Below are 54,839 nucleotides of genomic sequence, written 5' to 3'. Positions count from 1 at the left end.
CGTCAGCGACCAGTTGGGGTCGTAGAAGTCGGCCTGGTCGATCACGCCGCGGGCGGTCGACCAGTCGATGAGAAGCTGGCGGATCTCGAGACGCTCGTCGTAGACGAGCGGTGCCTGCGCGACGGCCGGGTAGGCGCCTCCGCCGCTCTGGCGGTAGTTGTTGACCGCCATCACGAAGCGATCGTCGTCGGCGACCGGGGTGCCGTCGGCGTGGGCGAGACCGCGGATCCGCGAGCCGGCGGGCTGGGAGACGTCGATCACGTAGTCCAGGCCCGAGATCGCGTCGTAGTTGTAGTCCGGGATGCCGTCGGGGCGGTCCTCGGTCGTCGCGTTGGTGCCGGTCTCGGGGTCGAACACGGCGCCCTCGGCGGTCTGCACGAAGTAGCGGGCCGAGAACTCGAGGTAGTCGCGCACCTCGGCTCCGGTCAGCTCCACTCCGCGGAGGGTGTTCTCGTAGATGTACAGGCCCGCGATGTCGCGGATGCTGACCTGCCCCTTCGGGAAGACGGCGGTGCGCGAGAACGGCGACGCCTGCGAGATCACCGGCAGGTCGGCCCACTCGGTGCCCTCGAGCGCCGACTCGACGGTCTCGGCCTGGACGGTGTTGATGAAGTCGATGATCGGGGTGTCCTCGTAGCGCGAGGTCGCGGCCGAGAGCTCCTCGACCGAGTCGGCGACGGGGGTGTTCACGTACTCGATCGTGGCGGCGTGCTGCTCGGCGAGGGCGTCGACCAGTGCGGGCGACTCCTCGGCGATGTCCTTCGCGTAGACGGGCTGCGTGACGGGTGCGTTCCCGGCCGACCAGTCGACCTCGAGGCCGCCCGCGGCGTCCGGCACCAGGTTCAGGGTGACCTCGGTGAGGCCCTGCGCCCAGAACTCGGGCTGGGTGACCAGCACCTGCTCGCCGGCGACGTTGGTGAACAGCGTCTGCGGCAGGTCCTTGTGGCTGTGGCCGGCGACGACCACGTCGATGCCGGGGACCTGCGTCGCGATGTTGTTGACGACGTCCTCGTTGAGGTCGGCGGCGTCGTACTCGGCGTCCGGGACCGTGCCCTGGCCGGTGTGCGCGAGGACGACGACCACGTCCGCCTGCTCCTGCACGATCGGGACCCACTGCTTCGCGGCGGCGACCATGTCCTGGAACTCGAGGACGCCGTCGACGTACTGCTTGTCCCAGACGCGGACGCCGGGGGTGACGAGGCCGAGGACGCCGACGGTGACCGTCTTCCCGTCGATCTCGCGCTCGATCAGCGTGTAGGGGTCGTGGTACGGCTTGCCGGTGGCGACGTCGACGACGTTCGCGCCCAGCAGCGGGGCGTTCAGGTCGCCCTCGTACGCGCTGAGCATGTCGAGCCCGTAGTTGTACTCGTGGTTGCCGACGACCTGCGCGTCGTAGCCGATGGTGTTGAACGCGGTGGCCATCGGGTGCGTCGTCTCGCCGGAGAGGACGCCCGCGGCGCCGTCGCCGAGGCCGTAGTAGTAGGTGAGTGGCGTGCCCTGGATCGCGTCGCCGTTGTCCATGACGAGCACGGACTCCTCGCCCTTCTCGGCGCGGAGGCGGTCGACCTCGGTCGCGACGCGGGTGAGGCCGAGCGCACCGTCGGCCGGGTACGGCGCGTTCGCGAAGTAGTCCCAGTCGTAGACGTGCCCGTGCGTGTCGGTCGTCGACACCAGGGTGAGCTCGACGCCGTCGTCGAGAGGGGCGGCCGAGGCGATCGGAGCGGCGGTGGCGGCTCCGAGTGCGACGACGGCGAGGAGGCTTGCGGCGCGGAGTCTGCGCATCGTGGTCCTGTTCGCGTGATGAGTGGAGTGTGAACGTCCTCGACGTCTATGCGCCGCGTGTGAACTGCGCATGACGGGATCGAGAGCATTGCTCGGCGATGCGTCGGCGGGACCGACGCGGAGCCGGGGGGAGTCCGCGGGGCCGGCCCGCGGCGAAAGAGTCCGCCGGGTCGACCCCGAGCGCAGGAGCCGTCCTCCGGCCCCTCCGCTAGAATCGAGCGGCTGGTCGCGCGGAGGCGGCACGACTGCCGCGCCGCACCCGCCCACCCCCGCCCCTCCCGTCGAGAAGGACACGCCATGCCAGCAATCGTCATCACCGGCGCCCAGTGGGGCGACGAGGGCAAGGGACGCGCCACCGACCTCCTCGGCAGCCGCGTCGACTACGTCGTGAAGTTCAACGGCGGCAACAACGCCGGGCACACCGTCGTGGTGGGCGACGAGAAGTACGCCCTGCACCTGCTCCCCTCCGGCATCCTCACCCCGGGCGTCGTCCCGGTCATCGCGAACGGCGTCGTCGTCGACATCGAGGTGCTGTTCCACGAGCTCGAGGCGCTGAGCGCCCGCGGCGTCGACGTGTCGAAGCTGCTCGTCAGCGCCAACGCGCACGTCATCACCAGCTACCACCGCACCCTCGACAAGGTGACGGAGCGCTTCCTCGGCAAGCGCCAGATCGGCACCACCGGCCGCGGCATCGGCCCGGCGTACGCCGACAAGATCAACCGCGTCGGCATCCGCATCCAGGACCTCTTCGACGAGAACATCCTCCGCCAGAAGGTCGAGGGCGCCCTCGACCAGAAGAACCACCTGCTGGTGAAGGTCTACAACCGCCGCGCGATCCTGGTCGAGCAGGTGCTGGAGGACCTGCTGCAGTACACCGAGCGCCTGCGCCCGATGGTCGCCGACACGTCGCTGATCCTCTCGCAGGCGCTCGACGCCGGCAGGACGGTGCTGTTCGAGGCCGGCCAGGCCACGATGCTCGACGTCGACCACGGCACCTACCCGTTCGTCACCTCCTCCAACGCGACCTCGGGAGGAGCGGCCACCGGCTCCGGAGTCGCACCGAACCGCATCGACCGCGTCATCGCGGTCATCAAGGCGTACACGACCCGCGTCGGCGCCGGCCCGTTCCCGACCGAGCTCTTCGACGAGTGGGGCGAGTACCTCCGCCGGCAGGGCTTCGAGTTCGGCACCACGACCGGCCGCCCGCGCCGCTGCGGCTGGTACGACGCCCCGATCGCCCGCTTCTCGGCGCGGATCAACGGGGTCACCGACTTCGTCCTCACCAAGCTCGACGTGCTCTCGGGCCTCGAGACCATCCCCGTCTGCGTCGCCTACGACGTCGACGGCGTGCGCCACGACGAGGTCCCGGTCTCGCAGAGCGACTTCCACCACGCGAAGCCGATCTACGAGGAGTTCCCCGGCTGGCAGGAGGACATCTCCGGCTGCCGCGAGTTCTCGGACCTGCCGCAGACCGCGCAGGACTACGTGCGCGCGCTCGAGGCGATGAGCGGCGCCCGGTTCTCGGCGATCGGCGTCGGCCCGGAGCGCGAGCAGGTCGTCGTGCTGCACGACCTGCTCGACTAGAGGCGGCGAGGAGCCGGGCCGGGCAGCCCTCTCGGAGGCGGCCGACGTGGTCACAACGGAGGAAGAACCTCGGTGACCTCGCGGAGTGACGCGGATCCCCGGCCCTCTCGACTAATCCTTCCTGCGGTGTGGACACGACCGCCGCCGAGCGCGCCGGATAATCGGCGCATGCAGATCTACGCCGACCTCCCGGCCGTCCGCGCGCGGCAGATCCTGGCCGACGCCCTCGCTCTCGGCGTGGCCGTCGTGGCGATCGCCGCGGGGATCGCGGTCGGCTCGCTGATCGCCTGCCTGGCCGAGATCGGCCGGCGGCTCGAGAGCGCCGGCAGCGGCTTCGGCTCGACCATGAGCGACGCCGGGACCACCCTCGGCGGCATCCCCCTGCTCGGCGACGCCGTGCGCGCGCCGTTCGACGAGGCGAGCGGGGCCGGCTCCGTGCTCGCCGCCGCCGGACGCGACCAGCAGCAGCTCGCGAGCGCCCTGGCCGTGGTCGCCGGGCTCGCCGTCGGGGGTCTCCCGCTCCTGCTCCTGGCCGTGCTCTGGCTCCGGCCCCGGCTCCGCTTCGCCCGCCGGACCGCCGAGCTGCGCGCCCTCGGCTCGACCGGCGGCGGAACCGAGCTGCTGGCCCTGCGCGCGCTCACCCAGGCGTCCCCCCGCGACATCCTCGCCGCGCACCCGGAGGCCGCCGCGGGCTGGAGGACCGGCGACCCCGCCGTCACCGCCGCGCTGGCGGCCCTCGCCCTCCGCCGGGCGGGACTCCGGCCCCGCTGACCCCGCAGGACCATCGCGGGTCCGCCGGAGGGATGATGCCGCGAGCCACTGCGGACGACGCCGGCGACACGGGTGCCTCCGTAGCGTCGAGGACATGCAGAACCAGACCTCCTCCGTCGTGGCGCGCGTCGAGGGCGTGCGCAAGCTCTACGGCAGCACGCCGCCCGTCGTCGCCCTCGACGACGTCACGCTCTCGATCGAGCGGGGCGAGTTCACCGCGGTGATGGGCCCCAGCGGATCCGGCAAGTCGACGCTCATGCACGTCCTCGCCGGCCTCGACACCGCCTCCTCCGGCCGCGTGTTCCTCGGGGACGCCGAGATCACCTCGATGAGCGACGCCGAACTGACCGTGCTCCGCCGCCGCAGCGTCGGCTTCGTCTTCCAGGCCTTCAACCTCGTCCCCACGCTCGACGTGCGCGGCAACATCCGCCTCCCGTTCGAGCTCGACGGCCGCTCCGTGACCGGCGACGAGGAGCAGTGGATCGCCCGGCTGATCGAGTCCCTCGGGCTCCGCGAGCGCCTCACGCACCGGCCCCACGAGCTCTCGGGCGGGCAGCAGCAGCGTGTGGCGATCGCCCGCGCCCTCGCCACCCGGCCGCAGCTGATCTTCGCCGACGAGCCCACCGGCAACCTGGACTCGCGCACCGGCCGCGAGGTCCTCAGCCTCCTCCGGGCCTCCACCCGCGAGTACGGCCAGTCGATCGCCATGGTCACCCACGACCCGATCGCGGCGGCCTACGCCGACCGCATCGTCTTCCTCCGCGACGGGGCCGTCGTCGACGACCGCCGCGGGATGAGCGCCGAGGAGATCTCGCGCGCGATGCTCACGATGGAGGGCGCGGCGTGAGCGGCGTGCGCACGGGCTCGAGCCAGGGCGGGGGCGCCATCGTCACCGTCGCCGCACTCGCCGCGGCGTTCGGCGCCGTGCTGGTGCAGGTCATCGCCGACATGGTCGCGGCCTTCGCGGCAGCGGGGATCGACGGCATCGGCCAGGTCGCCCTCATGCTCGGGATGGTCGGCGCCGTCTTCTTCGGCATCGCGGTGTTCGTGGGCGGGATCGTCACGGCCAATGCGGTCTCGACCGTCATCGCCGGGCGCACCCGCGAGATCGCCCTGCTCCGCCTGCTCGGCGCCTCCGGCCGGTCGCTGCGCAGCGGGATCGTCCGCACGGGCCTCCTGCAGGGGCTCCTCGGAGCGGCGATCGGCCTGGTCGCCGGCGTCGCTCTCGTGGCGCTCGCCGCGGAGCTCGCCATCCGGAGCGGCACCCTGCCCCGCTTCGACTACCCGCTCGTCTCGCCCGGCCTCGTGCTGCCGCTGATCGCCGTGGTCGCCTCGACGGTCATCGCCTCGTGGTCCGGATCGCGCCGCGTGCTCGCGGTCGCGCCGTCGCAGGCCGCCGGATCCTCCGCCGAGCCCCGCTACGAGGAGCTGCGCGGCCGCACCGCCCGCAACGTCACGGCGATCGTCTTCGTCGTGGTCGGCGCGCTGCTGCTCGCCGCCGGTGTCGTCCTCGGGCTCGCCAACCCCGGCGGCGTCCTCCTCGGGCTGGTCGGAGGCATGGCGTCCTTCACCGGCGTGATCCTCGGGGCGCCCGTCCTGCTCCCTCCGCTCACGGCCCTCGTGGGCCGCGCCTTCGGCCGGGGCCCCGTCGCCCGCCTGGCGTCCGCCAACGCCGTCCGCAATCCGGCGCGCAGCGCCCGCGCCGTCATCGGACTGGTCATCGGAGTGTCGCTGGTCACGATGTTCGCGGTCGCCGCCGCCACCTTCGGCACGATCATGGAGCGCTCGGGTGAGACGAACCCCGAGGTGATCGCGGCGTTCGAGCAGTTCATCCAGGTGAGCACCGCGGTGATGAGCGTCCTGCTCGGCTTCTCGGTCGTCCTGGCCGCCGTCGGGATGGTCAACACGCTGTCGCTCAGCGTGCTGCAGCGCCGGCGCGAGCTGGGCCTGCTCCGCGCGCTCGGCTTCACCGGCTCGCAGGTGCGGTCGATGGTGGTGCTCGAGGCGGCGCAGATGATCATCGCTGCCGCGGTGCTCGGCATCGTGCTCGGGATCGTCTACGGCTGGTGCGGCGCGATCTCGGTGTTCGGCTCGCTGCCGGGCATCGGACTGATCCCGCCGACCGTCCCGGTGCCGATCCTGGTGGCGGTGCTCGTGGTCGGTGTCGTGATCACGGTCGTCTCGGCCGTGCTGCCCGCCCGCCGCGCCACGAAGGTGTCACCGGTCGCCGCTCTCGCCGTGGCCTGAGAGCCGGCACCACGCCGAACCCGCGGCCTGAGGATCGGCGCCCTCACACCACCGAGAACCCCGCGGCGAGGGGCTCCCGCCCGCTCAGCGCGAGCAGGAGCTCCTCGCCGCGTCCGGCTCGAGCGGCCAGCCCGCCGGTCAGCGCGCAGCACGCCTCGACGGCCTCGGCGGGCAGCACGTGCGGGATCCCGGTGGCCCGCGAGAGGTCGAGCGTGTGCACGACCAGCTCGAGCAGCCGGGTCCGGAGGTACTCGTCCAGCTCGATCGCGTGGCCGCCCACGGCGACGAGGCGGCCGGGACGCTGGGCGGCGACCAGCTCGACCGCGCGGCCCGCCGCCTCCGCCAGCGCCTGAGCCGGCCTGTCGCCGAGCAGCAGCCCCGCCTCGACCCCGCGCCGCGCCACCGCCGCGGGGTCGGCGACGTTCCCGGCCAGCGCGTCGTAGTAGTCGAGCGCGTCCTCGATGGTCGGCTCGGGCGGCTCCGGAGCGAGGAGGTACGCCTCGACCGTCAGCACCGCCCGCGACGCGTGGCCCGCGAGGCCGCGGACGTCCCAGACGCCGAGCCCCGGCTGCTCCCACTGGTCGTCCCGCACCTGCGCGAGCAGGCCGACGAGGGCGGCGGCGGCGGACTCGAACAGCGCGGCGGTGCTCATGGAGCCATGCTGGCACGGTGCCCCACACTGATCGCATGAGCAGCCCCCGCCGCCCCGGTCCCGTCACGCTCGTCGGCCGCTCGATCGTCCTCGAGCCGCTCGCCGTCGAGCACGTCGAGCCGCTCGGGCGGGCGATCGGACGTCCGGAGGTGTTCGCCGGCGGCTACGGAGGAGGACCGTCCGGCCTCCCCGGCACCCCGGAGGAGTTCCGCGCCTTCGTCGACCGCTACTACCCCTGGGGCACGGGCCTGCCATTCGCCGTGCTGCAGGAGGGGCGCGTCGTCGGCACGACCTCGCTGGCTGACTTCGACGAGACGCGCGAGGCGGCCCACCTCGGCTGGACGGCCTACGCGCCCGAGACGTGGGGCACCGTCGTGAACCCGGAGGCGAAGCGGCTGGTGCTCGGACTCGCCTTCGACAGCGGCTACGAGCGGGTGAAGCTCCAGGCGGATGCGGTGAACGCGCGCTCGCGGGCCGCGATCCTCCGCCTCGGCGCCGTGTTCGAGGGGGTGCTCCGCCACGACCAGCGGCGGGCCGACGGCTCGTGGCGCGACACGGCCGTCCACTCGATCCTCGCGGCCGAGTGGCCGGCCGTCCGCGACGCGCTCGACCGCCGGATCGACGCGGCGCTAGCGCTCCCCGCCTCGACCGCGCAACCGCTGACCGGGCGGCCGCCCGAGGAGTAGGAAGGAGGCATGGAACGCATCCACTACGCCGGCAGCTCCGTGCTGACGGGTACCGCCATCGCGCGGTCGCTGCTGGCCTACGCGGAGGCGCTGGCGCTCACCAAGGGGTCGATCACGGTCGACATCCCGATCCGCCAGGAGTCCGGCCGGCCCGGACGGGCGGCGCTGCTGATCGGACCGGCGAGCCAGCTGTTCTCGGAGTCCGAGGACGACGGAGCCGAGGAGCTGCTCGACGAGGAGCTCGTCGAGCGCTTCACCCGCGAGACGGCCCGCCTGGGCGTCTCACACCCCGTGGCCGAGGAGGACGGCGGCGCCGGGCCCCTCTCCGCCGTCGACACCGAGATCCCGCACTTCCACGGCGAGGACGACTCCTGGTGAGCATCCGGGGCGCCGGTAGGATCGACACTCACGACTCCGCCCGACCCTTCGCGGACGGGCGACTTCCCGAACGGAGAACCGCCTGATGGGGCGACTGATCTACGACTCGACCCTCGAGGCCGACTTCGACGACCGTCTGCTGGCGCACCTGCAGATCGTGATCGGCTCGAAGCTCGCGCGCAACGAGTCCTTCTACTTCTCGTGGAAGGACTCGCAGGCGGTCGGCGACGGACGCACCTCGATCTGGCTGCACCCCGCCATCCCGCTGCGCTTCAAGTACCACGGCGGCCGTGCCCCGAACATCAACCCGGACTGGATCCGCCAGCTGCTCGCCGACTCGCACACGGCGCACGGGCTGCGGATCAGCGAGGAGCCCCACGGGACCGCCCGTCAGAGCGAGGAGAGCATGCTGTGAAGCGCGTCGAGATCATCTACGGCGGAGCGCCGTTCAGCCTGAGCGAGACGTCGGCCGCGGAGGTGCGCGAGAGCATCGACCGCGCCCTGGACGGCTCCGCGTCGCGCTGGATCACGGTGAACCAGGGCGAGGGCGAGCCCCGCGAGACCTCGATCCTGATCACGCCGGGCGTGGCGTTCTCGGTCGCCGACGTCGCGCACTGAGGTCGACGCCGCGGTCACGGTGACCGCCGCCTCTCACGCCGCCGGCTCGGTCCGGGGCGCTCGCACCGCCGGCCCGCCTCGGAACGACTGCCGTCCTCAGCGCACCCGCCCCGCTCAGCCCGCCAGCACGCGCGGGAACTCCCCCGGGATCTCGCTCGCGAGGTACCCGGCCGGGCCGATCCGTGCGGAGAGGCGCGTGTCAGCCTCCGTGTGCAGGAACGCGCCCCACGCGGCCGCGCCCATCGGAGCGACGCCGCGCCCGCGCAGGCCCGCCGTCGCTCCGGCGAGCACGTCGCCGCTGCCCGCGGTGGCCAGCCCGGGGTGCTCGCCCTCGATCCGCACCGCGTCGCCGTCGGGCGAGGCGATCGTGTTGAACAGGCTCACCACCGCGCCGTAGCGCTCGGCGACAGCGAGGGCGGCCCGCTCGACGTCGTCGACCTCCTCGCCGAGGAGGCGGGACGCCTCCTCCGAGTTCGGGGTCAGCAGGAGCCGGCCCGCGAGCCTCCGCGCGATACCGCGCTGCCCGGGCAGGACCCCGAGCGGGAAGGCGTCGAGGTGCACAGCCGGCACGTCGTCGAGGAGCGGAGCGAGGAAACGGAGGGTCGCGGCGGTCGCGCGCGGGTCGTCCAGGCCGGGTCCGATCAGGGCGACGTCGGCGGAGGAGAGCTCGCCGGCGAGGTCGTCGAGCCCGCGGCCCGAGACGGAGCCGGTCCGCGTCTCCGCGAGCGGGACCACTCCGCACTCGGGCAGCGCGACCGCGGTGGCCGACGCGACCGACTCGGCGACGCAGAGCGTGATGCGACCCGCGCCGGTCCGCAGCGCGGCGATCCCCGCGAGGATCGCGGCGCCGGGCGTCTTGCGGGCGCCGCCGACGACGACCACGTCGCCGCGGGAGTGCTTCGAGCCTCCGGGCTCCGGGAGGGGCCAGCGCTGCTCGAGCAGGGCGCGGGAGACGAGGTCACTCATGAGGGTCTCCTTCTCCGGCTGCGCGGTCGTCGTGCCGGGTGACGGGTGCGCCGGAGCGCTCGAGGTGGGACGTGCGGTTGAAGAGCTCGAGGCGCCACGCGTCGCCGTCGCGGACGAGACGGGTGACGGAGCCGTTGGCGACGGGCGTCGAAGCGCCGATGTCGAGCAGCTCGTGCTCGGAGAGGCCCTCGAGGACGTAGCGGACGACGAGGACGACCGCGTCGTGGCAGAAGAGGATCGCCGGCCCGGGAGGCGCGGCGACGGCGAGGTGGTCGACGAAGGCGCGGACGCGGAGCGCGAGGTCCGTCCAGGCCTCGCCTCCCGGCGGCCGGTAGTAGAACTTGCCGAGCCACTCGCGCCGCGCCGCCTCCTCGGGCATCCGGGCCCGCACGCCGGCGGAGGTGAGGCGGTCGGTGACGCCGAGGTCGCGGTCGCGCAGGCGCTCGTCGGGGCGCAGCCGCAGGTCGATGCCGGCCTCGCCGAGGGCGAGACGCGCGGTCGCGGAGGCGCGGCGGTAGGGCGACGTCCAGGCGGAGGCGGGCCGCGCCTCCTCGGCCAGCCAGCGGCCGAGCGCGCGGGCCTGCTCCTCGCCGGCGGGGGAGAGCTCGACGTCGGGGTCGCGGCGGTCGACGGCGATCTCGTGCGCCCCCGAGGCCTCGGCGGCGCTCGCCGCGATGTTGGCGAGGCTCTCGCCGTGACGGACGAGGAGGAGCTCGGTCGGGCCGGTGGAGGAGGCGGGCATGGCTCCACGCTCCGCCTCGCGGGCCGGAGGCGCCAGGGGGTTCCGCCGCGGCGACGCGGGTTGCTACGGAGTCGTCAGGGGTTCCGCCGTCGTCAGGGCGCCTCTCCGTCGGCGCGCTCCTCCGCCGAGACCGCCGTGACGACCGCGGTGAGCGTCTCGGGGTCGCTCAGGATGCGGAAGTGCCCGCCGGTCTCGATCCGGACGTTGACCGCGCCCTCGAGCATGCTGCCCTCGGGGATGTGCGGATCGAAGAGGCCGAACACGGAGGTGATCCGCGCGTTCGCTCCGGAGCGGCTCGACAGCAGCAGGGTCGTGGCGTCGCGCGGCGAGAAGGCGCGCAGGCTCCGGAGGACCAGGTAGGGCGCGTAGCGGGAGCCGCCGAACGGGGTCGCCACGGCGACCATCCGGTCGACCCGGCCGTCCGGGTCGAGCTCGGTCATCACGTACTTGCCGATCAGTCCGCCCTTGCTGTGGGCGACGATCACCACGTCGCGGAGCCCGTGCTCGGCGAGGTAGGCGGCCACGTCCTCCGCGGTCCGGGCGACCGGGCGGCCGTTCCGGCCGAGGCTCGTCAGCACGTGGAGCGGGTGCCCGCGCTCGTGCAGCGGATCGATGATCGGGCGGAGGAAGGACCAGGTCTCCCAGATCCCCGGGAGGACCACGACGGGCCGCCGGTCGCCGTCGAGGTAGTCGTCCGGGGCGCGGCGCGAGAGGACGCCGCGTACCTGCCAGGCGACGGCGTAGGCGTAGTCGCGGATCCACCAGACGGCGTCGCGGACCAGGCGTCGGAGCCGGCTCATGCGGCCGGCTCCGACCGGAGGGGGAGCGGGGCGGCGGGCCTCTCGCCGAGCGCAGCGGCGAAGCGGAGGATCTCGCGGGCGAGCGCTCCGGGCTCGGTGCGGGGGACGACGTGGCGCGAGCCGGCGAACTCGACGAGCCGCCCCTCGCGCGCGTGGGCCGTGAGCCGCTCGCACCAGTCACGGGTGGCGATCGGATCGTCGCGGCCGCGGGCGACGAGGACCGGCACCTCCAGCCGGGCGACGCGCTTCTGCACCGGATGCCTCAGCATCTCGGGCAGCTGGCGCAGGTACCAGCGCAGGCCGCCGCGCAGGTAGTCGGCCAGCAGGATCGCGTCGACGCCCACCGGCTCGCCGAGGCAGTCCCGCAGCAGCGCGAGCCCCTGGCGGACCGCTCCGGGCCGCTGCGGATCCACCACCGGCCCGATGAGCACCGCGCCGTCGACCAGGCCGGGCGCGCGCAGCCCCAGCTCGACCGCCACCTGCGACCCCATCGAGTGCCCGACGACGACCGCGCGCGAGACGCCCAGTCCGCGGAGGACCTGCTCGACCTGCCGCGCGTGGTCCTCGAGGCCGACCCTCCGCCGCGGGCGCGCGTTCGCGCCGAAGCCGGCGAGGTCGACGCCGATCACCCGGCCGTGCCGCTTCAGGCGGGCGGCGAGCGGCGAGAAGGTGTGGTGCGACATCCCAATCCCGTGGATCAGGACGAACACCGCGCCCGCCCCGGCCTGACCGGTGTCGACCGTCCGCAGCGTGACGCCCTCGACCTCGTGTCGCACGGGGAGGACGCGGCGGGGCGGTGTCGGCAGCATCGTCCCAGGCTAGGGATCGTCGGCCGGCCGCGCGGGGGGATGCGCCCGCTCCCGCCGTGGTCTAGGCCGCGTCCGCCCTGGGGAGGAGCGTTCACCCCGCCGGCGGCCGGCGGTCCCCGCCGAGCGTCCCGTCGTCCCCGCTGTCAAGCGGCTCCTCCGCGGCGGCGCCCCTGCCTAGCCTCGGAGGAGGGGGCCGGCGTGCGCCGCTCCCGGAGGGATGACGCCATGCGGATCGCGATCGTCGGGGCGACCGGCAACCTGGGGACGGCGCTGCTGCGGCGCCTGCACGGCGAGGCCGGGGTGGAGGAGATCGTGGGCATCGCCCGCCGGGCCCCTCGGCTCCGCTCGGAGGAGTACCGCGACGTGCGCTGGGTCGAGATCGACCTCGCGTCGAGCGTCGCCCCGCGGCGGCTCCGCGAGGCCTTCGCCGGCGTCGACGCCGTCGTCCACCTCGCCTGGGCGCTGCAGCCCAGCCACGACGAGCCGTTCCAGCGGCTGGTCGACGTCGGAGGCACTGCGGCCGTGCTCGAGGCGGTCGCCGCCGCGGGAGTCGGCCAGGTCGCCGTCGCCTCGTCCGTGGGCGCCTACAGCGCCGCGCCGAAGTCGATCCGGGTGACCGAGGACTGGCCCACGGGCGGCCTGCACACCTCGACCTACAGCCGCCACAAGGCCGCGAACGAGCGGCAGCTCGACGCCTTCGAGGAGCGGCACCCCGAGATCGTCGTCACACGCCTGCGCCCGGGGCTCGTCTTCCAGCGCGGAGCGGCGACCGAGATCGCCGGGCTCTTCGCCGGTCCCCACTACCCGACGCGGTGGCTGAAGGCGGTCCGGATCCCGGTCCTGCCGCTGCCGCGGAGCATCGTCTTCCAGGGCGTGCACGCCGACGACGTGGCCGACGCCTTCTGGCGCGCGCTCGACCGGCGCGCCGGCGGGGCCTTCAACATCGCGGCCGAGCCGGTCCTCACTCCGGAGCGGCTGGCGCACGCCTTCGGCGCCCGCCTGGTCACGGTGCCGTTCGGGCTGCTCCGCTCCGTCGTCACCGCGACCTGGCACCTGCGCCTGCAGCGCACCGACGCGGGCTGGCTCGACATCGCGGGCAACGTCCCGGTGATGTCGACCGAGCGCGCCCGCGCCGAGCTCGGCTGGGCGCCGACCCGCACGGCGGAGGAGGCGCTCGCCGAGCTCGTGGTCGGCCTGGCCGACCGCTCGACCGTCCCGGGCTCGCCCCCGCTCCGGGGCTGATCCGGCCGGGAGCCGATCAGAGGCGAGCCCTCGCGGTCAGTCGGCGACGCGGATGAGCACCTTTCCCGTCGCGCCCTGCTCGACCGCGTCGTGGGCGGCCGCGGTCTCCTCGAGCGGGAACCAGGTCAGCGGGAGGCCCGCCTCCTCGCCCACCGGGAGCGCGCCGTCGGCGAGCGCCGCGGTGATGTCCTCGGCCGCGGCCTGCAGCGCCTCCTCGCCCACCGTGTAGAGCAGCAGGCCCTGCCACCGGGCGTTCTTCGCGAAGCTCGCGACGATCGGCACGGTGAACTCGTCGCCGTTGTTGTTCGCGTAGTACCCGATGCTGCCGTGGTTGGCGAGCACCTCGACGTCGAGCGCGGCGTTCTGAGCCGGTGCGACCTCGACCACGTGCTGGACGCCCTCGGGGGCGAGCCCGCGGATCCGGTCGGCGAGCGCGTCGTCCGGGTACTGCAGCACGTGCTGCGCGCCGGCCGCACGGGCGAGCCGCTCCTTGGAGTCGCTGCTCACCGTCGCGATGACGGTCGCCCCGGCCCAGACCGCGAGCTGGATGGCGGCGTGCCCGACGGCTCCGGCGCCGCCCTGGACCAGGACGGTGCGGCCGGCGAGGGCGCCGGGCGCGAGGCGGGAGGGGCCGTGCTCGTGCACGGTGAGGGCGCGGTGGGCGGTCATCGCGGGGACGCCGAGGCTCGCGGCGACGTCGGTGCCGACGCCCTCGGGCAGGCGCACGACGTGCTCGGCGGCGAGCACCGCCGACTCCTGCGCGGTGCCGGTGGGGCGGCGGTGCGCGGAGAGGTACATCCAGACCCGGTCGCCGACGGCCAGGCCCTCGACGCCCTCGCCGACCGCCTCGACGACACCGGCGCCGTCCTGGTTCGGCACGACCTCGTCGAACGCGAGGTCGCCGTCTGCGCGCGCCTTCCAGTCGGTCGGATTCACGCCCGACGCCAGGACGCGGACGCGGACCTCGCCGGAGCCCGGAGCCCGCTCCTCCCGGTCGACGAGGGAGAGGACGGAGGAGTCACCGGTGCGGGAGTAGACGATCGATCGCATACGGAGGGCAAGGAGCGCGGGCGGCGGTGTATTCCCGGCGGCACGACGAAGGGCGGCGGGCCCGGAGGCCCACCGCCCTGTCAGCGCCGACGGATCAGTGCTGCACGTCCTCCTGGACGGCGTGCTTGGCCTCGCGGGCCGAGTCCTTCACGTCGTCGGTGGCGGAGGTGCCCGCCTCCTTGACGTTCTGCGCGGCGTCGGTCGCGGTCTCCTTGACGGAGGCGAACGCCTGCTGCGCGGGCTCGCGGAGCTCGCTCGCAGCCTCCTTGGCCGCGTCGGTCACCTTGTCGACGACCGGCTGGGCCTGCTCCTTGACGCGGCTCGCCGCCTCCTTCTCCTTGCTGGAGGCGGGGATGAGCGAGGCGACGAGGAGTCCGGCGCCGAGGGCGATGAGCCCCACGGCGAACGGGTTGCCCTCGGCCTTGGCCTTCGCCGAGCCCGCACCGCTCGAGAGTGAGTCGGAGGCGTCGTGCGCCGAGCCCATCACGCGGTCGCGGACGGAGCCCACGGCCGACTTGACCTTGTCGGTCTGACGCTGCGCGATGGCGGACGGGCTGACCTTCTCGGCCAGCGCGTCGACGTCCCCGCCCAGCTCGAGGCGCGTGCGCTCGATGTCCGCCCGGATCTCCTCGGGTGTCTTGTTCTGTCCTGCGTCGTACGTCATCGTCCTGCCCCGTTCGGCTTGAGGGTGTCGGGAATCTTCTTGAGGGAGTCGACCGTCTCGGGAGCGCCGTCGACCTGCTTCAGGCTCTTGCGGCCCACCGCGTAGAGGATCGCGGCCACGATCGCCCAGATGACGGCCACGACCACTCCGGACCAGCCGTTGCCGATCAGAGTGCCCAGGCCCCACCAGAGGGCGATCGAGAGGAAGAGCACGGCCATCAGCGCGGCGTAGCCCGCCCCGCCGAGGAGGCCCGCTCCCTTGCCCGCCTTGCCGGCGGACTCCTTGAGCTCGGCCTTGGCGAGGGCCATCTCCTGGCGGATCAGCGTGGAGAGGTCGCGCGAGACCTCGCCGAGCAGATCGCCCAGCGACGTCGACCCGGCCCGCTGGTCGGGCGTCTCCGTCGAGCGGTGGACGCCCGTCGGGTCGGTCACAGCCGGCCGCCGTTCGGGAAGCCGCCGTCGAGCGGGTCGGCGACGGGCTCGGTCGGCGCGTAGTCGCGCTCGAGGGAGCTCGAGCCGACGGTGCCGTAGGCGGACGCGACGGGCGCGTCGTACGCGGAGGCGTCGGAGTGCGCGGTGGTCGAGGCGGGGGCGTCGAACTCGGGTCCGTCGGTGCGGGTGCTCGTCGCCTCCTTCTCGTCCTTCGCCTCGGCGGTCAGGGCGCGGATGAGGCGCCCGCCGACGAGTCCCGTCGCCGCGGCGATGAGGATGAAGGCACCCGGGCGGCGGCGGGCGAACGCGCGGACGTCGTCGAGGAGCTCGGACGGGTCGCGGTTCTCGAGCCACGAGGCCACACCCTGCACGCGGGTGGCCGCCTGGGAGACGAGCTTCGCCGCGGCGTTGTCGCTGCCGCCCTCGCCGTTGGCCAGCGCGGTCAGGTCGTCGCTGAAGGCGCGGGCGCCCTTGGCGGCGTTCTCCTTCTGGGCGTGGGCCTGCTCGGTGAGCTGGGTGCGGCTCTGGTCGTAGAGGTCCTTGACCTGGACCTTGGCCTCCTGGACCACGTTGGCGGCCTCGTCCTTGCCGGTCGACAGCACTTCGCTCGCGGCCTGCTTGGCGTCGCCGGCGACGGCGCCGGCCTGGTCCTTGGCGGTGCCCGCGGCGGCGCTCGCCTTCTCCTTCGCGGAGTCGGCCGTGCCGCCCGAGGAGGAGCCGGAGGAGGTGTCCGTGGAGGCGACGTGCGCCCCGCTGTCGATGGGGGTCTCGGTCGCGCCGAAGTTCGCGGCGCCGTCTCCGAACGGAGGTGAAGCGGGATCGATGTTCGACATCGTCTGTCCCTTCCAGGATCGAGTGGGGAATGAATGCGTGCCGGCGTCGCCAGTCTGTTCGGGCCCTCGAGTACCGGGAAGGGCATAGCGGCTGACCCCCCGATGGGGCTACCATCCCGCGCCCACGAGGGCGGGTCCCGAGGGCCCGTGGATCGACTGCTCCGCCGCCGCGTCAAGCCCCTTCTGACCCGCGAACAGGGCTCCCTACCGTCGAGAGGACAGACATCGGACGTCCGCACCCGGATCCGCCCGGCTACCCCGGAAAGGCAACCAGTCATGTTCTTCCACCGTCAGGAACTCCAGTTCACGTCAACGCCCTCGAAGCCCGACGCGGTCTTCGCCCGCCGCTTCCAGGAGGTGCTCGGCGGCCAGTACGGCGAGATCACCGTGGCGATGCAGTACGGCTTCCAGGCCTGGAACGCCCACGACCCGGGCAAGTACCGGGACCTGCTCTTCGGCATCGGCGCCGAGGAGTTCGGCCACGTCGAGATGATCGCCGTGATGATCGCCCAGCTGCTCGAGAAGGCCCCGGTCGAGCAGTCCGAGGACGCGATGAAGAAGGACCCCGTGCTCGCGGCGGTCATCGGCGGCTCCGACGTGCAGCACGCCATCGTGGCGGGCGCCGGCGCGCGCCCCGTCGACAGCATGGGCAACCCATGGCAGGGCTCCTACATCACCGCCAGCGGCAACCTGCTGGCCGACTTCACCGCCAACGCGAACGCGGAGATGCAGGGCCGGCTCCAGGTCGCCCGGCTCTACCACATGACCGACGACCACGGCGTGCGCGACCTCCTGTCGTTCCTCCTGGCCCGCGACACCATGCACCAGAACCAGTGGATCGCGGCGGCCGCCGAGCTGCGCGCGGAGGGCCGGGAGGACCTGCCCGTGCCCTCGAACTTCCCGATCTCGAAGGAGGAGCGCTCCGTGTCGTACGAGTACATCAACTTCTCGGACGGAGCAGCGGCCTCCGAGGGCAGCTGGGCCTCGGGCCCGACCCCGGACGGCAAGGGAGAGTTCAGCTACCGCGTCGCGGAGCCCGGCGGCAACGTCCCGATGCCCCCGCCCACGCAGCCGGACGAGCGCCTCTACGGCACCGACCCGAAGCCGAACATCGTCGAGAAGGCAGTGGGGGCCGTCAAGGACGCGGTGACGGGCAAGTGAGCGCCGCACGGGTCCTCGGGGCGCTCGGCGCCTCCGCCCTGACGATCGGCCTGCTGGCCGGCTGCACCGGCGACGCCCAGACGCCGTACCAGTCGGGGAGCGCGGTGCCCACCAGCGCCGACGACGGATCGTCGCAGACGCCCACTAACGCGCCCTCGCAGTCCGCTCCGTCCGAGTCCGCCACCCCGGCGACCTGATCCCGCGCCCTCGGCCGGCCGGCCCCGGTCGAGGGCGCGAATCATCGCAGTCCAGCGGGCACCCGGGCAAGCCCCTTCCCGCTCCCAGGAAGCGGGCAGTTCCCGGTCCTACGGTCGTGCCAACGATCAGCGAAGGAGGCACCACCATGGGGCTCGATGACAAGATCAAGAACGCCGCTCAGGACATCGCCGGCAAAGCGAAGGAAGCCCTGGGCGACCACAAGAACGACGACAGCCTGAAGGCCGAAGGCCAGAAGGACCAGGCCGCGGCCTCGGCCAAGAAGGCCGGCGAGGACGTCAAGGACGTCTTCAAGTAGGTCTCGGCAATACCGCGAAGGCGGCGCTCCCCTCGGGGGGCGCCGCCTTCGCTGTTCCCCGGCTAGGGGTGCAGGACGACCTTGATGCAGCCGTCCTCCTTCTTCTGGAAGGTCTCGTAGAGGGCCGGAGCGTCCTCGAGCGGCGCCCGGTGGGTCACGAGGTCCATCACGCCGAGCGGATCGGAGGAGTCCTCCACCAGCGGCAGCAGGTCGTCGATCCAGCGCTTCACGTTGCACTGGCCCATCCGCACCGTCACCTGCTTGTCGAACATCGACTTCAGCGGCATCGGGTCGGCCTCTCCGCCGTAGACCCCGCTCAGCGAGACGGTGCCGCCGCGGCGGACCAGGTCGAGGGACGCGTGGACCGCGGCGAGGCGGTCGACGCCGACCGTGTCCATCGCCTTGCGGGCGATCGGGTCGGGCAGGAGCCCCGCCATCGACTGAGCGAACGAGCCGACCGGCGAGCCGTGCGCCTCCATGCCGACCGCGTCGACGACGGAGTCGGGGCCGCGCCCGTCCGTGAGGTCGCGCAGCTGCGCGGCGATGTCGTCGGACAGGTCGAACGTCTCCACGCCGTACCGCTCGGCCATCGCGCGCCGCTCGGCGACGGGCTCCACGGCGAGGACGCGGTAGCCGCGGTGGGCGCCGATCCGCGCCGCGAACTGGCCGACCGGGCCGAGTCCGAAGACGACCAGGGTCCCGCCGTCGGGCACCTGCGCGTACTCCACGCCCTGCCACGCGGTGGGCACGATGTCGCTGAGGAAGAGGTAGCGCTCGTCCGGCAGGTCCGTGCCGACGACGATCGTGTTGTAGTCGGCCAGCGGCACGCGGAGCAGCTCGGCATGCCCTCCGGGGACCTGGCCGTACATCTTCGTGTAGCCGAAGAGCGCCGCCCCCGAGCCGTACTCGGTGACCTGCGTCGTCTCGCACTGCGACTGCAGCCCTCGGCGGCACATGAAGCACTCGCCGCAGGCGATGTTGAAGGGCACGACGACGCGGTCGCCGGGCTTCAGGGTGGTGACTCCGGAGCCCACCTCCTCGACGACGCCCATCGGCTCGTGGCCGAGCACGTCCCCGCGGTCGATGTAGGGCCCGAGGAGGCGGTAGAGGTGCAGGTCGGAGCCGCAGATCGCGGTCGAGGTGATCCGGACGATCGCGTCGGTCGGCTGCTGGATGCGGGGGTCGGGGACGGTCTCGACCGAGACCTTCTCGATGCCCTGCCAGGTGAGTGCTCGCATGCTCGTGTCCGTTCTCCGGCTCGCGCCGGTCGGGGTCGGTGTCCCTCCACCGCACACCCGGAGGGCGCCGAGGGGGAGGGGCTTGACGCTCCCCGGAGCGTTCCCGAGGGGGATTCCCGGGAGAACGCACGGACGTGCATCCCGCGTTCACCCGACTCACGGCGGCCGAGTGGTGGGATGGGGGGATGGATGCTCTCTACACCGCCATCGCCCACGCCTCCGGTGGAGGACGCGACGGCCACGTCCGCACCGAGGACGACCGTCTCGACCTCGACACCCGCGCCCCGCAGGAGCTCGGCGGCTCCGGCGAGGGGACCAACCCCGAGCAGCTGTTCGCGGCCGGCTACTCCGCCTGCTTCCTCAGCGCCCTGCACGGAGCCGGTCGCCAGCTGAAGATCGACACGACCGACGCGGCCGTCTCGGCCAGCGTCTCGATCGGGAAGAACGACTCCGACGGCTTCGGCCTCTCGGTCGAGCTCGACGTCTACGTGCCGAAGGCGAGCTCCGAGGACGCGCAGAAGGTCGCCGACGCGGCGCACCAGCTCTGCCCGTACTCCAACGCCACCCGCGGCAACATCCCCGTGCAGATCAACCTGGTCGACTGACCGAGCCCTCTGGACGGCCCCTCCCGGACTCCGGGCAGGGGCCGTCGTCGTGTCCGGGGGCGGTCCGTTAGGGTCGGGGCATGACCGAGGAGCTGTCGCACGAGGAGCCGTCGCACGAGGAGTCCCTGGCGCGGGCCGAGCTCGTGCAGATCCGTCAGAGCATCGACAACATCGACGCGGCGCTGATCCACCTGCTCGCCGAGCGCTTCAAGTTCACGCAGAAGGTCGGCCGGCTGAAGGCCGCGCACGGGCTGCCCGCCGCGGACCTCGAGCGCGAGGCCCGCCAGATCGCGCGGCTGCGGGCGCTCGCCGAGGAGTCGCACCTCGACCCGGCGTTCGCCGAGAAGTTCCTCGGGTTCATCGTCGCCGAGGTCATCCACCACCACCAGCGCATCGCCGACGGCGCCGAGGACTGAGGCTCAGCCCTCGATCCGCAGCAGCCCCGCCGTGCGCTCGCGCAGCACGCCGAGCAGCAGCGGGTAGTCGGGGAAGAGCTGGTCGCGCCGCAGCGTCGGCACCCGCAGCCCGAGGGGGACCTCCGTGATGCGGCCGTTCGTCTCGGTGAGGGTCAGGCGGAGGCTATGGCTCCCCGTCGGGCTCGAGGCGACGACCGAGCGCAGAGCCTCGAGCGGGAAGATCAGCCCGTCGATCTGGATGGCCGACTCCGACACCACGATCGAGCCCGGCAGTCCGGGCCGCAGCGCCAGCCGCGCGGCGACCAGCCCGAGCGGGAGGGAGAGCGCCACGACGACCGCCCCCAGCGCGATCTGCGCGCGGTCGCCCGACGGGGATCCCGCGAGGGCGACGGCCAGGACGCCGGCGGCGAACGCCTCCGTGGCGACGACGACCAGGGCGACCGCCCGGCGCTGGAGCGGAGCGCGGTGCGGCCGGAAGCGGACGGCCGAGGCGGGCCCGGCCAGAGCGGGCGGCAGGGCGTCGCGGACGCGGGCGGCGGCGCCGAGGTCGGCGAGCAGGGCGGCGAGGTCCTCCGGGCGGAAGTGGCCGCAGCGCACCTCGACTCCGTCGCCGCGGCACCAGGCGACGAAGCCGTCGCCGTCGGCGGACTCGAGGAAGCGGACCGACCGGCGGGGCCACTGCTCGCGGCGGCGGCGGCCGCGCATCAGCACGACCTGCGTCTCGGTCGTCATCACGCGGGTGGGGGAGACGACGAAGAGCGAGACCGCCGAGGCCAGTCCGATGACGACGGTGAGGGCGAGGAGCCCGAGCGCGAGCACCGACTCGTCGAGGACCCCGCGGCGGTCCGCGAGGACGGCGAACGGGATGAGCACGGCCGCGAGGCCGGCGCCGAGGAGCCGCAGGAGGAGGGCGCGGAGGCGCCGCAGGACCGATGGGCCGTACACCCGTCGCGTCCGGATCGCCATCGGTTCCGACTCCATCGCGTCAGGCTAGCCCCGGCCGGGGCCGGTCGCCCGGAGAGGCGCGGCGGTGGCGCGATCCTCGCGCCACCCGTCCCCGGTTCGGGGGAGGAGTGGCGCGAGGCGCGGCCTACGCCTCCGCGGTGCGGTGCAGGGCGCGGACCGAGACGACCCGGCGACGGGCGATCGCGGCGACGGTGAGCAGCAGGCCGAACAGCAGCCAGATCACCAGGCCGACGACGGCGCCGGCCGTGCCGTCGGTGCCCTCGACCACTCCGGACAGCGCGTTCTGCGCCGCCGACAGCGGCAGGAACCCGAGCACGTCGTCGAACAGCCCGGGGACCGTCGAGATGATGCCCGCGCCGAGCGCGATCACCGCCGCGACCATCGCGAGGAAGCGGCCGATCCCTCCGAGCAGGGCGACCAGCCCCTGGTTCACCGCGGCGAACGAGGCGCCGGTGAGCATCGCCAGGAGGGCGAAGCCGACCCAGCGGCCCGGCTCCAGGCCCGCGACCCCGCTCATCACGATCGCGACCGCGAGTCCCTGCACCACGCCGATCACGAGCGCCGGCACGTAGGAGGAGAGGGCGAGCGCCGCGGAGGAGCGGGTCGAGGAGAGTGCACGGTGCGAGAACGCCGCGAGCACCAGGAACGTCGCGAGGGCGCCCAGCCAGAGGGCGATCGTCGCGAAGAACGGGACGCTGGAGGCTCCGAACAGGTCGGTCGCGCTGCTCGCGTTCTCGACCGGGTCCGAGACGACGTCGGCGAGGTTCGTCGACTCCGACTCGGTGTAGGTCGGGAGCTGCGCGACCGCGGCGTCGAGGCCGGTCGCGAGCGTGCGGGTGCCGTCGGCGAGCTGCACGGCGCCGTCCGAGACCCCGCTCGCGCCGTCGGCGAGCTGGTCGGCGCCGTCGGCGGCGGAGGAGGCTCCCGCGGCGAGGTCGGCGGCGCCGCCCGCGGCGGTGGTCGCGCCGGTCGCGAGGTCGCGGGCGCCGGCCGCGGCGGTGGTGGCGCCGGTCGCGAGCTGCGCCGACCCGGCCGCCGTGGTGTCGAGGCCGTCGGCGAGCTGGGACGCTCCACCCGCGGCGTCGTCCGCGCCGTCGGCGAGCTGCGTCAGGCCGCCGGACAGCTGTCCGATGCCCCCCGAGAGAGTGCGCGCGCCGGTGGCGGACTGCCCGACCGCGTCGATCAGCGAGGGCTGCCCGTCGCCGCCGAGGCGGATGCCCGCGTCGATCCCGGCGACGGCTCCCGCGGTCGTCGTGGCGAGGGTGGTCGCGCCGGTGGGTCCGTCCGCCGAGGCGATGACGGCGCGCGCGGCGAGGCACTGCGTCGTCTCGCAGCCCTCGAGCGCGGCGCTGAGCGTCTCGAAGGTCCCCGCGGTGGCGGCGGCGGCGCCGGCGCTGAGGGCGGCGACCTGCTGGGTCCCGTCGCCGGTCCTCACCACTCCCTCCCTCAGCTGGTCGAGCCCGTCGGCCAGGTCGGAGGCGCCGCCCTGCAGCGCGGTCGCCCCGGTCGCCGAGTCGCGGGCGCCCGTCGCGAGCTGTCCCACTCCGCCGGAGAGGCCGCGCGCACCGGTGGCCAGCTGCGCGACCCCGCCGGAGAGGTCGGAGGCTCCGGTGCCCAGCTGTCCCACGCCGTCGGCGAGGGACGAGGCTCCGGTGCCGATCTGCCCGACGCCGTCGGAGAGCGAGGAGGCGCCGCTGGCGAGCTCGTCGATCCCGTCGGCGAGGCTGCTGGTGCCGTCGGCGAGGGTGGAGGCGCCGGTGCCGAGCTGGTCGGCGCCGTCGGCGAGCGTGCCCGCGCCCTTGGCCGCCTGGCCGATCTGCTCGTTGAGGGTGTTGAAGCCGACGTAGACGTTCTCGAGGTAGGCCGTGGTCAGCTGCGTGTTGAGCAGCGAGGTGGCGGTGCTGGTCACCGTGGCCGAGATGGCGTCGTCGACGAGCTTGGCCTTCTCGCTGGTGGCGATGTCGATGGTCGCCTTCGTCGCCTCCGCGGCGTCGCCCGAGTACGAGGTGGCGGCGGCGGAGAAGGAGGAGGGGATCGTCACGACGGTCGCGTAGCTGCCGTCGGCGAGGCCCTTCGCGGCGTCGTCCTTGTCCGTGAGGACCCAGGTGAAGTTGCCCGTCGAGTCCGAGCCGGAGACGTTGGGCACCGGGGTCGTGCTCGCGGACGGCGTCGCGCTCGCCGAGGGGGTGGAGGAGGGGGCGTCCGAGCTCGCGGAGTCGGTGCCGCCCGTCACCAGGCCGGCCGCGAGCTGGCGCCCGAGCGGCACGGTCTGCCCGTTGATCTCGACCGGGGTGTCCTCGTTGACCACGGCGGCCGTGATCGTGTCGAGTCGCTCGGTCGGGTTCCACAGCGCCCACACCAGGAGGCCGCCGATGACGAGGGGGACCAGGACGATCCCGAGAAGGGTCAGCCAGGACACCTTCTTGACGCCGCGGGGGCGTTCGAGGGAGAGGAGAGCCATCTGTCAGAGGACCTTTGCGATCGCGCGGCGCTCGGCCGCGGGCGAGACCGCGAGCACGCCGCGGTCGGAGGGGAGGAGGTCGTCGAGCGCCTCGGCGTCGACGGAGGAGGCGACCACGGTGAACGCGTCGTCGGCGGCGCGGGCGGCGTCGAGCTCGGCCCGGATCGCGCCGCGCAGCTGCGGGTCGGTGACCGTGTCGAGGTCGTCGAGCACCAGGATCGGCGGGGCCGACTCCAGGGCCGACCGGACGTCGGCGACGGGGTCGGCGGCTCCGGCGAGGCGCACCAGCCCGACCCGGCCGCGCACGGCGGCGGAGCGGATCGGCACGACCAGGCCCGCGACCTTCAGGCGCCCGGAGTCGGGGGCGAGCCGGCCGGCGATGCTCAGCAGCAGCGCGGTGCGGCCGGAGCGGTGCGGCCCGTGGACCACGAGGGAGGAGCCGGGCGCGACCCGCAGCGAGACGCCGCTGTAGACGGGACCGTCGGGTCCGTCGAGGCGGAGGTCCTCGGCCGCTATCACGTCCGTGGATCCGGGCTCCGGCCAGTCGGCCAGCGCGAGCTCCTTCGTGAGGCCCTCGCCCTCGACGTCGAAGGACGGCAGGACGCGGTCGAGCCAGCGCGGCATGTGCCAGGCGCGGTCGCCGAGCAGGTGCAGCACGGCGGGCACCAGCGTCATCCGCACGATGAACGCGTCGACGAAGACGCCCACGGCGAGCCCGAGCGCGATCGGCTTGATGTTGGTGTCCCCCTCCGGCACGAAGGCGGCGAAGACCGAGAACATGATGACCGCGGCGGCCGTGACCACCTTGGCCGAGCCGACGAAGCCCGACTCGACGGCGGCGCGCGCCGGCCTCCCGTGCACGTAGTCCTCGCGCATCCGCGAGACCAGGAACACCTCGTAGTCCATCGCGAGGCCGAAGAGCACGCCCATCAGGATGATCGGCATGAAGCTGATGATCGGGCCCGTCTTGTCGACGTGCAGAGCGTCCGAGAACCATCCCCACTCGAACACCGCCGCCACGGCGCCGAAGGACGCGCCGACCGACAGCAGGTAGCCCAGCGTCGCCTTGATCGGCACCCAGAGCGAGCGGAACACCATCGTCAGCAGCACCAGCGACAGGCCCACGACGAGCAGGCCGAACGGCAGGAGGGCCTTGGCGAGCGTGTCCGAGATGTCGATCCCGACCGCGGTCTGGCCGGTCACCGCGAGGTCGACGCCGTACTCCTGCTGGAAGTAGTCGTGCTTGTCGCGGATCTCGGCGACCAGGGCCTTGGTGGCCTCGGAGTCGGGGCCGCCCTCGGGGATCACCTGGATGATGCCGGTGTCGGCGGTCTCGTTGGGCGTCGCGAGCGGCACCGAGGCGACTCCGTCGAGCTTCTCGATCTCGCCCTTGAGGTCGTCCATCAGGCCGAGCGGATCGGTCGAGCCGATGATCGTGCCGGTGACGATGAGCGGGCCGTTGTAGCCGGCGCCGAAGTTCTCGGCGAGCAGGTCGTAGGTGGTGCGCGCGGGAGTGCCCTCGGCCTGGTAGCCGGCGTCCGGCAGAGCGAGGCGGAGGCTGAGCGCCGGGATGCTCGCGACGCCGAGCACGCCGATCACCGCGATGATCGTCACGATCGGGAAGCGCGTGACGACCCGGACCCAGCCGCGGAAGAACCCGCGCGGGACCTCGGCGTGCACGTGCCCGCCGGGGGAGGCGGTCGCCGCCTCCTCGTGCGCCTCGGTGTCGACGTGGGTGCCCGCGGCGGCGGCGGCCTTCGCGGCCTTCTTCTTCGCGCGGCGCTCCTTCGGGCGCAGCCGCGCGCCGGCGAAGCCGAGGAGGGCGGGGGTCAGGGTGAGCGCGATGACCACGGCGATCGCGACTCCGCCCGCCGCTGCGACGCCCATCGTGGTGAGGAACGGGATGCCCGCGACCGAGAGGCCGACGAGCGCGATGATCACGGTCAGGCCCGCGAAGACGACGGCGGAGCCCGCGGTCGCGGTCGCCCGCGCGGTCGACTCCTCCGGGTCCATGCCCTGCTTCAGCTGGTCCTGGTGGCGGCTGATGATGAAGAGGGCGTAGTCGATGCCGACCGCCAGGCCCAGCATCAGCGCCAGGAGCGGCGTGGTCGAGGAGATCGAGGCGAAGCGGGTGGCGATGAAGATGGCCGACATCGAGAGGGCGACGCCGAGCAGCGCGGTGACCAGCGGCATGCCGGCGGCCAGGAACGAGCCGAAGGTGAGCACGAGGACGACGAGGGCGACCACGAGGCCGATCGCCTCCGTGATGGTCACGCCGGGGAGGTTCTGGGCGAAGAGGTCGCCGCCGAGCGAGACCACGGAGCCGGCGGGCAGCGCGTCCTGGAGGGTCGTCGCCTCGGCCTTCAGTGCGTCGCGGCTCTCGGGGCTCGTGGTGGTGGCGGAGCCGTCCATCTGCGCGGTGATGACGAGGGCGTTCCCGGCGTCGGAGATCGTGCCGGACACGCTGTCGGAGTAGGGGTCCGTGACGGCCGCGACCTCGTCGACGTCGCCGAGCGCGGCGACCGCGTCACTGACGGGGCCCTTCACGTCGGCGTCCTGGACGCTGCCCCCGTCGGGCGCGACGACCACGTACCGCGCGGACGTGCCGCTGACCTGGGGGAAGGTGCGCTCGAGCTGGTCGAGGGCGGTCTGCGACTGCGTGCCCGGGATGGAGAACGTGTTGTCGGTGCCCTGGTTGAGCAGCAGCGCTCCTCCTCCGCCCGCCACCACGATCAGCAGCCACAGGACGGCGACGAGGCGGTGGGCGCGGTACACGCGACGACCGAGACGGTAGAGCAGCGACGACACGCGGTCTCCTGACGATGGGTGGGGAGGATGGCGATACGTCTCTGTACCAGGGCGGAGCCGGGCTCCGATACACGAGCGTATCCGATACAGGACCGTATTCGATACGTGAATGTATCGGATAAGGTGAACGGCGTCGAAGGTGTTGACAGGGCGGGCAGGAGGCTGGTGATGACGGCGATCGACTCCACCCCTCCCGAGACCTCCCGCCGCGGCCGCACCCGCGAGCGCCTGCTCGACGCGGCCTACGACGTCTTCGCCGAGACCGGCGTGCACAGCGCGTCCGTCGAGCAGATCTGCGAGCGCGCCGGGTTCTCGCGCGGCGCCTTCTACTCCAACTTCTCCAGCAAGGAGGAGCTGTTCTTCGCGCTCATGGAGCGGGAGAACGGCGCCCGGGTGACGGCCCTCGTCGAGCAGATGGACCGCACGATCCCGCGCGTCGTCTCGGTCGACGAGCCGCTGACGGCGGAGACGCTGGCCGTGGTCATCCTCGACTTCCTCCAGGGTCCTGCCACCGACAACCGCCGCTGGTGCGTGGTCGAGTCGGAGTTCGAGCTGCTCGCGCTGCGCGACCCGCGGATCGCTCCGCAGTACCGCGACTTCCGCGCCGGCTTCGACGCCTCGCTCGTGCAGATCGTGCACGGGGCGCTGCGCCAGGTGCGCCGCGACTTCTCCCTCGAGCCGACGACGGCCGTGCGCCTGCTGGTGGCGGGCTACGACGACGCGGTCAAGCAGTCGATCCTCGAGGACGAGTCGGAGCCCGAGTCGCTCGAGCGCCTGCGGGCGACGCTGACGGCGATCGTCCTCGCGATCTCGTCCGCCGACGCCTGAGCCGGGCCGGCTCTCGCGACGGCGGCCGCCGTACCCGCCGGCTGAGTCCGCACCCGGCGGCCGAGCGGCCGCTGGGGAGTGCCGGGTCCGGTCCCCGCTCCTCCGCCCGCGCGACGAGGATGGACCCATGGAACTGCGACAGCTCGAACACTTCCTCGCCGTCGCGAAGGAGCAGCACTTCACCCGCGCCGCGAGCGCCCTGCAGATCTCGCAGTCGGGCCTCTCGGCGTCGATCCGCGCGCTCGAGAGCGAGCTGGGCAGCCCCCTCTTCACCCGCAGCACGCGCCGGGTCGAGCTGACGCCGGCCGGCCGGGCGATGCTCGCGGAGTCGGAGCGCTCGGTCGCCAGCGCGCTCGCCGCCCGCGACGCGGTTCTCGCCGTGCAGGGGGTGCTCCGCGGGAGCCTCGCGGTCGGCACGGAGGAGTGCCTCGGCGGCGTGCACCTGCCGCGCGAGCTCGCGACCTTCCGCGAGCAGCACCCGGGAGTCGCGCTCCGGCTGATCCACGAGGGGTCCGGCACGCTGCTCGACTCCGTCGCCGCCGGCCGCCTCGACCTGGCGCTGGTCGCCGACATCGGAGCCGTGCCGGGCGGCGTGCGGACGATGCCGCTGGCGAGCGAGGGCTTCGCGGTGCTCGTGCGCCCGGGTCACCCGCTCGCGAGCCGCGTCGGCTGCCGCATCCCGGACCTGGCGGGCGAGACGATCGTGGGTCTGCAGGAGCACTGGGCGGCGAGTCACCTCGCGGCGCGGGCGTTCGCGGCGCACGGCCTCGCGTTCGCGGTCGAGCTCGAGGTGAACGACGTGCACACCCTGCTCGACCTGGTCGAGTACGGCATGGGGATCGCGGTCGTGCCGGCGCACTTCGCCGAGAAGCGCCCGGCCGGGCTGCGGGCGGTGGCGCTCGCCGATCCGCTCCTGGTGTGGCGGACGATGGTGGCGGTGCCGGAGCGGCCGAGCGCCGCGGCCCGCGCGTTCGTCTCGGCCCTCCCGCAGCCGCTGCAGGACGCGGTCTGAGCCGGATCGTGCTCGCAACGGAGGAGGGATCAGCGCCGAGATCCCGCGATCCGCGTCGGACCGGTGCCTCGACCGGATCCCTCCTCCGTCATGAACGGGCTCAGTCGAGCGACGCCAGCTCCTCGGCCGTGAGCTCCAGGTCGGCCGCCGTCGCGGAGTCGCGGATGCTCTCGGGGCGGGAGGCGCCCGGGATCGGCAGCACGACCGGGGCCTTCGCCAGCTCCCAGGCGAGGCAGACGACCTGCGGCGTCACGCCGCGGGCCTCGGCGACCGCCGCGAACGCGGAGTAGCGCGAGCCGAGCTCGCCCGCCGAGGAGATGCCGCCGAGCGGGCTCCACGGCAGGAACGCCAGTCCGAGCTCGGCGCAGAGCTCGAGCTCCGGCTCGCTGGAGCGGAACGACGGCGAGAACTGGTTCTGCACCGAGACCAGGCGCTCGCCGAGGATGCCGTGCGCCTCGCGGATCTGGTCCGGGTCGGCGTTCGAGATGCCCGCGCGGAGGACGACGCCCTCGTCGAGCAGCTCGGCCAGCGCTCCGATCGAGTCGGCGTAGGGGACCGCCGGGTCGGGCCGGTGGTACTGGTAGAGGCCGATCGCGTCGACGCCGAGGCGCTTCGCGGACGCGCGGGCCGCCTCCTTGAGGTACTCGGGGCGGCCGTCCTGGTCCCAGGGGCCGGGCTCGCGCCGCAGGTGGCCGCCCTTGGTGGCGACGAGCACGGCGGAGGTGTCGCCGCCGTAGCTGCGCAGTGCCTCCGCGATCAGCAGCTCGTTGTGGCCGAGGTCGTCCTGGGTGGCGAGGTGGTAGGCGTCGGCCGTGTCGATCAGGGTCACGCCGGCGTCGAGGGCGGCGTGGATCGTGGCGATCGAGCGCTCGCGGTCCGGGCGGCCCTCGATCGACATCGGCATGCCGCCGAGTCCGATCGCGCCGACCTGGACGTCGCCGAGAGTGCGCTGCTTCATGAATGCTCCTTCGCAGTGGGGTGGGTGGTCACCAGGCGTAGTCCTCGGGGGCGGTCCGGTGGCCGGGGAAGATCTCGTCGAGGCGCGCGAGGGCCTCCGAGTCGAGGGTGATGTCGACGGCGGCGACGGCGCTCTCGAGCTGCTCGAGCGTCCGCGGCCCGGTGATCGGACCGGTGACGGCGGGCTGGTGGAGGAGCCACGCCAGCGCCAGCTCGCCGGGCGCCTCGCCGCGCTCGCGGGCGAACGCCTCCCACTGCTCCAGGGCGGGGCGGTGCTCCTCGATCGCGGCGAGGGTGCGCTCGGAGGAGCGGCGCCCGCCCTCCGCGGTCTTCTCGAGCACGCCGCCCAGCAGTCCGCCCTGCAGCGGCGACCAGGGGATGACGCCGAGCCCGTAGTGCAGCGCGGCGGGCAGGACCTCGCGCTCGACGTCGCGGACGAGCAGGTTGTAGATCGACTGCTCGGAGGCGAGGCCGGTGAAGTGGCGGGCGCGCGCCGCCTCCTGCGCCTGGGCGAGGTGCCAGCCGGCGAAGTTGCTGGAGCCGACGTAGAGGACCTTGCCCTGCTGGACGGCGACCTCCATCGCCTGCCAGATCTCGTCCCAGGGCGTCGTCCGGTCGACGTGGTGGAACTGGTAGAGGTCGATGTGGTCCGTCTGCAGGCGGCGGAGGCTCTCGTCGAGCGCGCGGCGCAGGGTGAGCGCCGAGAGGCGGCCGCCGTTGGGCCAGGAGTCGCGGCCGCGCTCGGCTCCGGGAGCGGCGAACTCGCCCATGTCGCCGAAGACCTTGGTCGCGAGGACGGTGCGCTCGCGGCGCTCGCCGCCCTGCGCGAACCAGCGGCCCACGATCTCCTCGGTGGCGCCGCGGCCGGCCTCGCCTCCGTACACGTTGGCGGTGTCGAAGAAGTTGACGCCCAGCTCGTGCGCGCGGTCCATGATCGCGAACGAGTCGGACTCCTCGGTCTGCATGCCGAAGTTCATGGTGCCGAGGACGGTGCGGGAGACGGACAGGCCGGTGCGGCCGAGGTGCGTGTACTGCATGGTCCCAGTCGACTCCGGTTCGGGCCGCGTGTCCAACAGGTGCTCGGCATGGGTGCGATCGACGGGGGAGGTCAATCGGGGGCGCGCCGTCCAGGGGCCGCCCCGCGCCCCGCCTCGGGCCTGCGCGTCGGCCGGGTCCAGCGGCCTCGACCGGATCGCCCGCAGCCCGCTGGGCGCGGTGGCGCCCGGCCGCCCGGGTGCCGGGTTAGAGTCGCGGAATGGTCCGGACGACGCAGCGCCTCGTGATCGCCCTCTCCGCCGTGGTCCTGCTCGCCGGCTGCACGGCGGAGGCGACGAGCCCCGCCGCCCCACCCGCCGGGCCGTCCGCCTCCACGGCGCCGCCCGCCGCCGGAGCCGAGTCCACGCCGCGGCCGGTGCCGAGCGTCTCGACCACTCCCGCACCGGTCGAGGACGTCTCGGGCGAGTGCGTCGTCCAGGCGCTCGACGCGGGGACGCTCGACGGCGTCGACCTCGAGCGCGTGCGCGACCGCGGCGCCCGCGCCGGCGCGACCGGGACGGCGAGCACCGCCTCCGACGGCGCCCCGGCCTCCTACCTGGTGGCAGCGGGCGACATCAGCGAGCGGATCGCGGACCGGTTCTGCATCAGCTCCGACTACCTCTCCGCGCTGAACTCGGTGCGCCGCGACGGCGTCGACATCGACAGCCTCTACGGCGGCGACACCCTCAACCTCCGCCCGACGACCGTCCTGAGCGTCGGCGACCAGAACGGCCGCGTCCTCGACAACGCCGAGCCCGACGACCTCCCCGCGCAGACCGGCTGACGCCGCTTCCGCCGCCGCCACTCCTCCGGCCTCGCAGCAGCACGCGACCACCGCCGAAGGCGCGGACCCGACGGCATGTGCGCGGCGCTCAGCCCAGGACGCCGATCAGGACCGCCGACACGGCGACGGTCGCCGCGAGCCCGGTCGTCCGCGAGCGGCGGCGCGCCGGGTCCTCGAACCACGGCAGCCCGTCCCAGCGCAGCACGGCGCCGGCCGCCCCGGCCGCGGTGAGAGCCACCAGCACGGCCCAGGGGAGCAGCGTCAGCGCCGACCAGTCGACGAGCGCCCGCCCGAGCAGCAGCACGGCGACGGCCTCGACGCCGCGGGCGAGCGTCCGGACGCGGTCGCGGTCGAGGAACCCGGCCGCCCGGCGCCGGGGGATGCTCCCCAGGGCGAAGCGGCCGACGGTGAACGCGACGACGAGCAGGACGAGGATCGAGGCGATCATCACGACTCCTCCCCGGCGCGCTGCAGCAGGCGCAGACCGAGCTCGTCGACCGAGCTCGCCGTGTCCCCGTTGACGAACACGGCTAGGCCGCGCTCCCGGTCCATCGCGAGCATCGTCGAGTAGCCGGAGGTCCCTCCGTTGTGCCAGGTCACGGATCCGCCGTCCTCCGACTCCGAGGTGAACCAGCCGAGGCCGATCCGCGCCCCGTCGGCGTCGAATCGGGGATCCAGGACGCTCGCCGCGGGCACGCCCAGCGCGGGGTCGTCGGTGAGGAGGGCCTGCGCGTAGCGGGCCATGTCCGCCGCCGTGGAGCGGACGCCGCCCGCCGGCGCGTAGCCCGTCATCGTCCACGCGTCGACGGACCGCCCGCTCGCCGAGAAGCCGGTCGGCGCGTCGGCGGGGAGGGCGTCCGCGGTCTCCGGGACGGAGGTCGCGGACATCCCGAGCGGAGCGAGGACGCGCTCGCGGAGGAGGTCGGCGTAGTCGCGGCCCTCGGCGCGGGCGAGCGTCTGGCCCAGCACCGCCGCACCGAGGTTCGAGTAGGCGTGCACGTGCTCGCCCTGGTCCGCCTCGGCGGCCTGCCGGAGGACGTCGTCGGCCGACCAGCCCGCGTAGGGGTCCGTGCCGCGCAGCTGGGCGAACAGCGTCGAGGCGAGGTCGCCGACACCGGTGGGGAGGCGCGGCAGGCCGGAGCGGTGGGTCGCCAGCTCCTCGAGCGTCCCGGTGAAGCCGCCGACGTCGGCGTGCTCCGCGGCGGGGTCCTCGAGCCCGACCGTCCCCTCGGCGGCGCTCCGGGCGAGGAGGAGCGCGGTCATCGTCTTGGTGACCGATCCGATCTCGACCTCGGTCCGCTCGTCGGCTCCGAGTCCGCCGTAGCGCACGCCGTCGGGCGTGATCACGGCGGCGACGAGGTGGTTCCGCGCGCCGTCTCCGACGTCGGTCCGGAGCCACTCGGCGATCTCGGCGTCGCCCGTCGCCTCGGTCGAGAGGGTGGGAGCGGAGGGGCGGAGCAGCACTCCGCCGAGCAGGACGACGGCCGCGGCGGAGACGGCGGCGAGAGCGAGGCGGCGGCGGGTCATCGGGGTCCTCCGGAGGCGAGCAGGATCACGAGCAGGGGGACGAGCCGCTCCGGCGGGACGCCGTAGCGGCCGCGGCCGCGCGCCTCCAGCCAGCCGGCGGCGACCAGCTGGTTGACGTGGTGGTAGATCTGCCCGGTGGTGCCCGCGCCCTCGCTCTCGGCGAGCTGGGCGACGGTCTCGACTCCGCCGGCCACCGCCTGCAGGAACCGCAGACGCACGGGGCTGCCCAGCGCGGCGAGCGCGGTCGGCCCGGGGCTCGCTCCCCAGTCGCGCTCGAAGAACGCGTCGGTGCTGAGGCCGTACTGCCACTCGACCGGGCCGGCCGGGGTGGCGACCGAGCCGGCGAAGACCACTCCGCCGGGAGAGGGCAGGCGCTCGCGGAGAGCGGTCAGGGCCCAGAGCGGATCGTCGGCGGCGGGCGCGGCGGGGGTGTCGGCGCGCTCGAGGCGGTCCAGCCGCGCTCGGAGCTCGTCGACCTCGCCGGCGAGGTCTCGGGAGGAGGTCATGCCTCCACTATTGCAAACATTCCGTAATCGCGGAACTCCTAAGAGGAGCCGGTACCGCAGAAGTCGCGGTGGTCCAGCTCGACCACCGCGACTCCTGCGGGACTCGGATCGCCCGGAGGCTCAGCCGAAGTGGCGCGGCAGTACAGCGCCGTTCACCGAGCGCAGCTCGTCCAGCGGCAGCGTGAAGAGGCCCTGCACCTCGACCGCGGGGGTCGCCGCGTCGGTCACTCCGATGCGCAGCACCGGGTAGCCCCGGCCCTCGCAGAGCCCGCGGAACTTCACGTCGTCCTCGCGCGGCACCGACACGAGCACACGGCCGGTCGACTCCGAGAACAGCGCGGCCGTCGCGTCGACGCCGTCGCGCTCCATCAGCTCGTCGAGCCAGATGCGCGCGCCGACGCCGAAGCGCAGCGCGGACTCGGCCAGCGCCACCACGAGCCCGCCGTCGGCGAGGTCGTGGGCGGAGGCGATGAGCGACTCCTTCGCGCCCGCCGAGATCAGCTCGGCCAGCGCGCGCTCGGCGGCCAGGTCGAGCTGCGGGGGCAGCCCGCCGAGGTGGTCGTGGATCGTGCCGGCCCACGCCGAGCCGTCGAGCTCGTCGCGGGTGGTGCCGAGGAGGTAGAGGTTGTCGCCCTCGTCCTGCCAGCCGGAGGGGATGCGGCGCGCGACGTCATCGATCACGCCGAGGACGCCGACGACCGGGGTCGGGAAGATCGGCACGTCGCCGGTCTGGTTGTAGAACGAGACGTTGCCGCCGGTGACGGGGATCTCGAGCTCGAGGCAGGCGTCGGCGAGCGCGCCCACGGCCTCGCGGAACTGCCACATCACCTCGGGGTTCTCGGGGCTGCCGAAGTTGAGGCAGTCCGAGACGGCGACCGGGGTCGCTCCGGTGACGGCGACGTTGCGGAACGCCTCCGCCAGCGCCAGGCGGGCGCCCTGCGCCGGGTCGAGCTGGCACCAGCGCCCGTTCGCGTCGGTCGCGACCGCGAAGCCGAGGCCCGACTCCTCGTCGACGCGGACCATGCCGCCGTCGTCGGGATAGCTGAGCGCGGTGTTGCCGAGCACGTAGCGGTCGTACTGCGAGGTGATCCAGCTCTTGTCGGCGAGGTTCGCCGAGCCCAGGAGCGCCAGGGTCTCGGCGCGCAGCGCGTCGCCGCCGGTCGAGCGGGGCAGGCGGGAGGAGGAGTCGGCCTGCAGCGCGTCGAGCCAGGAGGGGTACTCGATCGGGCGCTCGTAGACCGGGCCGTCGACCGCGACGGTGCGCGGGTCGACGTTGACGATCTCCTCGCCGTGCCAGTTGATGATGAGGCGGCCGGAGTCGGTGACCTCGCCGAGCACGCTGGTCTCGACGTCCCACTTGCCGACGACCTCGAGGAACGCGTCGAGCTTCTCGGGCGTGACGACGGCCATCATCCGCTCCTGCGACTCCGACATGAGGATCTCCTCCGCCGTGAGCGACGGGTCGCGCAGCAGCACCGAGTCGAGCTCGATGAACATGCCGCCGTCGCCGTTGGAGGCCAGTTCCGAGGTGGCGCACGAGATGCCCGCGGCGCCCAGGTCCTGGATGCCCTCGACGAGGTCCTTGCGGAACAGCTCGAGGCAGCACTCGATGAGCACCTTCTCGGCGAACGGGTCGCCGACCTGCACCGCGGGGCGCTTGGTCGGTCCGCCGTCGGCGAAGGTGTCGGAGGCGAGGATCGACGCGCCGCCGATGCCGTCGCCTCCGGTGCGCGCCCCGAAGAGCACGACCTTGTTGCCGACACCGCGGGCGTTCGCGAGGTGCAGGTCCTCGTGGCGGAGGACGCCGACGGCCAGCGCGTTGACGAGCGGGTTGCCCTGGTAGACCGAGTCGAAGTAGGTCTCGCCGCCGATGTTCGGCAGGCCGAGGCAGTTGCCGTAGAAGGAGATGCCGGCCACGACGCCGTGGACCACGCGCGCGGTGTCGGGGTCGTCGATCGCCCCGAAGCGCAGCGCGTCCATGACCGCGACCGGCCGGGCGCCCATCGAGATGATGTCGCGGACGATGCCGCCGACCCCCGTTGCCGCACCCTGGAAGGGCTCGATGTAGCTCGGGTGGTTGTGGCTCTCGATCTTGAAGGTGACGGCCCAGCCCTCGCCGACGTCGACCACTCCGGCGTTCTCGCCCATGCCGACCATGAGGTTCTTCTTCATGGCGGGGGAGACCTTCTGCCCGAACTGGCGGAGGTACATCTTCGACGACTTGTAGGAGCAGTGCTCGCTCCACATCACCGAGTACATCGCGAGCTCGCCGCTCGTGGGGCGGCGGCCGAGGATCTCGCGGATGCTCGCGTACTCGTCGGGCTTGAGTCCGAGGGCCGCGTAGGGCTGCTCCCGCTCGGGCGTCGCCTCCGCGTTCGCAGTGGTGTCGGGAACGGCGGTGCGGCTGTCTGCCATGTGCTGGAGGCTCCAGGGGAGGGGGACGGGATGCGCGTCGATCCTACCCGCCGCGGTCGCCGCGGCCCGGGCCCTCCGGTGGAGCGGTGCGGGCACCGGCGCCTAGGATCGGGCGGGTGAAGCGGGCGGCTCTGATCGGGACCGTGCTGTGGGGGCTCTACCAGTGCTTCGGGAACCTCGGAGCGGCGAACATCTCGTCGGACGAGCCCGTGTACCTCGCCGCGGGGTGGGACTACCTGCACGGCGACGTGAGCGCGAACCTCGAGCATCCGCCGACGGCGAAGTACCTGATCGGGCTCGCGCAGGTGCTGCTCGGCGAAGGGCTGCTCGCGGGCAGGATCGCCGCCGGCGCGGCCGCGTTCCTCACCGGGCTGGTGCTCTGGCTCTGGTTCCGGCGCGAGCTCGGCCCGACCCTCGCGCTCGTCCCGGCCGGCCTGTTCCTCCTCCTCCCTCGCACCGCCGTGGGGGCCGGCACCCGGATCGACCGCCTCGCGCTCCTGGAGCCGTTCATGGTGCTCTTCGCCGTCGCGGCGATGGCGGCGGCGTGGACCTGGTCGCGCGCCTCGCCGGGCAGGCGGAGCGGCTGGCTGATCGCGCTGGCCGGTGCGCTGCTGGCGCTGTCGGTCACCTCGAAGCTGACCACCGCGGTCCTCGCGCCCGTGCTCCTGCTGCCGCTGCTGTGGTCGGGGAGCAGGGCCCGGGCTCTGCGGGGCGGCCTCGCCCTCTCCGTCGCGTTCGTCGTCACCGGGGTGCTCGCCTACCTGCCGGTGCACCCGGTCGAGGCGATCCGGTACCTGCTCGAGTTCCAGTCCGAGCACAACGCCGACGGCCACCTGATCGAGGTCGCCGGGACCGCGTACGTCTTCCCTCCGTGGTGGGCGAACCTCTGGTTCATGCTCGTCGGCATCGGGCCGGCGGCGCTCGCCGTGCTGCTCCTCGGGACCCTGCTGGCCCTGCTCGCTCCGCGGCGCCGCGCGCTGGTGCTCTACCTGGGCGCCGCGACGCTGCTCCTCCTCGTGTTCCACCTGGCGATCAGCTCGGTCGCGCTGCCGCACTACTACGCGGCGTGGGCGTGGCTCCTCTGCGCGCTGGCGGGCATCGGCATCGCGGAGGCGCTGCGCGGCGGGATCGTGCTGCCCGCACCCCTCGCCCGCGGCGCCGGCGCGGTTCTGCTGGCCGCCTCCCTCGTGATCGCGATCGCCACCTCGGCGGGGATCGCCCAGGAGCGGCCGACCGGGATCGCGCGGGTGGCCGACGTGCTGCGCGAGCGCGGCCTCGACGGCGGCCTGGTCCTCGCGCAGGGCATGTCCTCGGGCGTCTACGTGCCCTACATCGGCGACCGGGTGACGACCGATCCGTCGTCCGCAGGGATCGTCGCCATCGCGATCGAGCGGTCGGCGCGCTTCCCCGTCGATCCGCGCGTGTCCGCCTACCTCGAGTCGGCGCGGCCCGAGACGGTGCTGCGGCTCGACGACCTCACCCTCGTGCTGGTCGACGGACCGCTGCCGTGACCGCTCACCTCGAGCGGCAGGCCCCCGGATCGACGGCGTCCGTCAGCGAGGCGGCCTGCTCGACCACGGGAGTGAGGACCGAGAGCGGGATGGCGTAGCCGACGTTGTCGACGGAGGCGGCCTTGCCGAAGACGACGCCCGACACGGTGCCCTCGAGGGAGAGCAGCGGGCCGCCCGAGTTGCCCTGGTTGACGACGGCGGCGAGGGTCAGCACCTCCCGTGAGGTCGGTGCTCCGTCGACCATCAGCGAGACCGTGGCGTCGGAGGAGATCTCGGCCGAGCCGAGGGTCAGCGGGCCGCCGAAGGGGTAGCCCGCGACCACGGCGTCGTCCCCGGCGGCGACGGCGTCGTCGAGCGGGAGCGGAGAGGCGTCGAGCCCGTCGACGGCGATCACGGCGAGGTCGGCGGCCGGGTCCAGGTAGACGACGCGGCCGGTGCGCGGGGCCTCGCCCGGCGCCTCGACGACCGGCTGCGAGACTCCGCCGACCACGTGCGCGTTGGTGATCACGCGGTCGTCCGAGACGACGAAGCCGCTGCCCGTCACTCCGACGTCGCAGGCCCAGGCCGTGCCGGAGACGCGCACGACCGAGCGGGTGGCGGCGGCGACCTCCGGGTCGTCGGTCGAGACGTCCGGGATCGCGGGCGCCTGGGTGGGAGCGTCGAGCGCCTCGACGACCCAGGACGTGCCCTCGTCGACCACGGTCGACTGCAGCTGGGCGAGGAAGGCGCGGACGGGGGAGGGGGTGAGGTCGTCGATCGTGCGGATGACCGTCGATCCGGCGACCGAGGTCGTGACGAGGGGGACGCCGAGGAGGGAGACGGCCGAGGTGACGGCGATCCAGACCAGGCCGGAGATCGCGACGCCGGCGACGCCGCCGGCGAGCCGGTCGAGCAGGCCGAGCTTCACGCGGTCGGCTCCGCGGCCGATGACCGCGCCGAGCGTCGCTCCGATCGCGTAGCCGACGCCCAGCAGCAGCACGGCGGTGCCGATCACGGCGAGCAGGCGCCACTCGCTGCCGGCCGTCCACGACGAGACGGCGGGCACGGCGAACGAGGCGCCGATCGCGCCTGCGACGATCCCGGCGAGACCGCCGAGGGTCCGGAGCAGGCCGCGCCGCAGACCGTCGACGAGCGCGCCGATGAGGCTCAGCACGACGATGACGTCGACGATCACGGATGCACCCACGCGGAACTCCTGCCGGTGTCGGGGACGGGTCCTCCAGCATGACCGACGCGGGATGCGCGGACGCCCGGAAGCGGCTGGCAGTCCGCGGCGGCCGCGGATGCGCGGGGGCGGCGGCGGCGCGGGAGCCGGACACCGCCGGCCGCGCGCTGCCCCCGACGGCGGTGCCGCCGGGAGGGCGGTGCCCCCTAGAAGAACGAGATGCAGTACGGCGTCGCGATCGGCGCGAACAGGCGGTCCATCCGCCCCGCCTCGCCCGTGACGCGCGCCAGCCCGGCCTTCGCCAGGATCGACGGCCGCACCGAGCCCAGCAGCAGCGAGCCCAGGTCGGCCACGTCCAGCGCGAGCTCGGCCTCGTCCCCGGTGCGCTCCACGGTGGCGGAGCCGCCCGAGGCTGTGAGGCGGTAGCGGCCGTCGGCGAGCCCGAGCCCGTCGGCCACCTCGACGACGACCGAGCCGTCAGCGGTCCACGGCCGGGCCGAGAACGCGGCGGCGACGTCGAGGATCCGCAGCCAGATCAGGTCGCCCACGTGGCTCACCTGCACCACGCGCGCGTCGCGGAGCGCCCAGGTCAGCGGATCGTCCACCGGCGCCATGTCCCAGGTCACTGCGGAGGCGAGGTCGACCGCGCCGAGGTAGCCCCAGAGCGCGAGGTAGGCGTCGGCGCCGGGGGCGACGAGGTCGACGATCTCGAGGGTCTTGTCGTCCTCGGGCCCGACCGCGCGGTAGGTCACGAAGCCGTCGAGCGTCCCCTCCTCGTCGAGGTGGACGGCCGAGCGGACGTCGAGGCCGGGCGTGGTCTCGCCGGACGCGGTGCCGACGGAGTTCGCCTCGTAGCGCGACTGGCGGGTCAGCGAGCCGGGGGTCGACGCCTGGAACGCGGCGAACACCGCGGGGATGCGCGGCTGCAGCCAGCTCGTCGCGACCACCTCGACGCGACCGGCGGGCTCGGTCTGCAGGCCGAAGCGCGGTCCGGTGTCGACGCGGATCGAGCGGGTGAAGGCCGAGCGGCCGAAGCCGAACCGGCGGTAGATGGAGGCCTCGCTCGCCGTGAGCGCGGCGACCGGGGTGCCGGCCTCCTTCGCCAGGCGCAGGTCCTCGGTGATCATCGCGCGCAGGATGCCGCGGCGCCGGTGCGTGGGCCGCACGGTCACCTGCGACACCAGGTGCGCCGGCAGCTCGCGTCCGCCGCCGACCTGCAGGGCCCCGGGGAACGCCGCGTAGGTGCCGACCGGCACGCCCGCGCCGTCGAGCCCCTCGGGGGCGGAGGAGTCGACGACCGCGGTGAGCACGCGCTGATCGGCGACCATGTGCTCGGCCCAGTCCCGCAGCTTCTCCGGCGTGAACTCCTTCTCGTGGAAGCCCGCGTTGATCGCGGTGGCCCACGCGGCGGTGGCGGCATCGGGACCGCCCTCGTCGTTCAGGGCGGCGGGGAAGCGGCGGAGGTCGAGACCGGTGAGAGGCATCCGTCCAGCCTATTCACCCGGGGTGCGCGGGGGCTGAACCGGTGCGCGAACGGTCACCGCGACGGGCGCGCCCGTAACGCGGACCGCCGTCAGAGCACGGTCCACCGCTTCTCGAGCGCCGCGTCCACCGCCTCCGCGAGCTCGTCCAGCCGCCGGGAGTCGAGGCGCCCCGGGTCCGCGGCCGCCCGGATCCGCCCGCTCATCGCCGCGATCGCCGAGCGCCGCCGCGGCAGGGTCGCGGTGAACGCGCAGTCGCGCAGCAGCACCAGCAGCTCGCCCGCCCGGCCCTGCGCCTCCGCGAGGACCTCGAGCCGCCGCTCGAACGGCGACTCCGGGACCGTCACGCGCAGGAACCCGTCCGGATCCTGGAACGCCGCCGGCGGATCCGGGACCCGCGCGAGCAGCGCCAGCGCGGCGCCCAGTTCGTCCAGATCGCCCTCGTGCGCCAGCTCCCGCAGCCGCGAGTCCACGTCCTCGGCCGGCCCCGCCCCGAGCTCCACCGTCCGCAGCACGAGCGCGTCGAGCCGGCGCTCCTCCTCCTCGCCCGGGACCGACGGAGTCGCCGACCACCACGAGAGCACCGGAGTCGCGGCCACCGCGTGCTCGCCGATCCGCCGCTCCAGCGCGATCAGCAGGTCCTCCCGCGCGGCGAGCGCCACCAGCGCGTCCACGTCGACGTGGAGCAGGGTGCCCGAGGCGGGCGGCGCCACCAGCCGGCGTCCGGAGGGAGGGACGGTCTCCGCCCGCGTCCTCGCCCCGGGTCCGCGCTCGCTCGCCCGCAGGATCTCCTCCTCGAGGGTCCGCCGGGGTCGTCGTCGTCCGCTTCCGCGCGCCATGCCGTCACGCTACCGTCGGCCGCATGACCCGGTTCCTCGCCCTCCTCCGCGGAGTGAACGTCAACGGCCGCACCGTCCGCAGCGCCGAGCTCGCCGAGACGGTCGCCGGGATCGGCGTGGACCGGGTGCGGACGGTCCTCGCGAGCGGCAACGCGGCCTTCGACTCCGATCGCCCGGCCGCCGAGCTGAAGCCCGCGCTCGAGGCGGCGCTCGCCGAGCGGTTCGGCTACGACGCCTGGATCGTGCTCGTGACGCAGGAGGCGCTCGCCGCGGTGCTCGCCGCCTACCCGTTCCCGCGGATCGACGAGGAGGCGCATCCGTACGTCGTCTTCGGCTCGGACGAGGAGGCGCTCGACGCCGCGCAGGCCGCGATCGGCGAGCCGGATCCGGCGGTCGAGCTCGTCGCCCGGGGCGCCGGTGTCCTCTACTGGCGCTGCCCGCGCGGCTCCTCGACGGACACTCCGGTCGCGAGGATCCTCGCCCGTTCCGCCTACCGCTCGAGCACCACGACCCGGAACCTGCGCACCGTCGAGAGGCTCGCGACGGCGTGACGTCCGCGGCCGTGGCAGGGCCGTCTCCGGGCTCCGCGAGCGGCACCTCGGGGCGCCTGCGACCTCGGGAGGCGAGGAATCGGGGCTGAGAGCACGCACATTCTTTGGTTAGGCTGTCCTTAGTGCCGGTCCACTCGGACCCTGCGCCGCCTCCCGCACAGCCTCTCGAAAGGGACCCATGCCCCGCGCCACCACGCCCCTCGCCCTGCTCGCCGCCACCGCGCTGACGATCGGCCTCGCCGGCTGCAGCGGCTCGGCCGCCGGAGACGACGCCGCCGCCGACAGCGGCTTCACGCCGATCACGATCGAGCACGCTCTCGGCACCACCACCATCGAGTCGGCGCCCGAGCGCGTGGCGACCGTCAACTGGGCCAACCACGAGGTGCCGCTCGCGCTGGGTGTCGTCCCCGTAGGCATGGCCGCCGCCAACTTCGGCGACGACGACGGCGACGGGCTCCTCCCCTGGGTGAGCGAGAAGCTCGACGAGCTCGGCGCCGAGACCCCCGTCCTCTTCGACGAGACCGACGGCATCGACTTCGAGGCCGTCTCGGACACCGACCCGGACGTCATCCTCGCCGCCTACTCCGGCCTCACGCAGGAGGACTACGACACCCTGAGCGAGATCGCCCCCGTCGTCGCCTACCCCGAGACCGCCTGGGGCACCTCCTGGCGCGACATGATCACGCTGAACAGCGAGGCGATGGGCAGGGCCGACGAGGGCGCCGCCCTGATCACCGAGCTCGAGGGCGAGATCGAGGAGAAGGTCGCCGCGCACCCGCAGCTGGCCGGCACCTCGGCGATGTTCCTCACCCACGTCGACCCGACGGACCTCAGCCAGGTCAGCTTCTACACCTCGCACGACACCCGCCCCGCGTTCTTCGAGGACCTCGGCATGGCGACCCCGGGCAGCATCGCCACCGCCTCCGCCGCGACCGACAAGTTCTCGCTCACGCAGAGCGCCGAGCAGGCCGACGCCTTCAGCGACGTCGACGTGATCGTCACCTACGGCGACGACGAGCTCGTGAGCACCCTCAAGGCCGACCCGCTGCTCTCGCAGATCCCCGCGGTCGCCGACGACGCCATCGTGCGCCTGCCCTCCACCCCGCTCGGCACCGCCGCCAACCCGACGCCGCTCTCGATCTCGTGGGTCCTCGACGACTACCTGGACCTGCTCGACGAGGCCGCCGCCAAGGCCGCGCAGAGCACTCCGGCCGCCTGAGCCGGGATCCGACCCGCGTGACCCTCGCCGCTCCTCCCGCCGCCTCGGGCGTCGCCGCCGTGCGCCGCCCGAGGCGGCTGCGCGCCCTCTGGCTGGTCGCGGCCGTGGCCGTGCTGCTCGCCGCCGCCGTGGTCTCGGTGCTGGTGGGGTCGCGGGAGGTGGCGTGGAGCGACGTGGTCGCCGCGTTCGGCGGGTCCACGGACGGGTTCGCGCAGGCCGCGGTCGCCAAGCGCATCCCGCGCACCGTGCTCGCCGCGATCGCGGGCGCGGCCCTCGGCGTCGCCGGCGTGCTGATGCAGGGGGTGACCCGCAATCCGCTGGCCGACCCCGGCATCCTCGGGGTGACCACCGGAGCCTCGCTCGCGGTCGTGACGGGCATCGTCTTCTTCGGGCTGACGAGCTCCGCCGCCTACGTCTGGGTCGCGATCGGCGGGGCCGCGGTCGCCGCGGTCTTCGTCTACACGGTCGGGTCGCTCGGGCGCGGCGGCGCGACTCCGCTCAAGCTCGCCCTGGCCGGGGCCGCCACCTCGGCCGCGCTGGTCTCGGTGATCAGCGCGATCGTCCTGCCGCGCGCCGACGTCGCGGGCGGCATCCGCTCCTGGCAGATCGGCGGAGTGGGCGGCGCCACGTCCGCGAGCATCGCGCAGGTGCTCCCCTTCCTCCTGGCCGGCCTCGTCCTCTGCGTTCTCTCGGCCAAGAGCCTCAACACCCTCGCGCTCGGCGACGAGCTCGCCGCGGGCCTGGGGGAGCGGGTCGCCCTCGCGCGCGGCGGGGCCGCCCTGGGCGCGGTCGTGCTCTGCGGAGCGACGACCGCGGTCACGGGGCCCATCGGCTTCGTCGGCCTGGTCGTCCCGCACGCCTGCCGCCTCCTCGTCGGCGTCGACCACCGCTGGCTGCTGCCGTTCTCGGCGGTGACCGGCGCCGTGCTCCTGATCGCCGCCGACATCGTCGGCCGCGTCGTCGCGCGCCCGAGCGAGATCGATGTGGGCATCGTCACCGCGCTGGTCGGCGCCCCGGTGTTCATCGCGATCGTCCGCCGCCAGAAGGTGCGCGAGCTGTGACCGCGCTGGTCGAGGCGCCCTCCGCCACCGCCCGCGCCGTCGCGGCCGGCCGCCGCCGCCGCGGGGCCCGCCGCCGGATCGTCGTCGCCGTGCTCGCTGTCCTGATCGCGGCCGTCCTCGCCGTCTCCCTGCTGGTCGGCCAGACCGTCTACTCGCCCGACGAGGTGCTCCGCGTGATCCTCGGCGAGCAGGTCCCCGGGGCGAGCTTCACCGTCAGGCGCCTCCGCCTCCCGCGCGCCGTCCTCGCCCTGCTGGTGGGCCTGTGCTTCGGGCTCGGCGGAGTGAGCTTCCAGACCATGCTCCGCAACCCGCTCGCCAGCCCCGACATCATCGGGATCAGCGCCGGGGCGAGCGCCGCCGCGGCCTTCGCGATCGTGACGCTCTCGCTCGGGGCCGCGCAGGTCTCGGCCCTCGCGATCGTCGCGGGACTCGTGGTCGCCCTGCTCGTCTACGCCCTGTCCTACCGCAGCGGAGTCGCCGGCACCCGGCTGATCCTGATCGGCATCGGGGTCGCCGCCATGCTCGACTCCCTCACCGCCTACGTGCTCTCGCAGGCCGCCGCGTGGGACCTGCAGGAGGCGTCCCGCTGGCTCACCGGGAGCCTCAACGGCGCGAGCTGGAGCGAGGTCGTGCCGGTCCTCGCCGCGGTCGTCGTCCTCACCCCCGTCCTGCTCTCGCGCTCGCGCGACCTCTCCGCCACGCAGCTCGGCGACGACACCGCCTCCGCGCTCGGCATCCGCGTGAACGCCACCCGCCTCGTCGTGATCGTCGCCGCGGTCGGGCTGATCGCCTTCGCGACGGCCGCCGCCGGCCCGATCGCGTTCGTGGCCTTCCTCTCCGGCCCGATCGCCGCCCGCCTGATCGGGCCCGGCGCGTCGCTCCTCATCCCCTCGGCCCTCGTCGGCGCGCTGCTCGTGCTCGTCGCCGACTTCGTCGGGCAGTTCGGGCTGGGCCTGCGCTACCCGGTCGGAGTGGTCACCGGCGTCCTCGGGGCGCCCTACCTCGTCTACCTCATCGTCCGCAGCAACAGAGCGGGAGGCTCACTGTGACCACCGCGCACACCCTGACGGCCGAGGGGGTCACCCTCGGCTACGGCGACCGGACCGTCGTCGACGGCCTCGACCTCGTCGTCCCGCCCGGCCGCATCACCGCGATCGTCGGAGCGAACGCCTGCGGCAAGTCGACGCTCCTGCGCTCGATGTCGCGCCTGCTCGCGCCCCGCTCCGGCGCCGTGCTGCTCGACGGCAGGGCCGTGCACCGGACGCCGGCGAAGCAGCTCGCCCGCACGCTCGGCCTCCTCCCGCAGTCGCCGATCGCCCCGGAGGGCATCACCGTCGCGGATCTCGTCGGCCGCGGCCGCCATCCGCACCAGGGGATGCTGAGCCGCTGGAGCGTCTACGACGACGAGGCCGTCGCGACCGCGCTCGACGCGACCGACACCGCCGCCCTGGCCGACCGCTCCGTCGACGAGCTCAGCGGCGGGCAGCGCCAGCGCGTCTGGATCGCGATGGCCCTCGCGCAGGAGACCGACGTGCTGCTGCTGGACGAGCCGACCACCTTCCTCGACGTCAGCCACCAGATCGAGGTGCTCGACCTGCTCGTCGACCTCAACCGCACCCGCGGGACGACGGTGGTGATGGTCCTGCACGACCTCAACATGGCCGCCCGCTACGCCGACCACCTCGTGGCGATCGCGCACGGCGCGGTGCACGCCTCCGGCAGCCCGGCCGCGGTGCTCACCGAGGAGACGGTGCTCGCCGTGTTCGGCCTCGACAGCCGCATCATCACCGACCCGACCTCGGGCACTCCGCTCATGCTCCCCCTCGGGCGGCACCGCCTCGCCCCCGAGCGGATCGACGCCCCCGGCGGCGCGCAGATGACGGACGTGTAAACGGTTCCACACGGCGGCCGGGGGGCGTATACGATACCTGCAGTCCGCGGCGGACGACCGTCATCGGCGGAACCGCCGAACGCCTGCCCCCGATCAGAGGTCCTCCCCGCCGTGACTGCATCCCCGACGCGCCCCGACGCCTCCGCCCTCCGCGGCGTCCGCGCGCTCCTGTTCGACCTCGACGGCGTGCTCACGCCGACCGCCGACGTCCACATGCAGGCCTGGTCGCGGCTGTTCACGGAGTACCTCTCCTCGCGCGGGATCGCCGAGGGCTACACCGACGCCGACTACTTCCGGTACATCGACGGACGCCCGCGGTACGACGGCGTCCGGGCGCTCCTCGCCTCGCGCGGCATCACCCTCCCCGAGGGCGCGCCCGAGGACGACCCGTCGCTCGAGACCGTCTGCGGGCTCGGCAACCGCAAGAACGACGCCTTCAACCGCACCCTCGCCGAGACCGGCGTCGCTCCCTACCCGGGCTCGCTCCGCTTCGTCGACGCCGCGATCGCCGCGGGCGTGCAGGTCGCCGTCGTCACCTCCTCCCGCAACGGCGTGCCGGTGCTCGAGGCGGCCGGCCTCCGCGACCGCTTCGAGGTCGTCGTGGACGGGCTCCTCGCCGCCGAGCGCTCGATCGCCGGCAAGCCCGCGCCCGACACCTACCTCTACGCGGCCGAGCTCCTCGGCCTCCCGGCCGCCGAGTGCGCCGTCCTCGAGGACGCGCACTCCGGAGTCGCGGCAGGCCGCGCGGGCGGCTTCGGCCTCGTCGTCGGCGTCGACCGCGGAGTCGGGGCCGACACCCTGCTCGAGCACGGCGCCGACCTGGTCGTGGACGACCTGGCCGAGCTGCTCCCCTTCCTCCCCACCGCTCCCGCCCCCGAGGACGCCGCATGAACCCCATCACCTCCGACCCGCTCGACCGGAACCGCTTCCCGATCGACGAGTGGGCCCTCGTCGAGACCGAGTTCGCCTCCGAGCTGCAGGGCCGCACCGAGACGCTCTTCGCCACCGGCAACGGCTACCTCGGCCTCCGCGGCAACGTGGAGGAGGGGCGCGACGGCTACGCCTACGGCACCTTCATCAACGGGTTCCACGAGACCTGGCCCATCCGCCACGCGGAGGAGGCGTTCGGCTTCGCCCGCGTCGGCCAGACCATCGTCAACGTGCCGGATGCCAAGATCATCCGCCTCTACGTCGACGACGAGCCCTTCGTGCTGAGCGAGGCCGACGTCCTCGCCTACTCGCGCCGCCTCGACTTCGCGAACGGCGTGCTCACCCGCGAGCTGGAGTGGCGCACCCCCTCCGGCAAGCGCGTCCTGATCCGCTCGCGCCGCCTGGTCTCGTTCACCGACCGGCACCTCGCGATCCTCGACTACGAGGTCGAGATGCTCGACCACGACGCGTCCGTGCTGATCTCGAGCCAGATCCTCAACCGCCAGGACGGCGTGGACGAGTACCACGCCCCCTCCGGCAGCGAGGGCGCCGGCTTCGACCCGCGCAAGGCGGAGTCGTTCGAGGACCGCGTGCTCCAGCCGCGCCTCAAGCGCGTCAGCGGCACCCGCTACCTCCTCGGCTACCGGACCACCAACTCCCAGATGACCGTCGCCTGCGGCGCCGAGCACCAGCTCGAGACCGAGAACGAGTGGGACCAGACCTCCCAGATCGACGACGACCTCGCCAAGCACGTCTACCGCGTGAAGGCCAAGGCCGGCCGGCCGGTCCGCCTGGTCAAGACGCTGACCTACCACACCTCCCGCGGCGTGCCCGTGCGCGAGCTCGCCGACCGCTGCGACCGCACGCTCGACCGCGCCCGCGAGACGCCGGTCGAGGAGCAGTTCGTCAAGCAGCGCGAGTGGCTGGACGACTTCTGGACCCGCTCCGACGTGCAGCTGGACGGCCAGCCCGCGATCCAGCAGGCCACCCGCTGGAACCTCTTCCAGCTCGCCCAGTCCACCGCCCGCACCGACGGCGGCGGAGTCGCGGCCAAGGGCGTCTCGGGCTCCGGCTACGGCGGCCACTACTTCTGGGACACCGAGGTCTACGTCCTCCCGTTCCTCAGCTACACGGCGCCCCTCGTCGCCCGGAACGCCCTGCGCTTCCGGCAGAACATGCTCGAGGCCGCCCGGGCGCGCGCCTCCGAGCTCAACCAGCGCGGCGCGCTCTTCCCCTGGCGCACCATCAACGGTCAGGAGTCGTCGGCGTACTACGCCGCCGGCACCGCTCAGTACCACATCGACGCCGACATCTCCTACGCGCTCATGCAGTACGTGGGCGCCACGGGCGACGACGACTTCCTCGCCCGCGGAGCGATCGACATCCTCGTCGAGACCGCGCGGATGTGGGCCGATCTGGGCTTCTGGCGCAGCAACGGCGACGATCACTTCCACATTCACGGAGTGACGGGGCCGGACGAGTACACGACCGTCGTCAACGACAACCTGTACACGAACGTCATGGCCCGGGCGAACCTCCGCTCGGCCGCCCGCGCCGTCGAGCTGCTGAAGGCCGTCGAGCCCGCCGCGTACGAGCGGATGGCCGACCGCCTCGCTCTCGACGAGGGCGAGGTGCTCGAGTGGGCGCGCGCCGCCGAGAAGATGCACATCCCCTTCGACGCGCGGGCGGGCATCCACCCGCAGGACGCGGCCTTCCTCGAGAAGGAGCTGTGGGACCTCGAGAACACCCCCGCGAGCAAGCGCCCGCTGCTGCTGCACTTCCACCCGCTGGTGATCTACCGCTTCCAGGTGCTCAAGCAGGCCGACGTCGTGCTCGCGCTGCTGCTGCAGGGCAACGAGTTCACCGCCGAGCAGAAGCGTGCCGACTTCGAGTACTACGACGCGCTGACCACCGGCGACTCGACCCTCTCGGCCGTCGTGCAGTCGATCATCGCCGCCGAGGTCGGCTACAGCGACCTGGCCCGCCACTACTTCCTGTCGGCGCTGTTCGTCGACCTCGCCGACCTGCACCGCAACACCGCGGACGGCATCCACGTCGCCTCGACGGGCGGCGTCTGGAGCGCCCTCGTCTACGGCTTCGGCGGGATGCGCGACCACGGCGGCCGGATCACGCTCGATCCGCGCCTTCCCGACGACTGGGACCGCCTCGCCTTCCGCATCACCCTCCACGGCACGCGCGTGCGCGTCGAGGTGACGCAGACCGAGGTCCTGCTGACGGTCGAGACCGGCGACTCCGCCGCGATCACCGTCCGCGACGAGCGCGTGCACGTCGCCGCCGGCAGCCCCGTGCGCGTCCCGCTCACCCACCAGGGCCGCCGCCTGCACGGCGCGCCGACCACGTCCGACATCGAGGGCACCCGCCGCTCCGACGGCACCGTGATCACCGCCTCGATCCCCACCATCTCGATGACCCCCGAGCCCGAGGTCCTGACCGGGCCCTGAGCGGCGCCGCGAACATCGCCCATCACGCACGAGACCCCCGGCCGGAACCGGGGGTCTCGTGCGTCGCGGGCGGGCGGAGCCGGCCGGATCGGATGCGTCAGGCGGAGGCGAGCAGCGAGCGCAGCGCCGACGTGAAGAACGTCAGCCCGTCCACACCCGAGCGCATCGCGGCGGCCGTGTCGGGCCCGAAGCCCTCCTCGACGGCGTGCTCCGGGTGCGGCATGAGCCCCACCACGTTGCCGCGGCGGTTGCTGATGCCGGCGATGTCGTTCATCGAGCCGTTCGGGTTGTGGCCGAGGTAGCGGACGACGACGCGTCCCTCCGCCTCGAGCTCGAGCAGCGTGTCGGCCGAGGCGATGTAGCCGCCCTCGCCGTTCTTCAGCGGGATCGTGATCTCCTGGCCGGGCTCGAAGCCGTTCGTCCAGGCGGTCTCGGTGCTCGCGACCATCAGGCGCTGGTCGCGGCAGACGAAGGATCCGATGTCGTTCGCGATCAGGCCGCCGGGCAGCAGGTGCGCCTCGGTGAGCATCTGGAAGCCGTTGCAGATGCCGAGGACCGGGGTCCCGGCGTTCGCCGCGTCGACGACCTCGCGCATGATCGGGGAGTGGGAGGCGATGGCGCCGCAGCGCAGGTAGTCGCCGTAGGAGAAGCCCCCCGGCAGGACGATCGCGTCGACGCCGTCGAGGTCGTGGTCGCCGTGCCACAGCGCGACCGGCTCCGCACCCGCGAACCGGACGGCGCGCTGGGCGTCGCGGTCGTCGAGCGAGCCGGGGAAGGTGATGACGCCGATCCTCATCGGGCGGCCTCCGCCGGGTAGTGGATCCCGACGACGTCCTCGATCACCGAGTTCGAGAGCATCTCGTCGGCGATGCGCTGCACCGAGGCGCGCACCTCGTCGGTCACCTCGTCGACGGTGATCTCGAAGCGCTTGCCCACCCGCACGCCGTGGAGGGCGGAGTGGCCCAGCCGCGCGAGCGCGCCGGCGACGGCCTTCCCCTGCGGGTCGAGCAGCTCGGCCTTGGGCATGACTTCAACGACGATCGTGGGCACCGTGTTCTCCGGAGTCTCGGGGGAGTGCGGTCTTCCGCGCGACCATCGTACCCGCGGGGGTCCCCGCGGTCGGCGGCGCTCAGGAGGTCGTGACGCGGATCGCGTTCGCCCAGGGGTCCTCGAAGGCGAGGGTGCGGCCGTCGTCGCGGGTGGCGACTCCGGAGCGGGCCAGCCGCTCGCCGAGCGCGCCGAGGTCGTCGGCGCCGGGCACCACGATCTCGACCTGTCCGAGGCCGAGGGCCTGCTGCCGGCGTCCGGCGCCCGCCGAGTTCCAGGTGTTCATCGCCATGTGGTGGTGGTAGCCGCCCGCCGAGACGAAGAGCGCCTGCCCGCCGTACGCGATCGTCGTCTCGAAGCCGAGCCGGTCGACGTAGAACTCCTTCGCGGTGGCGACGTCGCCCACGCTCAGGTGCACGTGGCCGACGGAGGCGCCGCCGAGGCGCGGCTGCGCGATCGACTCCTCGGTGAGGTGCTCCTGCAGGAACGCGTTCGGGTCGAGGAAGAGCGTGCTCATCTCGATCCGCCCGTGCGTCCACGACCACTGCGTGCGGTCGCGGTCCCAGTAGAGCTCGACGCCGTTGTGCTCGGGGTCGTCGAAGTAGAAGGCCTTGCTGACCAGGTGGTCGGAGCTGCCGGTGAAGGAGCCGGGGTGCCGGGTCGCGACGCTGTACACGGCCGCGGCGAGCGCCGCCTCCGATTCGAAGAGGATCGCCGTGTGGAAGAGGCCGGCGCTGCGCGGCGAGGCGTGCACCAGCTCGGGCGCGTGCTGGAGGATCACGGCCGGCACTCCGCCGCGGCCGAGCACCGCGACCGGTCCGTCGTGCGAGAGCAGCTCGAGCGTCACGGCGTCGCGGTAGTAGGCGATCATCCCGTCGAGGTCGGCGACGCGGAGGGTCACCGCGCCCATCGCGGTGTCGGGAGCGAGCAGGTCGGGGGAGGAGGTGGTCACGGCGGAGACGCTACCCGCTTTTGGTTGAAGCTACAACCATTCAGACGGGCGAGCGCTCATAGGAACCGCATAAGCATCGTCCAGGCGGCGCGGGGAGGCCGGGCGTGGAATGGGAACCGGTCGCCGTCAGGGGCGGCCCCGGCACGAGGACGACACCATGAACGAGCGACACGAATCCGACGAGCGAGAGCTCACCGACCAGCCCGCCACCACCGAGGCGACGGGCGCCGACGAGGTGCGCGCGCTGCGCGCGGACGACCGTCGTCGTCGTCGTCGGGCGCTGATCGCCGGCGGCCTCGGCCTCGCCGTGCTGATCGGAGTGACAGCAGGCGGAGTCGCCACCGCCGGCCGCACCGAGGCGGCCTCCTCCGCCTCGGCCGGCGCCGCTACGATCGTCTACCCCGGCGGCTCGCGGGGATCCTTCGGCGGCGGGTACGTGATCGTCCCCTCCTGGGGCGGATCGACGCAGGGCGGCTCCTCCGCCTCCGAGCCGGCCACCGGCGCGACCGACGCCGTGGCCGCGAGCACCGCGCAGACCGCCGGCGTGGTCACGATCACCTCCGAGCTCACCTACCAGGGCGCCCGCTCGGCCGGCACCGGCATGATCCTCACCTCCGACGGCATGATCCTCACCAACAACCACGTCGTCGAGGGCGCCACCGCGATCTCGGTCACGGTGGAGTCGACGGGCCGCAGCTACACCGCCCGCGTCGTCGGCACCGACGCGACGAACGACGTCGCCGTCCTGCAGCTGGAGGACGCCTCCGGCCTCACCCCCGCCTCGCTCGACACGGACGGGGTCGCTGTGGGCGACACCGTGACCGCCGTCGGCAACGCGGGAGGGACGGGCGACCTGGTCGCCGCCACCGGCACGGTCACCGGTCTCGATCAGCAGATCACCACCCGCTCCGAGTCGGGGATCTCCGCCGAGACGCTGACCGGGCTGATCCAGACGGACGCAGACATCGTCTCCGGCGACTCCGGCGGCCCGCTCGTCGACTCCGCCGGCCGCGTCGTGGGGATGGACACCGCCGCCTCCAGCGGAACGGCCGACATCACCGGCTTCGCGATCCCGATCTCGAAGGCCCTGGACATCGTGGCCACCATCGAGGCGGGCGCCGACACGGCCACCGTCGAGATCGGCTATCCGGCCTTCCTCGGCGTCTCCCTCTCCTCCGGCACCGCGTCTCCGACTTCGCGCGCGCTCGCGACCACCGCGTCCGGCGCCGTGATCGGCGGAGTCGTCGAGGGCGGGCCGGCCGCGCAGGCGGGCCTCGAGGCGGGGGACGTCGTCACCGCGGTCGACGGGGTCGCCGTCGCCTCGGCCGATCAGCTGTCCGCCTCGCTCGCGCAGCGCGAGCCCGGGGAGTCGGTGACGATCTCGTGGACCGACTCCGCGGGCGCCGCCCGCTCCGCCCAGGTCGTGCTGGTCGAGGGTCCGGTCGCCTGATCGGAGCCTCCGCGTGGCCGCCGGAGCGTTCCCGGCCGTTCACCCGGGCGAGCGCGCCACGCCGCCCGTTGTTTTGATCCGCTCAAGACAACTCGGGTAGTGTCCTCGGCATGACGACAGTGGACGAGCGGCTCCGAGCCTCCGGGCTCAAGGTCACCGCCACCCGGCGCGCGGTGCTCCTCGCTCTCGAGGAGCACCCGCACTCCGGGGTCGACGCGGTCCTGGCCCGAGTGCGCGAGGGCCTCCCCGAGGCTTCGGCCCAGGCCGTCTACGGAGTGCTCTCGGCGTTCACCGACGCCGGGATCGTCCGCCGCATCGAGCCGGAGGGCCATCCCCGCCGGTTCGAGCTGCGGGTCGGCGACAACCACCACCACGTGGTGTGCCGGCGCTGCGGGGCCGTGGCCGACGTCGACTGCGTCGTCGGGGAGGCGCCGTGCCTGCATCCGCAGACCGCGAGCGGCTTCGCCGTGGACACCGCCGACGTCACGTTCTGGGGCACCTGCCCCGACTGCCTGGCCCTGGCCCACTGACCGACATCCGCTACACCGCAGCGGCGGGCCCCGTGCCCCTCGCCGACAGGAGGAACATGACCGAGGAACGATTCACCACCACGAACTCCGGAGCACCGGTCGCGAGCGACGACCACTCGCTGAGCGTCGGAGCCGACGGACCCCTCGCGCTCCACGACCACTACCTCGTCGAGAAGCTGGCCCAGTTCAACCGCGAGCGCATCCCGGAGCGGGTCGTCCACGCCAAGGGCGGCGGAGCCTTCGGACGCTTCACCACCACCGCCGACGTCAGCGCCTACACGCGTGCCGCGCTCTTCCAGCCCGGAGTCGAGACCGAGATGCTCGCGCGGTTCTCCACGGTCGCCGGCGAGCAGGGCTCGCCCGACACCTGGCGCGACCCCCGCGGCTTCGCGCTGAAGTTCTACACGAGCGAGGGCAACTACGACCTCGTCGGCAACAACACCCCCGTCTTCTTCATCCGCGACGGCATCAAGTTCCCCGACTTCATCCGCTCGCAGAAGCGCCTGCCCGGCAGCCACCTGCGCGACCACGACATGCAGTGGGACTTCTGGACCCTCTCGCCCGAGTCGGCCCACCAGGTCACATGGCTCATGGGCGACCGCGGCCTCCCCTCCTCGTGGCGGCACATGGACGGCTTCGGCTCGCACACCTACCAGTGGATCAACGCCGCCGGCGAGCGCTTCTGGGTCAAGTACCACTTCAAGACCGATCAGGGCGTCGAGATCCTGAGCCAGGAGCAGGCCGACCAGATCGCCGGTGAGGACGCGGACTTCCACATCCGCGACCTGTCCTCCGCCATCGACCGCGGCGACTTCCCCTCGTGGACGCTGTCCGTGCAGGTCATGCCGTACGAGGACGCGAAGAGCTACCGGTTCAACCCGTTCGACCTCACCAAGGTCTGGCCCCACTCGGACTACCCGCTGATCCAGGTCGGCACCATGACGCTCGACAGGAACCCCGAGAACTACTTCGCGCAGATCGAGCAGGCGGCGTTCGCCCCCTCGAACTTCGTGCCCGGGATCGCGGCCAGCCCCGACAAGATGCTCCTCGCGCGCATCTTCAGCTACGCCGACGCGCACCGCTACCGCGTGGGGACCAACCACGCGCAGCTGCCGGTGAACGCGCCGAAGTCGCCCGTGCACTCGTACTCGAAGGACGGCCCCATGCGGTTCGACTTCCAGAAGTCCGAGGTGCCCGTCTACGCGCCGAACACGATGGGCGGCGCCCACGCCGATCCCGCCCGGGCGGCGGAGTCGGCCGGCTGGGAGACCGACGGCGAGCTGACGCGCGCCGCGGCGACCCTCCACCCGGAGGACGACGACTTCGGTCAGGCGGGGACGCTCTACCGCGAGGTCCTCGACGACGACGCGCGCGCCCGCCTGGTCGCGAACATCGCCGGCCACGTGTCGAAGGTCACCCGTCCGGAGCTGCGGCAGCGCGTGCTCCAGTACTGGGCGAACGTCGACTCGTCGCTCTCGCAGCGCGTCGCCGAGGCGCTCGAGCCCTCGGCTCCCGATGCGGACGTCTCCCCCGAGGCGGTCGGCATCGGGGCGTAGTCCCGGCATCCCCTCGAGGAGCGCGCGGTACCGGAGCGATCCGGGTCGCGCGCTCCTCGTCGTTACCGGGGAGGGTCCTTCCACTCGGTGGAGTCGGATCCCGCGCGCGCGGGTGCCCGCCTCGGTCCGATGCAGCCGGCTCGGACCCCGGATCCGCCCGCGGAACCGGGCGCCGACGGGGAGGACCCCTGATCCCGACACGCCCGGGATGTGCGATTTCGGCCCGTCGTTTGACAGCACCGCGATCGCTGCGTAGCTTATTCCGAGTCGCCACAAAGGCCGCAGGGAAACGGAAAGAGCAGCAGCTCCTACGTCCCGGCCTCAATCGGGACCATCCACTCGGCAAGACAGCTTTTCGGAGCAGGTCTGCCGCACGGATGTAAAGCCTTCGCAGGATTCCTCGGATCCAGCAACTTCGCCGCCCGGCGCAGGACTCAGGTCCTGAACCGAGCAACGTCGGAGCGCCTATGAGCGTGACGGCATCGCGAAGAAGCCGGATTTGACACGGCCTGCGGATGTGCTAAGTTATACAAGTTGCCACGGCGACAGGGAGAAAGAAACTTCTCCTAGTCTACCGAGAAGACGCGTATGACGCAAGCAACAATATCTTCGATCACTTTCGTTGTGAAGCACCGTTCTGGTGTGGAGGCGGGATGTGTCCGATTCTTGAGAACTCAACAGCGTGCACTATGTTCAATGCCAATTT

General features: G+C 73.3%; 54 protein-coding genes (1 of these 54 running past the window's edge). 28 read left to right on the top strand and 26 right to left on the bottom strand.

All coding sequences use genetic code 11. From position 1 onward, the window contains the following. Window positions 1-1,782 carry the 5' portion of a bifunctional UDP-sugar hydrolase/5'-nucleotidase gene (locus C5C30_RS10890; RefSeq protein WP_104247485.1) on the bottom strand. 243 nt of this gene lie to the left of the window's left edge, so only the first 1,782 of its 2,025 coding nucleotides appear in the window; it begins with the start codon at window positions 1,780-1,782; its stop codon lies beyond the left edge, outside the window. Between the two features lie 297 nt (window positions 1,783-2,079). Here C5C30_RS10890 and C5C30_RS10885 point away from each other — a divergent pair, with 297 nt between their 5' ends. From C5C30_RS10885 to C5C30_RS10870, 4 genes are all read left to right on the top strand, one after another. Further along, the gene (locus C5C30_RS10885; protein WP_104333712.1) at window positions 2,080-3,366 is read left to right on the top strand and encodes an adenylosuccinate synthase; all 1,287 of its coding nucleotides are present in this window, start codon (window positions 2,080-2,082) and stop codon (window positions 3,364-3,366) included. 168 nt (window positions 3,367-3,534) lie between these two features. After that, the gene (locus C5C30_RS10880) at window positions 3,535-4,137 is read left to right on the top strand and encodes a hypothetical protein (RefSeq protein ID WP_104333711.1); all 603 of its coding nucleotides are present in this window, start codon (window positions 3,535-3,537) and stop codon (window positions 4,135-4,137) included. A gap of 94 nt (window positions 4,138-4,231) precedes the next feature. Continuing rightward, complete coding sequence (locus C5C30_RS10875; RefSeq protein ID WP_104222781.1) at window positions 4,232-4,984, top strand: ABC transporter ATP-binding protein; 753 nt, start codon at window positions 4,232-4,234, stop codon at window positions 4,982-4,984. After that, a complete protein-coding gene (locus C5C30_RS10870) occupies window positions 4,981-6,384 on the top strand; it encodes an FtsX-like permease family protein (protein WP_258063296.1) in 1,404 nt (467 codons plus the stop codon). The genes C5C30_RS10875 and C5C30_RS10870 overlap by 4 nt, the downstream gene beginning before the upstream one ends. 43 nt (window positions 6,385-6,427) lie before the next feature. On the opposite strand, the gene C5C30_RS10865 is transcribed toward C5C30_RS10870, so the two are convergent. Then, entirely contained in the window at window positions 6,428-7,036 is a 609-nt protein-coding gene (locus tag C5C30_RS10865) for a maleylpyruvate isomerase N-terminal domain-containing protein (RefSeq protein ID WP_104333710.1), read from the bottom strand. A gap of 35 nt (window positions 7,037-7,071) precedes the next feature. Between C5C30_RS10865 and C5C30_RS10860 the strand changes: the two genes are divergently transcribed. The 4 genes from C5C30_RS10860 (at window position 7,072) to C5C30_RS10845 (ending at window position 8,718) form a co-directional block, all read left to right on the top strand. Next, window positions 7,072-7,722 (top strand): GNAT family N-acetyltransferase, encoded by a 651-nt coding sequence (locus tag C5C30_RS10860; RefSeq protein ID WP_104295555.1) that lies wholly within the window; start codon window positions 7,072-7,074, stop codon window positions 7,720-7,722. A 9-nt stretch (window positions 7,723-7,731) separates the two neighbouring features. Further along, window positions 7,732-8,100: a hypothetical protein gene (locus tag C5C30_RS10855; protein WP_104222777.1), complete on the top strand. Its 369-nt coding sequence runs from the start codon at window positions 7,732-7,734 to the stop codon at window positions 8,098-8,100. 85 nt (window positions 8,101-8,185) lie between these two features. Continuing rightward, window positions 8,186-8,515, top strand: coding sequence for an ATP-dependent DNA ligase (locus C5C30_RS10850; RefSeq protein WP_104222776.1), 330 nt, complete (start codon window positions 8,186-8,188; stop codon window positions 8,513-8,515). Further along, a complete protein-coding gene (locus C5C30_RS10845) occupies window positions 8,512-8,718 on the top strand; it encodes a hypothetical protein (RefSeq protein ID WP_104222775.1) in 207 nt (68 codons plus the stop codon). The genes C5C30_RS10850 and C5C30_RS10845 overlap by 4 nt, the downstream gene beginning before the upstream one ends. 114 nt (window positions 8,719-8,832) lie before the next feature. Here C5C30_RS10845 and C5C30_RS10840 read toward each other — a convergent pair whose 3' ends face one another. The 4 genes from C5C30_RS10840 to C5C30_RS10825 all read right to left on the bottom strand — a co-directional run bounded on the left by C5C30_RS10840 (window position 8,833) and on the right by C5C30_RS10825 (window position 12,035). After that, complete coding sequence (locus C5C30_RS10840; protein WP_104333709.1) at window positions 8,833-9,684, bottom strand: ADP/ATP-dependent (S)-NAD(P)H-hydrate dehydratase; 852 nt, start codon at window positions 9,682-9,684, stop codon at window positions 8,833-8,835. After that, the gene (locus tag C5C30_RS10835) at window positions 9,677-10,426 is read right to left on the bottom strand and encodes a histidine phosphatase family protein (protein ID WP_104262625.1); all 750 of its coding nucleotides are present in this window, start codon (window positions 10,424-10,426) and stop codon (window positions 9,677-9,679) included. The genes C5C30_RS10840 and C5C30_RS10835 overlap by 8 nt, the downstream gene beginning before the upstream one ends. 92 nt (window positions 10,427-10,518) lie before the next feature. Then, the gene (locus C5C30_RS10830) at window positions 10,519-11,226 is read right to left on the bottom strand and encodes a triacylglycerol lipase (protein ID WP_104239324.1); all 708 of its coding nucleotides are present in this window, start codon (window positions 11,224-11,226) and stop codon (window positions 10,519-10,521) included. Next, window positions 11,223-12,035 (bottom strand): alpha/beta fold hydrolase, encoded by an 813-nt coding sequence (locus tag C5C30_RS10825; RefSeq protein ID WP_104333708.1) that lies wholly within the window; start codon window positions 12,033-12,035, stop codon window positions 11,223-11,225. Before C5C30_RS10825 ends, C5C30_RS10830 begins: the two co-directional genes overlap by 4 nt. 225 nt (window positions 12,036-12,260) lie before the next feature. On the opposite strand from C5C30_RS10825, the gene C5C30_RS10820 reads away from it, so the two are divergent. Next, complete coding sequence (locus C5C30_RS10820) at window positions 12,261-13,277, top strand: NAD-dependent epimerase/dehydratase family protein (RefSeq protein ID WP_104262627.1); 1,017 nt, start codon at window positions 12,261-12,263, stop codon at window positions 13,275-13,277. 36 nt (window positions 13,278-13,313) lie between these two features. Here the strand turns inward: C5C30_RS10820 and C5C30_RS10815 are convergent, their stop codons facing one another. The 4 genes from C5C30_RS10815 to C5C30_RS18050 all read right to left on the bottom strand — a co-directional run bounded on the left by C5C30_RS10815 (window position 13,314) and on the right by C5C30_RS18050 (window position 16,255). Beyond that, window positions 13,314-14,327: an NADPH:quinone reductase gene (locus C5C30_RS10815; protein ID WP_104333707.1), complete on the bottom strand. Its 1,014-nt coding sequence runs from the start codon at window positions 14,325-14,327 to the stop codon at window positions 13,314-13,316. 94 nt (window positions 14,328-14,421) lie between these two features. Next, complete coding sequence (locus C5C30_RS10810; protein ID WP_104222768.1) at window positions 14,422-14,991, bottom strand: DUF3618 domain-containing protein; 570 nt, start codon at window positions 14,989-14,991, stop codon at window positions 14,422-14,424. Beyond that, window positions 14,988-15,422 carry a phage holin family protein gene (locus tag C5C30_RS18055; RefSeq protein WP_104222767.1) on the bottom strand — a complete coding sequence of 145 codons (435 nt, stop codon included), beginning with the start codon at window positions 15,420-15,422 and terminating at the stop codon, window positions 14,988-14,990. The genes C5C30_RS10810 and C5C30_RS18055 overlap by 4 nt, the downstream gene beginning before the upstream one ends. After that, window positions 15,419-16,255: a hypothetical protein gene (locus tag C5C30_RS18050; protein ID WP_104297354.1), complete on the bottom strand. Its 837-nt coding sequence runs from the start codon at window positions 16,253-16,255 to the stop codon at window positions 15,419-15,421. Before C5C30_RS18050 ends, C5C30_RS18055 begins: the two co-directional genes overlap by 4 nt. Window positions 16,256-16,531: 276 nt before the next feature. On the opposite strand from C5C30_RS18050, the gene C5C30_RS10795 reads away from it, so the two are divergent. From C5C30_RS10795 to C5C30_RS10785, 3 genes are all read left to right on the top strand, one after another. After that, a complete protein-coding gene (locus tag C5C30_RS10795) occupies window positions 16,532-17,416 on the top strand; it encodes a manganese catalase family protein (RefSeq protein ID WP_104222765.1) in 885 nt (294 codons plus the stop codon). After that, window positions 17,413-17,613 (top strand): hypothetical protein, encoded by a 201-nt coding sequence (locus C5C30_RS10790; RefSeq protein WP_104222764.1) that lies wholly within the window; start codon window positions 17,413-17,415, stop codon window positions 17,611-17,613. The genes C5C30_RS10795 and C5C30_RS10790 overlap by 4 nt, the downstream gene beginning before the upstream one ends. Window positions 17,614-17,759: 146 nt before the next feature. Beyond that, on the top strand, window positions 17,760-17,930 hold the full coding sequence (locus C5C30_RS10785; RefSeq protein WP_104222763.1) for a CsbD family protein: 171 nt from the start codon (window positions 17,760-17,762) through the stop codon (window positions 17,928-17,930). 62 nt (window positions 17,931-17,992) lie between these two features. On the opposite strand, the gene C5C30_RS10780 is transcribed toward C5C30_RS10785, so the two are convergent. Next, on the bottom strand, window positions 17,993-19,168 hold the full coding sequence (locus C5C30_RS10780) for a zinc-dependent alcohol dehydrogenase (RefSeq protein WP_104333706.1): 1,176 nt from the start codon (window positions 19,166-19,168) through the stop codon (window positions 17,993-17,995). Between the two features lie 185 nt (window positions 19,169-19,353). Between C5C30_RS10780 and C5C30_RS10775 the strand changes: the two genes are divergently transcribed. Next, window positions 19,354-19,773 carry an organic hydroperoxide resistance protein gene (locus C5C30_RS10775; RefSeq protein WP_104222761.1) on the top strand — a complete coding sequence of 140 codons (420 nt, stop codon included), beginning with the start codon at window positions 19,354-19,356 and terminating at the stop codon, window positions 19,771-19,773. Between the two features lie 80 nt (window positions 19,774-19,853). After that, the gene (locus C5C30_RS10770; protein ID WP_104222760.1) at window positions 19,854-20,189 is read left to right on the top strand and encodes a chorismate mutase; all 336 of its coding nucleotides are present in this window, start codon (window positions 19,854-19,856) and stop codon (window positions 20,187-20,189) included. 3 nt (window positions 20,190-20,192) lie between these two features. On the opposite strand, the gene C5C30_RS10765 is transcribed toward C5C30_RS10770, so the two are convergent. The 3 genes from C5C30_RS10765 to C5C30_RS10755 form a co-directional block, all read right to left on the bottom strand. Then, on the bottom strand, window positions 20,193-21,170 hold the full coding sequence (locus C5C30_RS10765) for a hypothetical protein (RefSeq protein WP_146081513.1): 978 nt from the start codon (window positions 21,168-21,170) through the stop codon (window positions 20,193-20,195). A 109-nt stretch (window positions 21,171-21,279) separates the two neighbouring features. Then, on the bottom strand, window positions 21,280-23,616 hold the full coding sequence (locus C5C30_RS10760) for a YhgE/Pip domain-containing protein (RefSeq protein ID WP_104333704.1): 2,337 nt from the start codon (window positions 23,614-23,616) through the stop codon (window positions 21,280-21,282). Window positions 23,617-23,619: 3 nt separating this feature from the next. After that, window positions 23,620-26,424 carry an MMPL family transporter gene (locus tag C5C30_RS10755; protein ID WP_104222757.1) on the bottom strand — a complete coding sequence of 935 codons (2,805 nt, stop codon included), beginning with the start codon at window positions 26,422-26,424 and terminating at the stop codon, window positions 23,620-23,622. A gap of 168 nt (window positions 26,425-26,592) precedes the next feature. Between C5C30_RS10755 and C5C30_RS10750 the strand changes: the two genes are divergently transcribed. Further along, the gene (locus C5C30_RS10750; RefSeq protein ID WP_181131548.1) at window positions 26,593-27,252 is read left to right on the top strand and encodes a TetR/AcrR family transcriptional regulator; all 660 of its coding nucleotides are present in this window, start codon (window positions 26,593-26,595) and stop codon (window positions 27,250-27,252) included. A 127-nt stretch (window positions 27,253-27,379) separates the two neighbouring features. Then, entirely contained in the window at window positions 27,380-28,264 is an 885-nt protein-coding gene (locus C5C30_RS10745; protein ID WP_104282701.1) for a LysR family transcriptional regulator, read from the top strand. Between the two features lie 100 nt (window positions 28,265-28,364). Here the strand turns inward: C5C30_RS10745 and C5C30_RS10740 are convergent, their stop codons facing one another. Both C5C30_RS10740 and C5C30_RS10735 read right to left on the bottom strand, forming a co-directional pair. Next, the gene (locus C5C30_RS10740) at window positions 28,365-29,222 is read right to left on the bottom strand and encodes an aldo/keto reductase (RefSeq protein WP_104267808.1); all 858 of its coding nucleotides are present in this window, start codon (window positions 29,220-29,222) and stop codon (window positions 28,365-28,367) included. A 28-nt stretch (window positions 29,223-29,250) separates the two neighbouring features. Continuing rightward, the gene (locus C5C30_RS10735; RefSeq protein WP_104309579.1) at window positions 29,251-30,258 is read right to left on the bottom strand and encodes an aldo/keto reductase; all 1,008 of its coding nucleotides are present in this window, start codon (window positions 30,256-30,258) and stop codon (window positions 29,251-29,253) included. Between the two features lie 218 nt (window positions 30,259-30,476). Here C5C30_RS10735 and C5C30_RS10730 point away from each other — a divergent pair, with 218 nt between their 5' ends. Beyond that, complete coding sequence (locus C5C30_RS10730) at window positions 30,477-31,040, top strand: hypothetical protein (RefSeq protein ID WP_104333702.1); 564 nt, start codon at window positions 30,477-30,479, stop codon at window positions 31,038-31,040. Window positions 31,041-31,128: 88 nt separating this feature from the next. Here C5C30_RS10730 and C5C30_RS10725 read toward each other — a convergent pair whose 3' ends face one another. From C5C30_RS10725 to purL, 4 genes are all read right to left on the bottom strand, one after another. Continuing rightward, the gene (locus C5C30_RS10725; RefSeq protein ID WP_104234265.1) at window positions 31,129-31,488 is read right to left on the bottom strand and encodes a hypothetical protein; all 360 of its coding nucleotides are present in this window, start codon (window positions 31,486-31,488) and stop codon (window positions 31,129-31,131) included. Continuing rightward, window positions 31,488-32,567 carry a serine hydrolase gene (locus C5C30_RS10720; protein WP_104333701.1) on the bottom strand — a complete coding sequence of 360 codons (1,080 nt, stop codon included), beginning with the start codon at window positions 32,565-32,567 and terminating at the stop codon, window positions 31,488-31,490. The genes C5C30_RS10725 and C5C30_RS10720 overlap by 1 nt, the downstream gene beginning before the upstream one ends. Beyond that, the gene (locus tag C5C30_RS10715) at window positions 32,564-33,073 is read right to left on the bottom strand and encodes a helix-turn-helix transcriptional regulator (protein ID WP_104222749.1); all 510 of its coding nucleotides are present in this window, start codon (window positions 33,071-33,073) and stop codon (window positions 32,564-32,566) included. Before C5C30_RS10715 ends, C5C30_RS10720 begins: the two co-directional genes overlap by 4 nt. A gap of 120 nt (window positions 33,074-33,193) precedes the next feature. Continuing rightward, window positions 33,194-35,488: a phosphoribosylformylglycinamidine synthase subunit PurL gene (purL, locus tag C5C30_RS10710; protein WP_104234263.1), complete on the bottom strand. Its 2,295-nt coding sequence runs from the start codon at window positions 35,486-35,488 to the stop codon at window positions 33,194-33,196. A 116-nt stretch (window positions 35,489-35,604) separates the two neighbouring features. On the opposite strand from purL, the gene C5C30_RS10705 reads away from it, so the two are divergent. Then, a complete protein-coding gene (locus C5C30_RS10705) occupies window positions 35,605-36,999 on the top strand; it encodes a glycosyltransferase family 39 protein (RefSeq protein WP_181131547.1) in 1,395 nt (464 codons plus the stop codon). A 4-nt stretch (window positions 37,000-37,003) separates the two neighbouring features. Here the strand turns inward: C5C30_RS10705 and C5C30_RS10700 are convergent, their stop codons facing one another. The 3 genes from C5C30_RS10700 to C5C30_RS10690 all read right to left on the bottom strand — a co-directional run bounded on the left by C5C30_RS10700 (window position 37,004) and on the right by C5C30_RS10690 (window position 40,484). Continuing rightward, window positions 37,004-38,185, bottom strand: coding sequence for a MarP family serine protease (locus C5C30_RS10700; RefSeq protein WP_258065904.1), 1,182 nt, complete (start codon window positions 38,183-38,185; stop codon window positions 37,004-37,006). Window positions 38,186-38,370: 185 nt separating this feature from the next. Next, window positions 38,371-39,648, bottom strand: coding sequence for a GNAT family N-acetyltransferase (locus tag C5C30_RS10695; protein WP_104222746.1), 1,278 nt, complete (start codon window positions 39,646-39,648; stop codon window positions 38,371-38,373). Between the two features lie 89 nt (window positions 39,649-39,737). Beyond that, entirely contained in the window at window positions 39,738-40,484 is a 747-nt protein-coding gene (locus C5C30_RS10690) for a DUF2254 family protein (RefSeq protein WP_104333699.1), read from the bottom strand. Window positions 40,485-40,507: 23 nt separating this feature from the next. Between C5C30_RS10690 and C5C30_RS10685 the strand changes: the two genes are divergently transcribed. The 7 genes from C5C30_RS10685 to C5C30_RS10655 all read left to right on the top strand — a co-directional run bounded on the left by C5C30_RS10685 (window position 40,508) and on the right by C5C30_RS10655 (window position 48,598). Then, window positions 40,508-41,035, top strand: coding sequence for a DUF1697 domain-containing protein (locus C5C30_RS10685; RefSeq protein ID WP_104247463.1), 528 nt, complete (start codon window positions 40,508-40,510; stop codon window positions 41,033-41,035). 178 nt (window positions 41,036-41,213) lie between these two features. Next, window positions 41,214-42,254, top strand: a complete 1,041-nt coding sequence (locus tag C5C30_RS10680; protein ID WP_104222743.1) for an iron-siderophore ABC transporter substrate-binding protein — start codon at window positions 41,214-41,216, stop codon at window positions 42,252-42,254. Window positions 42,255-42,271: 17 nt separating this feature from the next. After that, on the top strand, window positions 42,272-43,315 hold the full coding sequence (locus C5C30_RS10675) for an iron ABC transporter permease (protein ID WP_104333698.1): 1,044 nt from the start codon (window positions 42,272-42,274) through the stop codon (window positions 43,313-43,315). Further along, the gene (locus tag C5C30_RS10670; RefSeq protein ID WP_258065902.1) at window positions 43,312-44,364 is read left to right on the top strand and encodes an iron ABC transporter permease; all 1,053 of its coding nucleotides are present in this window, start codon (window positions 43,312-43,314) and stop codon (window positions 44,362-44,364) included. Before C5C30_RS10675 ends, C5C30_RS10670 begins: the two co-directional genes overlap by 4 nt. Further along, window positions 44,361-45,206, top strand: a complete 846-nt coding sequence (locus tag C5C30_RS10665; protein ID WP_104269007.1) for an ABC transporter ATP-binding protein — start codon at window positions 44,361-44,363, stop codon at window positions 45,204-45,206. The genes C5C30_RS10670 and C5C30_RS10665 overlap by 4 nt, the downstream gene beginning before the upstream one ends. 111 nt (window positions 45,207-45,317) lie before the next feature. After that, complete coding sequence (locus tag C5C30_RS10660; protein ID WP_104222739.1) at window positions 45,318-46,097, top strand: HAD family phosphatase; 780 nt, start codon at window positions 45,318-45,320, stop codon at window positions 46,095-46,097. Then, window positions 46,094-48,598: a glycoside hydrolase family 65 protein gene (locus C5C30_RS10655; protein ID WP_104222738.1), complete on the top strand. Its 2,505-nt coding sequence runs from the start codon at window positions 46,094-46,096 to the stop codon at window positions 48,596-48,598. Before C5C30_RS10660 ends, C5C30_RS10655 begins: the two co-directional genes overlap by 4 nt. 97 nt (window positions 48,599-48,695) lie before the next feature. Here the strand turns inward: C5C30_RS10655 and purQ are convergent, their stop codons facing one another. The 3 genes from purQ to C5C30_RS10640 form a co-directional block, all read right to left on the bottom strand. Then, window positions 48,696-49,394, bottom strand: a complete 699-nt coding sequence (gene purQ, locus C5C30_RS10650) for a phosphoribosylformylglycinamidine synthase subunit PurQ (protein WP_104234257.1) — start codon at window positions 49,392-49,394, stop codon at window positions 48,696-48,698. Then, window positions 49,391-49,648, bottom strand: a complete 258-nt coding sequence (purS, locus tag C5C30_RS10645) for a phosphoribosylformylglycinamidine synthase subunit PurS (RefSeq protein WP_104222736.1) — start codon at window positions 49,646-49,648, stop codon at window positions 49,391-49,393. Before purS ends, purQ begins: the two co-directional genes overlap by 4 nt. Before the next feature lie 79 nt (window positions 49,649-49,727). Next, complete coding sequence (locus C5C30_RS10640; RefSeq protein ID WP_104239376.1) at window positions 49,728-50,555, bottom strand: VOC family protein; 828 nt, start codon at window positions 50,553-50,555, stop codon at window positions 49,728-49,730. Between the two features lie 199 nt (window positions 50,556-50,754). On the opposite strand from C5C30_RS10640, the gene C5C30_RS10635 reads away from it, so the two are divergent. From C5C30_RS10635 to C5C30_RS10625, 3 genes are all read left to right on the top strand, one after another. Continuing rightward, window positions 50,755-52,047 carry a S1C family serine protease gene (locus C5C30_RS10635; protein ID WP_219827795.1) on the top strand — a complete coding sequence of 431 codons (1,293 nt, stop codon included), beginning with the start codon at window positions 50,755-50,757 and terminating at the stop codon, window positions 52,045-52,047. 110 nt (window positions 52,048-52,157) lie between these two features. Continuing rightward, a complete protein-coding gene (locus C5C30_RS10630; protein WP_104222735.1) occupies window positions 52,158-52,577 on the top strand; it encodes a Fur family transcriptional regulator in 420 nt (139 codons plus the stop codon). Window positions 52,578-52,633: 56 nt separating this feature from the next. Beyond that, window positions 52,634-54,133 carry a catalase gene (locus tag C5C30_RS10625; RefSeq protein WP_104288375.1) on the top strand — a complete coding sequence of 500 codons (1,500 nt, stop codon included), beginning with the start codon at window positions 52,634-52,636 and terminating at the stop codon, window positions 54,131-54,133. The last annotated feature ends 706 nt before the right edge of the window (window positions 54,134-54,839 follow it).

Source organism: Rathayibacter sp. AY2B5, assembly GCF_002931645.1.
Taxonomy (GTDB): Bacteria; Actinomycetota; Actinomycetes; order Actinomycetales; family Microbacteriaceae; genus Rathayibacter.
Note: the sequence above shows the minus strand (reverse complement) of the source record. Positions and strands in the feature narration are given on the sequence as shown.

Bases quoted from the DNA above. Each gene is read 5' to 3' on its own strand.
- C5C30_RS10885 (WP_104333712.1), top strand. From the start codon at position 2,080: ATGCCAGCAATCGTCATCACCGGCGCCCAGTGGGGCGACGAGGGCAAG.
- C5C30_RS10880 (WP_104333711.1), top strand. From the start codon at position 3,535: ATGCAGATCTACGCCGACCTCCCGGCCGTCCGCGCGCGGCAGATCCTG.
- C5C30_RS10875 (WP_104222781.1), top strand. From the start codon at position 4,232: ATGCAGAACCAGACCTCCTCCGTCGTGGCGCGCGTCGAGGGCGTGCGC.
- C5C30_RS10865 (WP_104333710.1), bottom strand. From the start codon at position 7,036: ATGAGCACCGCCGCGCTGTTCGAGTCCGCCGCCGCCGCCCTCGTCGGC.
- C5C30_RS10860 (WP_104295555.1), top strand. From the start codon at position 7,072: ATGAGCAGCCCCCGCCGCCCCGGTCCCGTCACGCTCGTCGGCCGCTCG.
- C5C30_RS10855 (WP_104222777.1), top strand. From the start codon at position 7,732: ATGGAACGCATCCACTACGCCGGCAGCTCCGTGCTGACGGGTACCGCC.
- C5C30_RS10850 (WP_104222776.1), top strand. From the start codon at position 8,186: ATGGGGCGACTGATCTACGACTCGACCCTCGAGGCCGACTTCGACGAC.
- C5C30_RS10840 (WP_104333709.1), bottom strand. From the start codon at position 9,684: ATGAGTGACCTCGTCTCCCGCGCCCTGCTCGAGCAGCGCTGGCCCCTC.
- C5C30_RS10835 (WP_104262625.1), bottom strand. From the start codon at position 10,426: ATGCCCGCCTCCTCCACCGGCCCGACCGAGCTCCTCCTCGTCCGTCAC.
- C5C30_RS10830 (WP_104239324.1), bottom strand. From the start codon at position 11,226: ATGAGCCGGCTCCGACGCCTGGTCCGCGACGCCGTCTGGTGGATCCGC.
- C5C30_RS10825 (WP_104333708.1), bottom strand. From the start codon at position 12,035: ATGCTGCCGACACCGCCCCGCCGCGTCCTCCCCGTGCGACACGAGGTC.
- C5C30_RS10820 (WP_104262627.1), top strand. From the start codon at position 12,261: ATGCGGATCGCGATCGTCGGGGCGACCGGCAACCTGGGGACGGCGCTG.
- C5C30_RS10815 (WP_104333707.1), bottom strand. From the start codon at position 14,327: ATGCGATCGATCGTCTACTCCCGCACCGGTGACTCCTCCGTCCTCTCC.
- C5C30_RS10810 (WP_104222768.1), bottom strand. From the start codon at position 14,991: ATGACGTACGACGCAGGACAGAACAAGACACCCGAGGAGATCCGGGCG.
- C5C30_RS18050 (WP_104297354.1), bottom strand. From the start codon at position 16,255: ATGTCGAACATCGATCCCGCTTCACCTCCGTTCGGAGACGGCGCCGCG.
- C5C30_RS10795 (WP_104222765.1), top strand. From the start codon at position 16,532: ATGTTCTTCCACCGTCAGGAACTCCAGTTCACGTCAACGCCCTCGAAG.
- C5C30_RS10785 (WP_104222763.1), top strand. From the start codon at position 17,760: ATGGGGCTCGATGACAAGATCAAGAACGCCGCTCAGGACATCGCCGGC.
- C5C30_RS10780 (WP_104333706.1), bottom strand. From the start codon at position 19,168: ATGCGAGCACTCACCTGGCAGGGCATCGAGAAGGTCTCGGTCGAGACC.
- C5C30_RS10775 (WP_104222761.1), top strand. From the start codon at position 19,354: ATGGATGCTCTCTACACCGCCATCGCCCACGCCTCCGGTGGAGGACGC.
- C5C30_RS10770 (WP_104222760.1), top strand. From the start codon at position 19,854: ATGACCGAGGAGCTGTCGCACGAGGAGCCGTCGCACGAGGAGTCCCTG.
- C5C30_RS10765 (WP_146081513.1), bottom strand. From the start codon at position 21,170: ATGGAGTCGGAACCGATGGCGATCCGGACGCGACGGGTGTACGGCCCA.
- C5C30_RS10760 (WP_104333704.1), bottom strand. From the start codon at position 23,616: ATGGCTCTCCTCTCCCTCGAACGCCCCCGCGGCGTCAAGAAGGTGTCC.
- C5C30_RS10750 (WP_181131548.1), top strand. From the start codon at position 26,593: ATGACGGCGATCGACTCCACCCCTCCCGAGACCTCCCGCCGCGGCCGC.
- C5C30_RS10745 (WP_104282701.1), top strand. From the start codon at position 27,380: ATGGAACTGCGACAGCTCGAACACTTCCTCGCCGTCGCGAAGGAGCAG.
- C5C30_RS10740 (WP_104267808.1), bottom strand. From the start codon at position 29,222: ATGAAGCAGCGCACTCTCGGCGACGTCCAGGTCGGCGCGATCGGACTC.
- C5C30_RS10735 (WP_104309579.1), bottom strand. From the start codon at position 30,258: ATGCAGTACACGCACCTCGGCCGCACCGGCCTGTCCGTCTCCCGCACC.
- C5C30_RS10730 (WP_104333702.1), top strand. From the start codon at position 30,477: ATGGTCCGGACGACGCAGCGCCTCGTGATCGCCCTCTCCGCCGTGGTC.
- C5C30_RS10725 (WP_104234265.1), bottom strand. From the start codon at position 31,488: ATGATCGCCTCGATCCTCGTCCTGCTCGTCGTCGCGTTCACCGTCGGC.
- C5C30_RS10720 (WP_104333701.1), bottom strand. From the start codon at position 32,567: ATGACCCGCCGCCGCCTCGCTCTCGCCGCCGTCTCCGCCGCGGCCGTC.
- C5C30_RS10715 (WP_104222749.1), bottom strand. From the start codon at position 33,073: ATGACCTCCTCCCGAGACCTCGCCGGCGAGGTCGACGAGCTCCGAGCG.
- purL (WP_104234263.1), bottom strand. From the start codon at position 35,488: ATGGCAGACAGCCGCACCGCCGTTCCCGACACCACTGCGAACGCGGAG.
- C5C30_RS10695 (WP_104222746.1), bottom strand. From the start codon at position 39,648: ATGCCTCTCACCGGTCTCGACCTCCGCCGCTTCCCCGCCGCCCTGAAC.
- C5C30_RS10690 (WP_104333699.1), bottom strand. From the start codon at position 40,484: ATGGCGCGCGGAAGCGGACGACGACGACCCCGGCGGACCCTCGAGGAG.
- C5C30_RS10685 (WP_104247463.1), top strand. From the start codon at position 40,508: ATGACCCGGTTCCTCGCCCTCCTCCGCGGAGTGAACGTCAACGGCCGC.
- C5C30_RS10680 (WP_104222743.1), top strand. From the start codon at position 41,214: ATGCCCCGCGCCACCACGCCCCTCGCCCTGCTCGCCGCCACCGCGCTG.
- C5C30_RS10655 (WP_104222738.1), top strand. From the start codon at position 46,094: ATGAACCCCATCACCTCCGACCCGCTCGACCGGAACCGCTTCCCGATC.
- purQ (WP_104234257.1), bottom strand. From the start codon at position 49,394: ATGAGGATCGGCGTCATCACCTTCCCCGGCTCGCTCGACGACCGCGAC.
- C5C30_RS10640 (WP_104239376.1), bottom strand. From the start codon at position 50,555: ATGGGCGCGGTGACCCTCCGCGTCGCCGACCTCGACGGGATGATCGCC.
- C5C30_RS10635 (WP_219827795.1), top strand. From the start codon at position 50,755: ATGAACGAGCGACACGAATCCGACGAGCGAGAGCTCACCGACCAGCCC.
- C5C30_RS10630 (WP_104222735.1), top strand. From the start codon at position 52,158: ATGACGACAGTGGACGAGCGGCTCCGAGCCTCCGGGCTCAAGGTCACC.
- C5C30_RS10625 (WP_104288375.1), top strand. From the start codon at position 52,634: ATGACCGAGGAACGATTCACCACCACGAACTCCGGAGCACCGGTCGCG.